Source organism: Cellulomonas sp. APG4 (assembly GCF_009996735.1).
In the GTDB taxonomy this organism is placed as follows: Bacteria; Actinomycetota; Actinomycetes; order Actinomycetales; family Cellulomonadaceae; genus Actinotalea.
On the sequence record NZ_JAACYI010000005.1, the window covers coordinates 1 to 56045 of the forward strand.

55 protein-coding genes and 2 pseudogenes (1 of these 57 running past the window's edge) are annotated in these 56045 nt (G+C 73.1%); 24 read left to right on the plus strand and 33 right to left on the minus strand.

Annotation, left to right across the window (positions count from 1 at the left end; genetic code table 11):
* A pseudogene (locus GXB85_RS05465) lies at nucleotides 1-1186 on the plus strand (SARP family transcriptional regulator); the annotation flags it as partial.
* 15 nt (nucleotides 1187-1201) lie between these two features.
* Here GXB85_RS05465 and GXB85_RS05470 read toward each other — a convergent pair.
* Nucleotides 1202-1465 carry a hypothetical protein gene (locus tag GXB85_RS05470; protein WP_161916645.1) on the minus strand — a complete coding sequence of 88 codons (264 nt, stop codon included), beginning with the start codon at nucleotides 1463-1465 and terminating at the stop codon, nucleotides 1202-1204.
* A gap of 284 nt (nucleotides 1466-1749) precedes the next feature.
* On the opposite strand from GXB85_RS05470, the gene GXB85_RS05475 reads away from it, so the two are divergent.
* The gene (locus GXB85_RS05475; RefSeq protein ID WP_161916646.1) at nucleotides 1750-2982 is read left to right on the plus strand and encodes a trans-acting enoyl reductase family protein; all 1233 of its coding nucleotides are present in this window, start codon (nucleotides 1750-1752) and stop codon (nucleotides 2980-2982) included.
* Nucleotides 2983-3064: 82 nt separating this feature from the next.
* A complete protein-coding gene (locus GXB85_RS05480; protein ID WP_161916647.1) occupies nucleotides 3065-3802 on the plus strand; it encodes an EI24 domain-containing protein in 738 nt (245 codons plus the stop codon).
* Between the two features lie 74 nt (nucleotides 3803-3876).
* Here GXB85_RS05480 and GXB85_RS05485 read toward each other — a convergent pair whose 3' ends face one another.
* The 4 genes from GXB85_RS05485 to GXB85_RS05500 all read right to left on the minus strand — a co-directional run bounded on the left by GXB85_RS05485 (nucleotide 3877) and on the right by GXB85_RS05500 (nucleotide 8683).
* Nucleotides 3877-5508 (minus strand): cation:proton antiporter family protein, encoded by a 1632-nt coding sequence (locus GXB85_RS05485; RefSeq protein WP_161916648.1) that lies wholly within the window; start codon nucleotides 5506-5508, stop codon nucleotides 3877-3879.
* A 134-nt stretch (nucleotides 5509-5642) separates the two neighbouring features.
* Nucleotides 5643-6599 (minus strand): DUF5692 family protein, encoded by a 957-nt coding sequence (locus tag GXB85_RS05490; protein WP_161916649.1) that lies wholly within the window; start codon nucleotides 6597-6599, stop codon nucleotides 5643-5645.
* Nucleotides 6600-6602: 3 nt separating this feature from the next.
* Nucleotides 6603-7241 (minus strand): TetR/AcrR family transcriptional regulator, encoded by a 639-nt coding sequence (locus GXB85_RS05495; protein WP_161916650.1) that lies wholly within the window; start codon nucleotides 7239-7241, stop codon nucleotides 6603-6605.
* Between the two features lie 131 nt (nucleotides 7242-7372).
* Nucleotides 7373-8683 (minus strand): acyltransferase family protein, encoded by a 1311-nt coding sequence (locus tag GXB85_RS05500; RefSeq protein ID WP_161916651.1) that lies wholly within the window; start codon nucleotides 8681-8683, stop codon nucleotides 7373-7375.
* A 158-nt stretch (nucleotides 8684-8841) separates the two neighbouring features.
* Between GXB85_RS05500 and GXB85_RS05505 the strand changes: the two genes are divergently transcribed.
* The 4 genes from GXB85_RS05505 to GXB85_RS05520 are packed head-to-tail and all read left to right on the plus strand — an operon-like array spanning nucleotide 8842 to nucleotide 12742.
* A complete protein-coding gene (locus tag GXB85_RS05505) occupies nucleotides 8842-9219 on the plus strand; it encodes a hypothetical protein (RefSeq protein ID WP_161916652.1) in 378 nt (125 codons plus the stop codon).
* Between the two features lie 19 nt (nucleotides 9220-9238).
* Nucleotides 9239-10747: an MFS transporter gene (locus tag GXB85_RS05510; RefSeq protein WP_161916653.1), complete on the plus strand. Its 1509-nt coding sequence runs from the start codon at nucleotides 9239-9241 to the stop codon at nucleotides 10745-10747.
* On the plus strand, nucleotides 10668-11252 hold the full coding sequence (locus GXB85_RS05515; protein WP_161916654.1) for a SigE family RNA polymerase sigma factor: 585 nt from the start codon (nucleotides 10668-10670) through the stop codon (nucleotides 11250-11252). Before GXB85_RS05510 ends, GXB85_RS05515 begins: the two co-directional genes overlap by 80 nt.
* A complete protein-coding gene (locus GXB85_RS05520; RefSeq protein WP_161916655.1) occupies nucleotides 11249-12742 on the plus strand; it encodes a hypothetical protein in 1494 nt (497 codons plus the stop codon). Before GXB85_RS05515 ends, GXB85_RS05520 begins: the two co-directional genes overlap by 4 nt.
* Here GXB85_RS05520 and GXB85_RS05525 read toward each other — a convergent pair.
* Nucleotides 12739-13365 (minus strand): hypothetical protein, encoded by a 627-nt coding sequence (locus GXB85_RS05525; protein WP_161916656.1) that lies wholly within the window; start codon nucleotides 13363-13365, stop codon nucleotides 12739-12741. The two genes, GXB85_RS05520 and GXB85_RS05525, sit on opposite strands and share 4 nt — an antisense overlap.
* A 143-nt stretch (nucleotides 13366-13508) precedes the next feature.
* Between GXB85_RS05525 and GXB85_RS17795 the strand changes: the two genes are divergently transcribed.
* Entirely contained in the window at nucleotides 13509-14114 is a 606-nt protein-coding gene (locus GXB85_RS17795; protein ID WP_202627620.1) for a hypothetical protein, read from the plus strand.
* Nucleotides 14115-14137: 23 nt separating this feature from the next.
* Here the strand turns inward: GXB85_RS17795 and GXB85_RS05535 are convergent, their stop codons facing one another.
* The 12 genes from GXB85_RS05535 to GXB85_RS05585 form a co-directional block, all read right to left on the minus strand.
* Nucleotides 14138-14923 carry a MerR family transcriptional regulator gene (locus GXB85_RS05535; RefSeq protein WP_161916657.1) on the minus strand — a complete coding sequence of 262 codons (786 nt, stop codon included), beginning with the start codon at nucleotides 14921-14923 and terminating at the stop codon, nucleotides 14138-14140.
* A 14-nt stretch (nucleotides 14924-14937) separates the two neighbouring features.
* Entirely contained in the window at nucleotides 14938-15699 is a 762-nt protein-coding gene (locus tag GXB85_RS05540; RefSeq protein WP_161916658.1) for an ABC transporter permease, read from the minus strand.
* A 9-nt stretch (nucleotides 15700-15708) separates the two neighbouring features.
* The gene (locus GXB85_RS05545) at nucleotides 15709-16482 is read right to left on the minus strand and encodes an ABC transporter ATP-binding protein (protein WP_161916659.1); all 774 of its coding nucleotides are present in this window, start codon (nucleotides 16480-16482) and stop codon (nucleotides 15709-15711) included.
* Nucleotides 16479-16922 carry a DUF1048 domain-containing protein gene (locus GXB85_RS05550; RefSeq protein WP_161916660.1) on the minus strand — a complete coding sequence of 148 codons (444 nt, stop codon included), beginning with the start codon at nucleotides 16920-16922 and terminating at the stop codon, nucleotides 16479-16481. Before GXB85_RS05550 ends, GXB85_RS05545 begins: the two co-directional genes overlap by 4 nt.
* A gap of 94 nt (nucleotides 16923-17016) precedes the next feature.
* Nucleotides 17017-17784 (minus strand): SCO1664 family protein, encoded by a 768-nt coding sequence (locus GXB85_RS05555; RefSeq protein ID WP_161916661.1) that lies wholly within the window; start codon nucleotides 17782-17784, stop codon nucleotides 17017-17019.
* Nucleotides 17781-18350 carry a DUF3090 domain-containing protein gene (locus GXB85_RS05560; protein WP_161916662.1) on the minus strand — a complete coding sequence of 190 codons (570 nt, stop codon included), beginning with the start codon at nucleotides 18348-18350 and terminating at the stop codon, nucleotides 17781-17783. Before GXB85_RS05560 ends, GXB85_RS05555 begins: the two co-directional genes overlap by 4 nt.
* A gap of 9 nt (nucleotides 18351-18359) precedes the next feature.
* A complete protein-coding gene (locus GXB85_RS05565; protein ID WP_161916663.1) occupies nucleotides 18360-19076 on the minus strand; it encodes an MSMEG_4193 family putative phosphomutase in 717 nt (238 codons plus the stop codon).
* Nucleotides 19077-19147: 71 nt separating this feature from the next.
* Nucleotides 19148-20455 carry a glycoside hydrolase family 16 protein gene (locus tag GXB85_RS05570; RefSeq protein ID WP_161916664.1) on the minus strand — a complete coding sequence of 436 codons (1308 nt, stop codon included), beginning with the start codon at nucleotides 20453-20455 and terminating at the stop codon, nucleotides 19148-19150.
* 117 nt (nucleotides 20456-20572) lie between these two features.
* Complete coding sequence (locus tag GXB85_RS05575; protein ID WP_161916665.1) at nucleotides 20573-20926, minus strand: hypothetical protein; 354 nt, start codon at nucleotides 20924-20926, stop codon at nucleotides 20573-20575.
* 61 nt (nucleotides 20927-20987) lie between these two features.
* Nucleotides 20988-21152, minus strand: a complete 165-nt coding sequence (locus GXB85_RS17800; RefSeq protein ID WP_202627621.1) for a hypothetical protein — start codon at nucleotides 21150-21152, stop codon at nucleotides 20988-20990.
* Between the two features lie 76 nt (nucleotides 21153-21228).
* Nucleotides 21229-22320, minus strand: coding sequence for an FAD-binding oxidoreductase (locus GXB85_RS05580; protein WP_161916666.1), 1092 nt, complete (start codon nucleotides 22318-22320; stop codon nucleotides 21229-21231).
* A 52-nt stretch (nucleotides 22321-22372) separates the two neighbouring features.
* Entirely contained in the window at nucleotides 22373-23251 is an 879-nt protein-coding gene (locus tag GXB85_RS05585; protein ID WP_161916667.1) for a LysR family transcriptional regulator, read from the minus strand.
* An 89-nt stretch (nucleotides 23252-23340) separates the two neighbouring features.
* On the opposite strand from GXB85_RS05585, the gene GXB85_RS05590 reads away from it, so the two are divergent.
* Nucleotides 23341-24060: an SDR family oxidoreductase gene (locus tag GXB85_RS05590; RefSeq protein WP_370524020.1), complete on the plus strand. Its 720-nt coding sequence runs from the start codon at nucleotides 23341-23343 to the stop codon at nucleotides 24058-24060.
* A gap of 22 nt (nucleotides 24061-24082) precedes the next feature.
* On the opposite strand, the gene GXB85_RS05595 is transcribed toward GXB85_RS05590, so the two are convergent.
* From GXB85_RS05595 to GXB85_RS05615, 5 genes and pseudogenes are all read right to left on the minus strand, one after another.
* A complete protein-coding gene (locus GXB85_RS05595; protein WP_237728008.1) occupies nucleotides 24083-24487 on the minus strand; it encodes a transferase in 405 nt (134 codons plus the stop codon).
* 53 nt (nucleotides 24488-24540) lie between these two features.
* Nucleotides 24541-25137 (minus strand): DUF4389 domain-containing protein, encoded by a 597-nt coding sequence (locus GXB85_RS05600; RefSeq protein WP_370524021.1) that lies wholly within the window; start codon nucleotides 25135-25137, stop codon nucleotides 24541-24543.
* A gap of 212 nt (nucleotides 25138-25349) precedes the next feature.
* A pseudogene (locus tag GXB85_RS05605) lies at nucleotides 25350-26169 on the minus strand (AAA family ATPase).
* A complete protein-coding gene (locus GXB85_RS05610; protein WP_161916670.1) occupies nucleotides 26166-27569 on the minus strand; it encodes a Mu transposase C-terminal domain-containing protein in 1404 nt (467 codons plus the stop codon). The pseudogene GXB85_RS05605 and the gene GXB85_RS05610 overlap by 4 nt, the downstream one beginning before the upstream one ends.
* Before the next feature lie 7 nt (nucleotides 27570-27576).
* Nucleotides 27577-28176 carry a recombinase family protein gene (locus GXB85_RS05615; RefSeq protein WP_147794727.1) on the minus strand — a complete coding sequence of 200 codons (600 nt, stop codon included), beginning with the start codon at nucleotides 28174-28176 and terminating at the stop codon, nucleotides 27577-27579.
* Between the two features lie 182 nt (nucleotides 28177-28358).
* Between GXB85_RS05615 and GXB85_RS05620 the strand changes: the two genes are divergently transcribed.
* Together GXB85_RS05620 and GXB85_RS05625 are read left to right on the plus strand one after the other, a co-directional pair.
* Nucleotides 28359-28718 carry a helix-turn-helix transcriptional regulator gene (locus GXB85_RS05620; protein ID WP_090034559.1) on the plus strand — a complete coding sequence of 120 codons (360 nt, stop codon included), beginning with the start codon at nucleotides 28359-28361 and terminating at the stop codon, nucleotides 28716-28718.
* On the plus strand, nucleotides 28715-29314 hold the full coding sequence (locus GXB85_RS05625) for a cadmium resistance transporter (RefSeq protein ID WP_013115601.1): 600 nt from the start codon (nucleotides 28715-28717) through the stop codon (nucleotides 29312-29314). Before GXB85_RS05620 ends, GXB85_RS05625 begins: the two co-directional genes overlap by 4 nt.
* A 312-nt stretch (nucleotides 29315-29626) precedes the next feature.
* On the opposite strand, the gene merA is transcribed toward GXB85_RS05625, so the two are convergent.
* Nucleotides 29627-31006, minus strand: a complete 1380-nt coding sequence (gene merA / locus GXB85_RS05630) for a mercury(II) reductase (RefSeq protein ID WP_094180443.1) — start codon at nucleotides 31004-31006, stop codon at nucleotides 29627-29629.
* A gap of 55 nt (nucleotides 31007-31061) precedes the next feature.
* Between merA and GXB85_RS05635 the strand changes: the two genes are divergently transcribed.
* The 4 genes from GXB85_RS05635 to GXB85_RS05650 all read left to right on the plus strand — a co-directional run bounded on the left by GXB85_RS05635 (nucleotide 31062) and on the right by GXB85_RS05650 (nucleotide 33350).
* Nucleotides 31062-31460: a heavy metal-responsive transcriptional regulator gene (locus GXB85_RS05635; RefSeq protein ID WP_166771975.1), complete on the plus strand. Its 399-nt coding sequence runs from the start codon at nucleotides 31062-31064 to the stop codon at nucleotides 31458-31460.
* 155 nt (nucleotides 31461-31615) lie between these two features.
* Nucleotides 31616-31933: a hypothetical protein gene (locus tag GXB85_RS05640; RefSeq protein ID WP_161916671.1), complete on the plus strand. Its 318-nt coding sequence runs from the start codon at nucleotides 31616-31618 to the stop codon at nucleotides 31931-31933.
* 141 nt (nucleotides 31934-32074) lie between these two features.
* Entirely contained in the window at nucleotides 32075-32497 is a 423-nt protein-coding gene (locus GXB85_RS05645; protein WP_161916672.1) for an ankyrin repeat domain-containing protein, read from the plus strand.
* 190 nt (nucleotides 32498-32687) lie between these two features.
* Entirely contained in the window at nucleotides 32688-33350 is a 663-nt protein-coding gene (locus GXB85_RS05650; RefSeq protein ID WP_161916673.1) for a Type 1 glutamine amidotransferase-like domain-containing protein, read from the plus strand.
* Here GXB85_RS05650 and GXB85_RS05655 read toward each other — a convergent pair.
* A complete protein-coding gene (locus tag GXB85_RS05655) occupies nucleotides 33286-33801 on the minus strand; it encodes a hypothetical protein (protein WP_161916674.1) in 516 nt (171 codons plus the stop codon). The genes GXB85_RS05650 and GXB85_RS05655 overlap by 65 nt on opposite strands.
* A 47-nt stretch (nucleotides 33802-33848) precedes the next feature.
* Between GXB85_RS05655 and GXB85_RS05660 the strand changes: the two genes are divergently transcribed.
* Both GXB85_RS05660 and GXB85_RS05665 read left to right on the plus strand, forming a co-directional pair.
* A complete protein-coding gene (locus tag GXB85_RS05660) occupies nucleotides 33849-35495 on the plus strand; it encodes an ABC-F family ATP-binding cassette domain-containing protein (RefSeq protein ID WP_161916675.1) in 1647 nt (548 codons plus the stop codon).
* A 73-nt stretch (nucleotides 35496-35568) separates the two neighbouring features.
* Nucleotides 35569-36840, plus strand: a complete 1272-nt coding sequence (locus GXB85_RS05665) for an ATP-binding protein (protein ID WP_161916676.1) — start codon at nucleotides 35569-35571, stop codon at nucleotides 36838-36840.
* A gap of 232 nt (nucleotides 36841-37072) precedes the next feature.
* Here GXB85_RS05665 and GXB85_RS05670 read toward each other — a convergent pair whose 3' ends face one another.
* From GXB85_RS05670 to GXB85_RS05690, 5 genes are all read right to left on the minus strand, one after another.
* A complete protein-coding gene (locus GXB85_RS05670; protein ID WP_161916677.1) occupies nucleotides 37073-39217 on the minus strand; it encodes a DEAD/DEAH box helicase in 2145 nt (714 codons plus the stop codon).
* Nucleotides 39218-39636: 419 nt separating this feature from the next.
* On the minus strand, nucleotides 39637-41001 hold the full coding sequence (locus tag GXB85_RS05675; protein WP_161916678.1) for an MFS transporter: 1365 nt from the start codon (nucleotides 40999-41001) through the stop codon (nucleotides 39637-39639).
* Nucleotides 40988-42562 carry a class I adenylate-forming enzyme family protein gene (locus tag GXB85_RS05680; RefSeq protein WP_161916679.1) on the minus strand — a complete coding sequence of 525 codons (1575 nt, stop codon included), beginning with the start codon at nucleotides 42560-42562 and terminating at the stop codon, nucleotides 40988-40990. Before GXB85_RS05680 ends, GXB85_RS05675 begins: the two co-directional genes overlap by 14 nt.
* A gap of 67 nt (nucleotides 42563-42629) precedes the next feature.
* Nucleotides 42630-43874 carry an OFA family MFS transporter gene (locus GXB85_RS05685; protein ID WP_370524022.1) on the minus strand — a complete coding sequence of 415 codons (1245 nt, stop codon included), beginning with the start codon at nucleotides 43872-43874 and terminating at the stop codon, nucleotides 42630-42632.
* Nucleotides 43875-43990: 116 nt separating this feature from the next.
* Nucleotides 43991-45565, minus strand: a complete 1575-nt coding sequence (locus tag GXB85_RS05690; RefSeq protein ID WP_161916681.1) for an acyl CoA:acetate/3-ketoacid CoA transferase — start codon at nucleotides 45563-45565, stop codon at nucleotides 43991-43993.
* 302 nt (nucleotides 45566-45867) lie between these two features.
* Between GXB85_RS05690 and GXB85_RS05695 the strand changes: the two genes are divergently transcribed.
* The 5 genes from GXB85_RS05695 to GXB85_RS05715 are packed head-to-tail and all read left to right on the plus strand — an operon-like array spanning nucleotide 45868 to nucleotide 50378.
* Nucleotides 45868-47010, plus strand: coding sequence for an acyl-CoA dehydrogenase family protein (locus GXB85_RS05695; RefSeq protein ID WP_161916682.1), 1143 nt, complete (start codon nucleotides 45868-45870; stop codon nucleotides 47008-47010).
* A 35-nt stretch (nucleotides 47011-47045) separates the two neighbouring features.
* On the plus strand, nucleotides 47046-47822 hold the full coding sequence (locus tag GXB85_RS05700; protein ID WP_161916683.1) for an electron transfer flavoprotein beta subunit/FixA family protein: 777 nt from the start codon (nucleotides 47046-47048) through the stop codon (nucleotides 47820-47822).
* A 26-nt stretch (nucleotides 47823-47848) separates the two neighbouring features.
* Nucleotides 47849-48772 carry an electron transfer flavoprotein subunit alpha/FixB family protein gene (locus GXB85_RS05705; RefSeq protein WP_161916684.1) on the plus strand — a complete coding sequence of 308 codons (924 nt, stop codon included), beginning with the start codon at nucleotides 47849-47851 and terminating at the stop codon, nucleotides 48770-48772.
* Nucleotides 48769-50085, plus strand: coding sequence for an FAD-dependent oxidoreductase (locus GXB85_RS05710; protein ID WP_161916685.1), 1317 nt, complete (start codon nucleotides 48769-48771; stop codon nucleotides 50083-50085). Before GXB85_RS05705 ends, GXB85_RS05710 begins: the two co-directional genes overlap by 4 nt.
* Nucleotides 50082-50378, plus strand: coding sequence for a 4Fe-4S dicluster domain-containing protein (locus GXB85_RS05715; protein ID WP_202627622.1), 297 nt, complete (start codon nucleotides 50082-50084; stop codon nucleotides 50376-50378). The genes GXB85_RS05710 and GXB85_RS05715 overlap by 4 nt, the downstream gene beginning before the upstream one ends.
* A gap of 67 nt (nucleotides 50379-50445) precedes the next feature.
* Here GXB85_RS05715 and GXB85_RS05720 read toward each other — a convergent pair whose 3' ends face one another.
* The 3 genes from GXB85_RS05720 to GXB85_RS05730 form a co-directional block, all read right to left on the minus strand.
* Nucleotides 50446-51165: a TetR/AcrR family transcriptional regulator gene (locus GXB85_RS05720; RefSeq protein ID WP_161916687.1), complete on the minus strand. Its 720-nt coding sequence runs from the start codon at nucleotides 51163-51165 to the stop codon at nucleotides 50446-50448.
* Nucleotides 51166-51465: 300 nt separating this feature from the next.
* On the minus strand, nucleotides 51466-52452 hold the full coding sequence (locus GXB85_RS05725; RefSeq protein ID WP_161916688.1) for a class I mannose-6-phosphate isomerase: 987 nt from the start codon (nucleotides 52450-52452) through the stop codon (nucleotides 51466-51468).
* On the minus strand, nucleotides 52449-54356 hold the full coding sequence (locus GXB85_RS05730; RefSeq protein ID WP_161916689.1) for a DUF4432 family protein: 1908 nt from the start codon (nucleotides 54354-54356) through the stop codon (nucleotides 52449-52451). Before GXB85_RS05730 ends, GXB85_RS05725 begins: the two co-directional genes overlap by 4 nt.
* A gap of 261 nt (nucleotides 54357-54617) precedes the next feature.
* Here GXB85_RS05730 and GXB85_RS05735 point away from each other — a divergent pair, with 261 nt between their 5' ends.
* Both GXB85_RS05735 and GXB85_RS05740 read left to right on the plus strand, forming a co-directional pair.
* The gene (locus GXB85_RS05735) at nucleotides 54618-55049 is read left to right on the plus strand and encodes a VOC family protein (protein WP_161916690.1); all 432 of its coding nucleotides are present in this window, start codon (nucleotides 54618-54620) and stop codon (nucleotides 55047-55049) included.
* A 252-nt stretch (nucleotides 55050-55301) separates the two neighbouring features.
* On the plus strand, nucleotides 55302-56045 hold the 5' portion of the coding sequence (locus GXB85_RS05740) for an ABC transporter ATP-binding protein (RefSeq protein WP_161916691.1). The gene runs 183 nt beyond the window's last position; only the first 744 of its 927 coding nucleotides appear in the window; it begins with the start codon at nucleotides 55302-55304; its stop codon lies off the right edge, out of view.

The window sequence follows — 56045 nt, forward strand, 5'->3', positions numbered from 1 at the left end:
GGCGCAGGGCCTCGCCGCGCGGGTGTGGGCCGACGCGACGGCGGCGTACGACGACGCCGCGGACGTGGGCGCACGCGCGCGTCTCGAGTCGACGGTCGGGCTGCTGCGCTCGCTCGCCGTCACGGGCGGCCCGGGGCTGCTCTCGGCACGCGAGCACCGGGTCGCGGCGATCGCGGCGGCCGACGAGCTGGGCGACGTCGAGCTCACCGCACGCGTGATCGGCGCCTACGACGTGCCGGCGATCTGGACCCGCGTGGACGACGAGGGGCAGGCGCGTCGCGTGGTCGGCGCCGCCGAGCATGCGCTCGCCGGGCTGCCCGCGGACGCCGACCCGGCCCTGCGCGCGCGGCTGCTCGCGACCGTCGCCGTCGAGACCCGCGGCAGCCGCTCGGCGCGCGGGCCCCAGGCGGCGCGCCTCGCCGAGCGCATCGCACGCGACCTCGACGACCCGGCACTCCTCGCGTTCGCGCTCAACGGCACCTGGATGCAGCTGTTCACCCGCACGGGCCTCGCCACCGAGCGCGCACGTGTGGGCCACGAGCTGGTCACCACCGCACGCCGCGCCGGTCTGCTCACGTACGAGGCGCTGGGCCACATGGTCGGTATGCAGTCGGCCTCCGCGCTCGGTGACGTCGTGACGGCCGACGCCCACGCGGCCCGGCTCGACGACCTCTCGGCGACGCACGAGCTGCCCCTGATCGGGGTCTTCACCACCTGGTACCGCGCGATGCGCCTCGACGCCGGCGACGCACCGCTGGGCGAGGCCGAGGCCGCCTACCGCGCGGCCGACGCCCGGCTCGAGGGCGCCGGCATGCCCGGGATGCACGACGGTCTGCTCGCGCTGGCCCTCCTCTGCGCGAGGGTGAGGCGGGGCGTCCCCGCGCCCGACGACGGTCTCGACACCGGTCCGTTCACGCCGTGGGTCGCCCCGTGGCACCTGCTCGCCCGCGGGCGGCGGGCCGACGCGCGCGAAGCGCTCCTCCGAGCGCCGGACCCACCGCCCGGCCTGCTGCTCGAGGCCCTGTGGGCCCTCATGGCGCGCGCCGCCGTCGGGCTCGACGTGCCCGACGTCGCAGCCCGGGCAGCCGCGGCCCTGCGTCCGGCCGAGGGGGAGGTCGCCGGTGCCGGCAGCGCCGTCCTGACCCTGGGCCCCGTCGCGCCGCTGCTCGCCGACCTCGGGACGTGAGCCGCCCGGGCGTCGTCAGGACGGCTGCGGAGCCGGTGCCTGCGCACGGCGGTGACGCCAGGCCAGCACCCCGGCCCTGAGCAGGTAGCCGACGCCGAACGCGGCGACCAGCGCCCACAGCCGGTCCCAGGCGAGGGTCCGGACCGCGAGCTCCGCGACCAGCACGAGCGCGAGGTTGACCACCAGGTCGGCGACGAGGCGTCGCGCCCCGCCGGACGGCGTCTCCTGTGCGCGAGGCGCGTGAAGCTCGACGGTCCTGTTCACGTTCGCGCTGGACACCCGGGACCTCTCCGACACCCTCGACGACACCTTCGCTCCGGCGACGCTAACAGCGCCACGACGAGCACCGCCAAAGCCGGGGACGTCCCTGGGAGCGACGTGACAGCCCCGGCGAGTTCGCACTCCCGCAGCGAGTTCGCATGCGAGGGCATGCGAACTCGGTGCGCGCGTGCGAACTCGCGGCCCGTGGCAGGGCAGGGCGGGTACGGGTGGGGTTCGGGTGGGTCGGAGGGCTGGGACGTCGGGCGGTTGCGGGGGCCGCGGGGCGCGTCGAGGGTGGGGGGATGAGCGAGCCGCGCGAGCACGACGTCGTCCTGCTGGGGGCCACCGGGTTCGTCGGGGCGCTCACGGTGGAGCACCTGGCCCGGCACGCGGCCCCCGGCACACGCATCGCGCTCGCGGGGCGGTCGCGCGCCAAGCTCGAGGCGGTGCGGGCCTCGCTGCCCGAGGCCGCGAGGTCGTGGCCGCTCGTGCTCGCCGACACCGGCGACGCCGCGTCGCTCGCAGCGCTCGCCCGGTCGACACGTGTGCTGGTCAGCACCGTCGGCCCGTACCTGCGCCACGGACTCCCCGTCGTCGAGGCGTGCGCCCGCGCGGGTACGCACTACGCCGACCTCACTGGCGAGGTGCCGTTCATCCGCGAGGCGATCGATCGCTACGACGCCGTCGCGCGCGACTCGGGCGCGCGCCTGGTGCACGCGTGCGGCTACGACGCCGTCCCCTCGGACCTCGCGATGCTTGTGCTCCACCAGCGCGTCGAGGCCGACGGCGCCGGCCCGCTCACCGAGGTCCGTGCGGTGGCGCGCGCCAAGGGCGGGGTGAGCGGCGGGACGATCGCCTCGATGCGCGGCCTCGTCGAGCTCGCCGCGCGCGACCCCGAGGTGCGGCGCCTGCTCGCGGACCCGTTCTCGCTCAGCCCTGACCGTGCGGCGGAGCCGCGCGTCCCGCAGCCCACCGACTCCCCACGCCCGAGTCGCGCGCACGACGGCGGCTGGGTCGCGCTCTCCCCGATGGCCTCGTTCAACTCGCGTGTGGTGCGACGCTCGAACGCGCTCCAGGGCTGGGCGTACGGCCGTGGCCTGCGGTACGGCGAGGTGGTCGCGACCGGCCGGGGCGCGCGGGGCGCCGTACGCGGGATCGGTCTCACGGCCGGCCTCGGCCTCGCCGCGGCGGCCGTCGCGCTCCCGCCCGCACGCGCGCTCCTCGACCGCGTGCTGCCGGCACCCGGCTCCGGGCCCGACGAGCGCACGCGCCGCGAGGGCTGGTTCCGCATGGACCTGCACGCCCTGACCGCGTCGGGTCGGCAGTACGGGGCGGTCGCCGCCGGTCCCGGCGACCCCGGTTACGCGGCGACCGCCGTCATGCTGGGCGAGGCGGCCCTGGCCCTCGCGGCCGACGGCGACCGCCTGCCGTCCGCCCCCGGGTCGCTCACCCCGGCCGCAGCGTTCGGCGACGTGCTCGTCGAACGCCTGCGCGCTGCCGGGCACACCTACGAGGCCGCACCGCGAGGTGCGTGACCCGCTCCCCGCACGGTGAGGCGCGCCGTGTGGACGCTGGTGCGCGGCGTCGTCGGGCCCCGAACCCCTACGCTGCGGTCCGATGAACGACGTCCTCGAAGGTGCGCGCCTGCTGCTCGGCGGCTGGGGGTTCTGGCGTCGTCGACCGCAGGCCATGGCGCTCGGCCTGATCCCTGCGGCGATCGTGGGCCTGCTGTGGCTCGTGGTGCTCGTCGTGGTGCTGCTCAACCTCGGCCGGATCGGGGAGGCGCTCACGTCGTTCGCCGACGGCTGGTCCTCGCCGTGGGAGCGGATGGCCGAGCTGGCCGCCCAGGCGCTGGTGCTCGCGGCCGCCGTCGTGCTCGTGGTCGTGACGTTCACAGGGCTCACGCTCGCCGTGGGCGAGCCCTTCTACGACCGCATCTGGCGCGCCGTCGAGCTCGACCGCACCGGCGCGGTGCCGAGCGGTGACACCGGGTTCTGGCGCGGCGCGGTCGACGGCGTGGTGATGATGCTGCGCGGCCTCGTGGTCGCGGTGGTCGCGGGCGCGCTCGGGCTGATCCCGCTCGTCGGCACGGTCCTGGGCTGGGTCGCCGGGCTCGTGCTGACCGGATGGGTGATCTCGCACGAGCTCACCACGCGCGCCCTCGTGGCCCGCGGGGTCGAGCGGCGTGACCGCAACCGGCTGCTGCGCGCGAACCGTCGGCTCGCCGTCGGCTTCGGCGCCGCGACCCAGCTGTGCTTCCTCGTCCCGGGCGGCGCGGTCGCGACCATGCCCGCTGCCGTCGCCGGCTCGACGCTCCTCGCCCACCGCCTGACGGAGCGCCGCGTCGCGCCCTGACGTTCCGTCCACGCACGCCGCTCGCGAGGGTGCGCGCCGGGTCCCGGCGTACGGCATCCCCCGCTCGGCGGCGCTCAGTCGCGGGACGGCCCGACGCCCTCGTCGGGCCCGGCGGCCTGGCCCGGGGCGTCACGCTCGAGGAGCACCTCGGCCGCGTGGTCCGCGAGAGCGGTCCCGGCCGAGCCGTAGAGGTGGAAGACCGCGTCCGCCCCGTGCCTGCGCAGCTCGGCGACGTCGTCGTCGTAGCGCGCGACCGCCGCAACCCTGCCCGTGAAGCCCGCGGCGTGCAGGCGCGCGAGGGCGATGAGGTTGGCGTTGTGGAACGGCATCGCGAGCACGACCACCTGGATGCTGCCGGCACGCTCGACGCGGCCCCAGAACTCGACGTCGGTCGCGTCGGCCCGGAGCACCTCGTAGCCCTCGACCGTGAGGTCCTCCACCCGGGCCGGGTCGTGCTCCACGCCCACGACGGCGAGCCCGTACTCGTCGCGCAGGCGCGTGTACGTCGCGGCGCCGATCCGGCCGAGGCCCAGCACGAGCGCATCCGCGTGGCCGACGTCGACGAGCCTGTCGTCGGGGTGCAGCTCGTAGGTGCTGTGGTGCGGCAGCAGGCGGACCATGCGCGTCGCGAGCTCGACCCCGCGTCGGTTGACCAGGGCCGAGACCCCGAAGCTCAGCGCGACCGCGAGCGAGACCACCACGACCCACCGCTCGTCGAGCAGCCCTGCGGAGGATCCGACCGCCGCGACGATGATCCCGAACTCCGAGAAGTTCGCGAGCACGAGGGCCGCCAGGAACGAGGTCCGGCGTCGTAGCCGCATCGCCCAGAGCAGCACCGCGTAGAAGCCCACCTGGAACGGAAGCACGGCCAGCAGCGCGACCGCGAGGAGCACCTCGTCGAGGCCGGGCCTGCCGTGCAGGCCGATCTGCAGGAAGAACGCGACGAGCATCAGGTCCTTGAACGTCATCAGCGAGCGCGAGAGCTCGGACGCGCCCGGGTGCTTGGCCAGGAGCACGCCCATCACCAGGGCGCCGAGCTCGCCGTGCACCCCGACGGCCTCGAACAGCCCCCACCCCAGCGCCACCGCGGCCGTCACACCGAACAGCGCCTGGAGCTCGCCGTGCCCGATCCGGTCCCAGATCCGGTGCAGCACGCGCGAGGCCGGCACGAGGAGGACGAGGGCGAGCGCCCACGGGCTCGGCACCTCACCGCCGGCGAGTGCCATGAACACGACGGCGGCGATGTCCTGCAGCACCAGCAGCCCCACCGCGATGCGCCCGTACAGCGACGTCGCGTCGGAGCGGTCCTCGAGCACCTTGACCACGAGCACGGTCGAGGAGAAGGACAGAGCGAAGCCGACGAGCGCGAGACCCCCGAGCGGCTCCCCCGGCACGAACACCGGGGCCAGCACGGCCAGCAGCCCCAGGAACCCGGCGCCCACGGCCGTCGAGAGCACGAGGTGGACACTCGTGGTCAGCCAGATCTCGCGGCGCAGCAAGGTGCGCACGTCGAACTTCAGGCCGATCGCGAAGAGCAGGAGGACCACGCCCAGCTCAGCGATCTGCTCGAGCCCGTCGGGCTCGCGCGCGCCCAGGGCTCCCAGCGCGAACCCCGCCGCGAGGTACCCCACGAGCGGCGGCAGTCGCACCGCACCCGCCAGCAGCCCACCGACCAGGGCGGCGACGAGGTAGAGCCCCAGCTCCATGCGCGCTCCTCCCGGTGGTGCCGCCATTGTCGCGCGATCGCGCCGCGGCGGGCCACGGCGGGACGACGTGCGGGGAGGTTCCGGACCGCCGTGGCGGGACGGAACCTCCCCGACGACCGAGGGAGCGGGCTACCTCAGGCGGCGAGCACCGCGTCCGACGGCGTGCGTCCGGGCTGGGGGTTCGCGGCGACGACCTTCTGGTAGTCGGGCAGGTCCGTCCACAGCTCGTCCCGCAGCGGGTTGAGGCGTCGCGTCACGATGCGTCGCACCTGGTAGACGGCAACGGCGACGTTCGCGACGAGCGACACCGCGCTCACGACGAACAGGGCGGTCGGGTCGTGCGAGGACTCGACCGCGAACGGGCTGGTCGAGACGAAGGCCGGTACGGCCATCGTGAACATCATCCAGAACGCGAGCGTCTGCGCCCGGTGCTGCAGCCACGCACCGCGCTTGAGGAAGAACGCCGGGATCGTGCAGGAGATGAGCAGCGCCGCGCCCGCGTAGAACGAGTGGTCACCCACGGCGTTGTAGACGTAGGCGAAGTTCCACAGGTCGTAGGCGATGATCCAGAACCAGACCATGTCCGGCCACACCATGTCGCGCGTGGAGTCCTGGCTGATGATGATGCCGGCCCAGCCGCAGATGGTGAGCAGGTTCAGGATCCCCGCGACGCCGTTCATGATGTTCCACGGCCCACCCACCATGAACACGCCGTCGTGCATGCCCTGCAGGGAGAAGACCTCGAAGTCGCGGATCACCGCCTCGAGGATGTTCAGCCCGAGGATCGCCGCGGGGAACATGAGCGCCCACCGGTTCCTCGCGAGCCGGGGGATGTAGCGGATCGCCATGAAGCCGAGGCAGCCGGCGAGCGCCGAGTAGACCTTGACCCAGTGGAACCACGTGCCGGTGGACGAGCCCGCACCGGCGGTGTGCGGCCAGACGAAGACCGTCAGCACGAGAGGCAGCGCGACGAAGAGCGCCAGCCCGGACCACTTCGAGCGCCGGGCCAGCTCGTTGAGGCCGATGAGCGCCGCGGTGACCACGACGAACATGACGGCCGAGTACCAGGGGATCGACTCGAACAGGAACACGGGTCATGCACCTTCCGGATCAGCAGGGGAACTGCTGGGGTCGAGGCGCAGGGTCTGCCGCACGATGTCGGCGAGCACCTGCTCGGGGAGATCGGGTTCGGTGCGCACCAGCGCGATCAGACCGTGGATGAGCACGCGGAAGGTCTGCGGCACGTGGTCGATCGCGATGCGGTGGGCTGCGGCATAGGCCGGGACGGTGGTGACGCCCAGGGTCTCGACCACGGCGTCAACGGCGCTGTCGACGAACCGCGTCTGCACGCGTGCGTCCTCGATCCGCGGGAGCCCGGGCGCGAGGTCGCCGTCCGGGTGCAGGTACCGCCGGAAGAGGACGATGCAGTCGGCGAGGGCCTTGTCGATGTTGCCCGGCTCGCGCGCCGCGTCCCAGGCGCGCAACGACGCGACGAAGTCGGCGACGTAGCCGGCGAGCACCGCGTCGACCAGCGCGTCCTTGTCGGGGAAGTAGTGGTAGATCAGGCCTCTCGCGATGCCTGCCTGGGTCGCGATGTCCGCGAGCGTCGTGCGGATCAGGCCCTGCCGCGCGAAGAGCGTGCGCGCGGCCCCCAGGATGTCCTGGCGACGGTCGTCGGGGTGCTTGACGACCCGCGGTGGCTCACCCGGCGGGCGGCGGCGAGGACGGGTCACGTGGGAGGCCTCTCCGAGCCGTGCTCACCGAGACCTTCCCGGTCGAGCCCGGCCCCAGAGACGATCCAACTCCCCGTTGACGCTGCGTCAATGGGACTGATGTCCCAGGTCAGACGACGGAAGAGGGAGCCCTACGTGCCGGTCCTCGCCAGAGCGGCGAGCCCCAGCGTGAAGAGCACGAGCTCGACCACGGGGAGCCCGGGGACCAGCGGGAGCACGCCCTGGTTCGCGGTGGTGCCGATCGCCGCGAGCGCCGTCGCGCACGCGACGACACCGGCGGCGACGACGCGGCCCGAGACCGGGCCCTCGATCCGACGCGGCGTGGCGGTCTCGACCCTGGCCAGCGCGAGCACGAGCACCGCGAGCAGCGCCGTGAGCACCGCGAACCACGGCACACGCCACGCGAACCACTCACCCGAGCCCACGGCCGGGTCGGGGAAGACGCCGGTGCCCACGAGCGCCACCCCGGCGACCACCACCGGCACCATGTGCCACAGGAAGATCGTTAGGACCACGGAGTTCACCGCCACGACCGCGACCCACGGGCGGGGCCGCGCGAGCCACGGCCCGATCACGGGGCGCAGCAGCAGCACGAGCCCGGCCTGCATCGTCGCGAGCGCGAGCAGCGCGAGGGTCGGCGGGTCGGAGTTGCTGAGGCCGGGTGCCGGCACCGCCCCGACCATCGCGGTGCCGTACGGTCCGAGGGCCACCAGGGCGACCGCCGCGGCGCCTCCCCCGAGCGCGAGCGCGACGGCGTGCCGCCGTCCGGGGAACGCACCCGTGCGCCAGGCGATCCCGAGCTGGTGCACGGCGAGCCACCCCACCACGTAGCTCGCGGCCGCCGGGGCGTCGAGCCCCGTCGCGAGGCGTGCCGCGTCGCCCGCCGCGACCACGAGCACCATGGGGCCGACGACGCCCAGCCCCCAGCGACGGTGCGCGGTGACCATCGCGGGGGTGAGGGCCACGACCGCCAGGTACACGACGACGAACCACAGGCCGATGCCGGGCAGCCACACGGCCATGCGCGTGACCTCGGGATCCGCGCCGAGCGCGCCGGCCAGGAGGTGCGCCGCGACGAGGGTGACGACGAGCACCGCCGTCGGCCGAAGCAGCCGCAGCGCCCGCGCCCTGACCCACACCGCCGGAGCCCGCCCGGCGGCGAGCGACGAGGTGAGAGAGGCGGTGTTGGCGTAGCCCCCGACGAGGAAGAAGACCGGCATCACCTGGAAGGCCCACGTGGCCTGTGGTGCCCACGGCACCACGTAGAGCAGGTTGACGCCGGTGAGCCGGCCGTCGGTCACGGTGACCGCACTGGTGAGCCAGTGGCCCAGCACGACCACCAGGATGGCGAGCGCCCGCAGCAGGTCGACGTAGCGGTCCCGGTGCGTCGGGGTCGCCGCGGCGAGCGCGGAGAGGCGTGGGCGACCGTGCGGGTGCGTCACGGGACCCTCCTCGACGTCCGGCGACCGCGAGACGGTGCGTGCCGCACGACGACCCGGCCTGTGAGGCCCGGTCCGCGGCAGGCGGCCTGTCGCTAGTCTGACGGGAACCGGCGGAGCGGCCGAGTCCACCGCACCGCCACTCGACCGACGGGGGGACCATGAGCGAGGGCCAGCGCGAGCGCGCCACGGTGGGCGTCAACGTACCGATGAGCTCCGGCGCCGGGATGAGCGCGTCGGTGGGCGTCGCGGCACCGATCGGGGCGGTGAGCCGTCGGGACAAGGAACGTGCGGCCCGCACGTCGCTCGCGCGCGACGGCTCCGCGCTCGTGCTGCGCACCGAGCTGCCCGGCACCGTGATGCTGCAGCGCCGTTCGCCCGGGGCCACCTGGGAGACCCTCGACTCGCGTGCGACGGCGCGCCAGGGAAGCACGCGCCTCGAGCTACCGCAGGACACGCCGGCCGGCGTGTTCCGCGTGGTCTTCTCGCCCAAGAACGCGAACATCACGACGTGGATCTCGGCCGACGTCGAGGTCTGACGACGCTGGTGACCCACGCGTGAGCCCGAGCGCACCCGCTCCTTCCCCGACGTCCCGCCTGACCGCGACCGTGCTCGCGGTGTCCCTCATCTCGATCGAGTTCCTCGCCGGGATGCAGCGGTACCTCGCGCAGACGGTGCTGCCGTTGGTCGCGGCCGAGCTCGACGGTGCGCACCTCTACGGCCCGCTCGACGCCGCCGCGCAGGCCCCGATGTTCCTCATGATGCCTGTGGGCGCGTGGCTGCTCTCGCGGTTCCGTGTGGGCCGTCTGATGCTCGTCTTCACCCTGGTCACCGTGGTCGGCGCGGTGGTCGGCGCGACAGCCACGTCGATGGAGGTGTTCGTCCTCGGGACGGCCGTGCGGGCCTTCGCGGCGGGCGCGCTCGCCACGGTGAGCATGGGCGCGATCAGCCGCGGCCTGCCACCGCGGCACCGCCAGCTCGTGCTCGCGGGGATGTCCGGCATCTGGCTCTTCTCGTCCGTCCTCGGTCCGGTGTACGCGGTCGCCGCCTCGACGGCCCTGGGCTGGCGCTGGGCGATGCTCCTCTACCTGCCGCTGCTGCTGGTCGCGCGGCTCATGGTCGCTCGGTCCATGCCCGAGCGGACCGAGCCTGCCGTGCACGAACCGGCCCCCTGGCGCTGGGCGGCGCTGCTCGCCACCGGTTCGGCCGTGCTCTCCCTGCCCCTGGGCACGTGGTCGACGCTCGCGCTGCTCGGCGGTGGGGCGCTCATGCTCGTCGCGACCCGGGCGATCCTGCCCGCGGGCACCCTGACGGCGACGCACGGACGTCGGGCCGGCCTGACCGCCCTGATGACCACCGCCGCGGTGTTCTTCGGGGCCACGATCGTGCTCTCGGTCGTGGCGCACGACGCGCTGGGGCTGGACGCACGCCAGTTCGGCGTGGTCATCGCGGCGCCCGGCCTCGTGTGGGCCGTGGCCGCGCTCTGGACCGGCTCGCACCCCGCCTTTGAGCCGCACGCCTTCCGCCGGCGCGCCCTCGGCGGCGGGACCGCGATCGCCGTCGGCGTCGCCGTGCTGCTCGCGACGAGCCTGCTCGCCGACACGCCCCCGCGGGCGTTCGTCGGGCTTCTCGCCGGGGCCGCCGTGCTGGGCCTCGGCATGGGCTCGCTCTACCCGGACCTGCTCGGCCGGTGCCTCGCGGAGCCCGAGCACGACGACGGCATCTCGTCGGACCGCATGGCTGCGGCCGTCGTGATCGCGGAGTCGGTGGGCATGGCCCTCGCGACGACGACGGCGTACGCCTGGCTGGGTGCGGGCCTGGGCCTCGTGGACGACCCGCGGCACCGGGTCCAGCTGCTCTACGTCGCTCTGCTCCCTCTCGCCGTCGTCATGCTCCGGCACCTCGCCCGCGCTGCCCGAACGGGCACCGCCTCCCCCGTCGAGGTGTCCGACTCAACCTCTGTGGGTGCTCGACCGTTGGAGAGGTATGGACGAGCGGGGCGCTCCGACAGCGCCGGTGGAGCATGCCGCCGTCGTGCGCACGGGCCGCCCAGAGCCCGACAGTGAGTTCGCGGCGTTCGTGCGCGCCTCGTCCGCCGAGCTCGGCCGCGTCGCCTGGTACCTGTGCGGCGATCCGGCCAGGGCCGAGGACCTGCTGCAGCACGCCCTGCTCCGTACCTACCTCGCCTGGGGCCGGGTCCGGGAGGGTGACCCGCTCGCGTACACCCGCCGCGTGCTCAGCAACGCGCGCATCGACACCTGGCGCAAGCACCGCCGCGAGACCCTCACGGACCCGGCCGACCTCCCGGACCTGCCTGCCGACGACGGCGCCTCGGCCCGGGCCGAGCAGGACAGGCTGGGCCGTGCGCTGCGGGCGTTGCCCACGCAGCAACGCCGCGTCGTCGTCCTGCGCCACCTGGTGGGCCTGAGCGAGGCCGAGACAGCGGCCGAGCTGGGCGTCTCCCTCGGCACCGTGAAGTCCACCGCGTCCCGAGGCCTCGCGCGTCTGCGCGACCTCCTCGACGGACCAGCGACCACGCCCGCGACGCGCGCGGAGAGGACCACGCGATGACCGGCGAGACGAAGAACCCGTCGACCGACGACCAGCTCCGCGCCCGCTTCGAGCACGCCGCGCCCGCGATCCACGTCGACCCAGCACCTGTCGTGCGGCGCGCGCGCCGACGACGGGCCGTGACGCGCGCCGCCACGGGTCTCGTGGTCACCGCTGCGGTGCTGACCGTGGCGCTCGTGACCCGTCCGTGGGGCGACGGATCCGCACCGGTGGCGACCGCAGCCCCACCGCCCGAGCCTCGAGGCGCCGTCTCGGTCGAGATCTCCCCGCGCGTCGTCGAGCCTGGCGACGCCGTCACCGCCGTCCTCGTCGCGCACGAGGCCAACGACCTGACCTTCGGGGTCGCGGCCCGGGTCGAGCGGTGGGACGGGAGTCGCTGGCGGCCCTCTGGCGTCGCGCACCTGTGCCTGGCCGAGTGGGAGTGCGTCGGCAGCGTCGGCCCACGGCTCGGCGCGACGGAGGACATCGGGCTCGGAGCAGAACCGGGGACGCTGGGCCCGGCGACCACGTTCAGCACCGAGGGGCTCGGTGACGGCTGGTACCGCCTGGTGCAGTCGGCCGTGCTCGACGAGGACGTCGCGACGGGCGCCTTCGAGATCCGGGCCGGCGCGGGGGCCGCTCCCCCGCTCCCGCCGCGCGACGAGGTCGCGCTCACCGTGACGCCCGTGCTCGTCCCGCCCGACGGCGGACAGGTCAGCGTGGCGACGTGGGTTCCTGCGGGTGCGGACGGGACGCTCACCTCCGAGGACGTCGAGGCGGCCGACAGGCAGCTCGGGGCCACCGCCCTGGTCCAACGGTGGACGACGCAGCAGTGGCGTGACGCCATCGAGGTGCGCGTGGGTCGACGGGACGCGGGGCTCGGGGTCGAGTGGGGCTCGCCCGTCGTGCTACCCGCGCTCGAGGAGGGCTCCTACCGTGTGGTCAGGACGCGCGACGACGGCTCACAGGCCTGGGGCACCTTCGCGGTGACCGCGGCAGCGCCCGTTCTCGAGGAGCCCGACGCCGAGGGCGAGCCCGGGCCCGGCTCCGAGGCCGACGGCGCGACGAGCGGCCCGGCATGCGACCTCAACCCCGGCCGGTGCCTGCTCGCCGCCTGGTGGACGGACCTCACGACCGGGGCCGGTCTCACGTCGGGCGGCGGCGACCACGACGTCGGCACGCTGCTCAGCGACAGCGTCGACCTGGGAGACGACACGTACCTGTGGACCTCCCTCTTCCCGGTGACCGAGGCGCCCGACGGCGACGCCTCGCTCACCGTCACGTCCACCACGCAGGTGGGCGAAGCTACAGTCGAAGCCGGTCAGTGGGACCACGGCGCCGCAGGTCGCCGCCTGACCTGCGGCGGCCTCGTCCTCCAGGCGGGATGGACGGACCTGGAGGACGACCGCGCCGACGAGGCGATCGGGAGGCTCGCACGCGCGATGACGGACTGCCCCGCCGACCTCGACGAGCTCGCCGCGCGCTACCCCGAGGTGCCCCCGACCGGCTAGGCCTGGCCGCGCCAGTCGAGCAGCAGGGCCATGCCCGCGGCGAGCCTGGCGTCGATCGCCCCGGCGGGCATCGTGACCGTCAGGCGGTCTCGCGACTCCGGGCGTCGTCGGACGCGCAGCACCAGCGTGTCGGCCGCGTCCCGGAACTGGACGTCGAACGCGTGGCGCACGGGGATCACCCCAGCGAAGGGCAGACGACTCACCAGCACCCTCGCCATGCCCACCACGAGGCTGCGCTGGTGGCCGGTGACGTCGAGCCCCGGACCCACCACCCGCCAGGTGTGCAGCACCTCGGACTCGAGCCACCGGTACTGCATCCACCCGATCGCCGAGCCACGCTCGTCGAACGCCTCGAAGACGGCGTCGCCCAGGTTCATCCGTGTGCGCGCGCGGATCGTCCAGCAGGGCCGCGTGTGCCGGGCGTCGGACGAGAAGCGGTACTCCTCGGGCAGCGTCATCTGCTTCTGGCTCGCGTGCAGGACGACGTCGCCCTCCGCACCGCCCGCGTCGATCGGCCGCACCTCGTAGTACTGCTCACGCATGGAGACGCGGCGCCTCAGCGTGAAGGCGGTGACGCCCGTGAGCGGATGGGTGGCCGCGCCGTCCGGTGGAGTGCCGTGCACGCCGGAACCGTACCGGCGCGGGCCGCCGCGGTCGCAGGACCGCTGCATCCTTCGGGTGAAACGCCCCCGCCGGCCACTTCTGTACCACTACCGTGGCGCCGTCTCGCCCCGGGCCGTCCAGGGCGGCTACCGAGGGGGCCAGCATGTCCGTCGAGTCCTACCCGCCCGCAGCACCGTTCCTCCCGGCGGAGCCGCGCGAGAACGTGGGTCGTGGCGCGCTCGTCGCACTCCTGACCGTCCCGGCGGGTGTCGCGGTGTGGGTGCTCGTGTGGGGCATGGGCTTCATCGCCTCGATCGTCGGCTTCGGCGTGGCCTTCCTCGCGCTGCGGCTCTACGTCTGGGGCGCTGGCCGGATCAGCCGCGTCGGCGCGCTCGTCGTGCTCGCCGTCACGGTCGTGACGCTGCTGCTCGCGTTCTTCGGCGGGATCGTCTACGACGCGGCCCACGGCATCGGGCAGGTGAGCGGGCTTGGCACGTGGGCCGCGTTCACCCACGCCGAGTTCTGGCCCACGTTCTCGACACTCCTCCCCGAGGCGCTGCCCGAGTACCTGCCGGACTTCGGCCTCGCCTCCGCCTTCGGCGCCCTCGGCGCGTTCACGACCCTGCGCTCGGCATTCGCCGCAGCCGAGGCCGCGACGCCGACGGCGTACCCCGCCCCGGCAGCGCCGGTCGCGGAGGCGCCCGCCCCCGCGGCGCCGGTCACGGAGCCGTCAGCCCCCGAGGCGCAGGGCACCCCCGGCCAGGCCTGAGGCCGACCGCAGACGGGCCGTCCTCAGGGCGTGCCACGGGCGACGCGTTCCTCGGGCACACGCTCGATCTGCGTCCAGCCACGCCAGCCGCGCTCCTGGAGGATCGCCAGGAGCCGCTCGGCGACGGGCGAGGACTCGACTGTCGTCGCGTCGAGCAGGTCGACGAAGCCCTCGTCGGGCCAGTTCCCGGTGATCTCGCCGGCCTCGACCGCGCGGATCATGAGCTTCTCGAACAGGTCGGCGAGCTCGACCACGCGCGGGTCGTCGACCTGCCAGTCGAGCACGTCGCTCAGCATGAGGTAGAGGCGCTGGAGGTCCGGGTCGTCGAGCTCGAGGTGCTTCTTCGCCATGATCGCGTCGATCTGCTCGGGCACCTGGGCCGCGACCATGATCCATGCGTCACGCTCCATCTCGACGTACCGCTCGTCGACACCCAGGCCACGCACGCGGTCCAGGTACTCCACGACGCTCGCGGGGAGCGCGAGGTGCTCGCCCGCGGCGAGCCGCGTGAGCCGACGGCGGGTCGCCTGCAGCCGCCGCACCTCGGCCCGCAGCGCGGCGTCGATCTCCTCGACGCCGCGCACGAACTCGTCGGGCGCGGCGTCGAGGAGGTCCTGGACGCGCGCGAGCGGCACGCCGGCCTCGGCCAGGGTGTGGATGCGGATGAGCCGGACCACCGCCGCGGCGTCGTAGGTGCGGTAGCCGGAGCGGTCACGCTCGGGCTCGGGCAGCAGGCCGATCTGGTGGTAGTGCCGCACGGCCCGCACCGTGACGCCCGCGTACCGCGCGAGCTGGCTGATCGTGAGCACGCCCCCAGCCTCCCTCAGGCGATCTTCCGGCGGTAGGTCGCCGTCGCCCAGACGTACGCCACGACGAGGATGCCGACGCACCACGCGAGCGCGAGACCCACCTCGCCGTCCACGGGCCGCCCGGCGAACAGCCCGCGGATCGTGTCGACGATCGAGGTGACCGGCTGGTTCTCGGCGAACCACCGGACCGGGCCCGGCATGGTCTCGGTCGGCACGAACGCCGAGCTCACGAACGGCAGGAAGATCAGCGGGTACGAGAACCCGCTCGCGCCCTCGACGCTGGTCGCCGTGAGTCCCGGGATCACCGCCACCCACGTGAGCGCGAGGGTGAACAGCACGAGCAGGCCGACGACGGCGAGCCACGCGAGCACCCCCGCCCCGGTGCGGAACCCCATGAGCAGGGCGATCCCCATCACGAGGACGAGCGAGACGAGGTTGGCGGCGAGGGATGTCAGCACATGCGCCCAGAGCACGCCCGAACGCGCGATCGGCATCGACTGGAACCGCTCGAACATCCCGCCCTGCACGTCCTGGAACAGGCGGAACGCGGTGTAGGAGATGCCCGAGGCGATCGTGATGAGCAGGATGCCCGGCAGCATGTAGTCGATGTACCGCTCGGGCCCGGTGTCGATGGCACCGCCGAACACGTAGACGAACATGAGCATGAGCGCGACGGGCGTGATCGCGGTGGTGATGACGGTGTCCGGGCTGCGCGTGACGTGACGCAGGGTCCGGGCGGTGAGCGTCGCCGTGTCGGCGACGAGGTGCGTGGCCATGTCGGTCCCCTAGCTCTCGTGGGTGGTCGTGACGGCGAGGAAGACCTCCTCGAGGCTGGGCTGCTTCTCGACGTACTCGACCTCGGCGGGCGGCAGCAGCCGCTTCAGCTCGGCGAGGGTGCCGTCGACGATGATGCGGCCCTGGTGGAGGATCGCGATGCGATGCGCGAGCTTCTCGGCCTCCTCGAGGTACTGCGTGGTCAGCAGCACCGTGGTGCCTGCGGAGGCGAGCCCCTGGACGGTCGCCCAGACCTCGAGCCGCGCCTCGGGGTCGAGCCCCGTGGTCGGCTCGTCGAGGAAGATCACCGGCGGGTCCCCGATCAGGCTCATCGCGATGTCGAGCCGGCGGCGCATGCCACCCGAGTAGGTGGCGGCACGGCGCCCACCGGCCTCGGTGAGCGAGAACCGGCGCAGCAGCTCGTCGGCCACCGCGCCCGGATCCGGCAGGTGCCGCAGCCGCGCGACGAGCGCGAGGTTCTCGCGTCCGGTGAGCACGTCGTCGACCGCGGCGAACTGGCCCGTGAGGCTGATCGAGCGGCGCACGTCGGCGGGCCGCTCGCCGACGTCGTGCCCGTCCACCGTGGCCGTGCCCGCATCGGGTCGCAGCAGGGTGGACAGGATGCGCACGAGCGTCGTCTTGCCCGCCCCGTTCGACCCGAGCAGCGCGACGATGCTGCCGCGCTCGACCTCGAGGTCGACGCCCCGCAGCACGGCGAGGTCGCCGTAGGACTTCTCGAGCCCACGCACCCGGATGGCGGGACCGGGGCTGGACGTGGCGGTCATCGCGCACCCTCCCGTCCCAGGCCCTGCCCGACGGCGCCCCGCAGCCGGTCGCGCTCCTTCGCGAGGCCGCGGTCCACCTGGGCGTGGAACTCGCGCTCGATCGCTGCGGTCGACGCCGGGGCGGACGCCCAGCGGCCACCGAGGTGGGTCTCGACCAGGTCGTCGGCGAACGCCACCGGGTCCGCCCCCACGACGCTCGCGACCGACGCACCGGCGTCGGCGGCACTCTCGAGCCGGCCGACGACCTCCTCGAGCATCGGCATCAGGCCGTCGGCCGGGAGGTCACCGCCCGTGAGGACGCCGAGGTGCGAGGTGTACCGCTCGAGCCCCTCGGCGGCGGTGCGGTGGGCGGCCGGGAGCGCACGCACCCGGGCCTTGTACGCGCGCCACCGCCGCTTGTCGTCGATCTGCCCGACGACCTTGTCGATGAGAGTCGACATGACCGTTCCCCTCTGCTCGTGCCGCCCGCGCCCCGTGCGCAGCGGCTCTGAGAAGGAGCGTCGAGGGTTGACGCAGGGTCAGGGTCAAGCCCTGTCAGAAGATCGGCCAGGGAACCGCCGGCATGCCCCCCGCGGGAGCGGGGAACCGTCCCGCCGCGAGCAGGCGCTCACACCTGGCGGCGAGCGCGGCGACCTCGTCGCCGCTGAGCAGCGGGGCGAGCGTCTCCCCCAGCGCGCCGCCCAGGCTGTCGCGCACGCGGCGTACGCCGGCCAGCTCCTCGTCGTCGAGCTCTTCACCGAGCCAGCCCCACAGCACCGTGCGGAGCTTGGGCTCGGTGTGGAACGTGACGCCGTGGTCGACCCCGTAGCGGTGCCCGCCCGCCATGGGCAGCACGTGGCCACCCTTGCGATCGGCGTTGTTCACGAGCACGTCGAGCACGGCCATCCGCCGCAGCGCCGGCGTGTCCTCGTGCACGAGGAGAACGCGCCGTCCCTCCTCGTCCGCGGCCTCGAGCACGGTGCGCCAGCCCTGGGACGGCGATTCGTCGGCCGGGACCACGTCCACCGGGTCCTGCTCCGGGTCGGGCTCCTGCCAGCGCTGCACCATGCCCGGGCCGTGCGGTCCGTCGCGCAGGCACGTGTGCGGCACGACGTCCCACCCCAGGGCCTGCGAGACCGCGTACGTCGCGACCTCGCGCCGGGCGAGCGTGCCGTCGGGGAAGTCCCACAGCGGCCGTTCGCCGAGCACGGGCTTGTAGACGACGGTGACCTCACCGATGCGGGCGAGGAACGTCGCGTTCGAGGCCGCGGTCAGGCGGCCGACCAGCTCGAGCTCGCCGTCCAGGTCACCCGCGGACGTCACACGAGTTCGGTGAGGTCGCAGACGTGGCCGTCCGGGTCGATCGGCCGCCCGCACAGCGGGCACGTGGGCCGCCCCGCACGCACCACGCGACGCGTGCGCTCGACGAACGCGCGCGCCGTGCCCACGGGGATGCGCACCAGGAGCATCTCGCTGGGCTCGGTGGGCTCGTCGTCGAGGTCGAGGTCGGGACCGTCGTCGTCGTCCTCGTCGTCGACCTCCACCGGGTACGCCTCGATGACCAGCTGGGCCGTGCGCGGCTCCCAGCCCACACGCAGCGTGCCGGCACGGAACTGCTCCTCGACGGGCTGGTCCAGGGGCTCGTCGTCGAGCAGCTCGACCGGGGTCTCGGCGGGTACGGACACGGGGGCGTCCTCGTCGGCCGCGAGCTGGCCGAGGAACTCGTCGATCGCCTCGGCGAGCAGGGCGGACTGCTCCTTCTCGAGGGCGACGGCGGTCGAGCGTGCCCCGGTGCGCGCCTGCAGGTAGAAGGTGCGCTCCCCGGGGCGCCCGACCGTGCCGACGACGACGCGGTCCGGCCAGTCGTACTCGTGGACGAGAGTGGGCACGCCGTCAGTCTACGAGCGGGGGCGCGCGGCGTCGCCCTCGGCCCCGTGACCTGCGCCACCGCCGACGGCCGCCTCGCCGGCCGCCCCCGCCGAGGCCAACCACGCGAGGTCGCCGCCGTCGGTGTTCATGGCGACCACCTCGGGCCGGCCGGGGCCGTAGCGGACGATCGAGATGGACGCCGGCCCCACCGCGATGCGCTGGAAGAGGTCCAGGTGCATGCCGAGCGCGTCCGCGAGCACGGACTTGATCACGTCGCCGTGGGACACCGCGGCCCACACGGCCCCGGGCCCATGCTCGGCCTCGACGGCCGCGTCACGCGCCCGCACAGCGGCGACGGCCCGCGCCTGCATGGCGGCCATCGACTCCCCGTCCGGGAACGTCACGGCAGACGGCTGCTGCTGGACCGTGGGCCAGAGCGACTCCTTCGCGAGGTCGCCGAGCGCCCGGCCCTGCCACTGCCCGTAGTCGCACTCGGTGAGCGCCTCGTCCACGTGGGACACGGCGCCGTCGGCCTGGTGGGCCAGGATCGCGTCGGCCGTCGCCCGGCAGCGTTCGAGGGGGCTCGACACCACCGCGCGCAGGGGCACGACGGCGAGCCGCTGCGCCGTGCGCGCCGCCTGCTCACCCCCGTGCGCGTCGAGGAGGATCCCGGGGGCGCGGCCCGCGAGCACGCCGTCGGTGTTCGCCGTGGTGCGCCCGTGCCGGACGAGGAGGACGATCGCCATGCCGAGAGCCTAGGCACCGCCCGCCCGACGCACGCGCCGGGCGGGCGGCCCCTCCCCGGGTCAGGCCGCCGTCAGAAGCTCCACTGCTGGTTGGGTGCGCCGTGGCAGTCCCAGATGTTCAGCCGCTGGCCGTCGTGGATCGGCGTGCCGCCCACGGCGTCGAGGCACCGACCGGCCTGCGGGTTGCGCAGGGTGCGGGAGGCCGAGTCGTAGGTCCAGCGCTGGGCCGGCGTGCCGTTGCACGTCCACAGCTGCACCACGGTGCCGTTCGCGGTGTTGCCGCCCGAGACGTCGAGGCACTTGCCCAGGGCACGGATCGTGCCGTCGCTGCCGCGCGTCCACTGCTGGGCCACGTTGCCGTTGCAGTTCACCACCTGGGCCGGGTTGCCGTCGTGCGTCTGGCCCCAGGGCACGTCAAGGCACAGCTGGTCGGCGAGGCGGATGGTGCCCGTGCCGGTGGGCAGACCCCCGGTGCCGCCACCACCGCCGGTGCCCCCGCCGTTGCCGTTGTCGAACACGCGGATGTAGTCGACCTTCATCTGCTGCGGGAACTGGGTGGTCCCGTCCGGGTAGCCGGGCCACTGGCCGCCCACCGCGACGTTGAGGATGAGGAAGTACGCCTGGTCGAACACCCAGGCGTTGCCGCCCACACTCGAGCGGGTGACGCGGTGGTACTGCTGGCCGTCGACGAACCAGGTGATCTCACCGGGCTTCCAGTCGACCGCGAACGTGTGGAACGTGTCCGCGAACGACCAGCCCTGCGGGTGCTGGTACGTGCCGCTGATCCCGGCGCCGCCCGAGTAGCCGGGGCCGTGCACCGTGCCGTGCACGCGGTGGGGCTCGAAGCCGACGTTCTCCATGATGTCGATCTCGCCCGAGCCGGGCCAGCTGACCTCGGGGAAGCCTGCGCCGAGCATCCAGAAGGCGGGCCAGATGCCCTGGCCGCGCGGGATCTGGATGCGCGCCTCGATGCGCCCGTAGCGCGGCTCGAACTTGTCCTTGGTGGTCATGCGGGCCGAGGTGTACGAGCCGTCGGCCTCGCGACGTGCGGTGATGACCAGGTTGCCCTGGCCGTCGAGCGCGGAGTTGGCGCGCGAGGTCGTGTAGTTCTGCAGCTCGGCGTTGCCCCAGCCGTGCGCGCCGGTCTCGTGGTTCCACACCGAGGCGTCCGGCGCGGCGCCGGCCGGGCCGTCGAACTCCTGCTGCCACACGAGGTCGCCCGCGGCGGCCAGGACCGGACCGGCAGGTGCGGCTGCGGGGGCCGCTGTGGCCGGGAATGCGCCGACCAGGCCGACGGCGATCGCCGAGACGACCGCGAGGCCCCCGGCCAGTCCTCGCCGCCGGCGTGCCCCGGAGCGGTGGTGGTGTCGTGTCTGCATGGCTCGCGTCTCCGTTGACGTCGGTGGGACCGGTCTCAGTCAGACCGCGCCGCGAGCCTAGTCACGCCGCTCGTGACCCGACAAGGTCACTACGGGCTTCCCCTTAGGCTTGGACGCTCAGCCCTCCGCGCGAGCGTCCAGGTACTCGAGGACGTCGTCAGCCGCCTTCTCGACCTCGTCGTGGTCGTTCTGCGACGCACGCTGCTTGGCGTGGATGAGCGCGGCGCGGTTGACATTCCTGAAGTCGCCGAACGGGAACGCGTAGCGGCTCTTGGTGTCCTCCGACGCCTCGGGATCGATGCCGAGGTGCCACGCGCCGAACCCGTCGTAGCCGCGCTCGTCGACCACGTCGTTCTCGTCCGACGCGCTCGGAGCCGCGTCGGACCACTCGGTGGTCGTGTCGTACCGGCCGTCGTCGATCAGCGAGCGTGCGTGCGTCACGGCTGCGTCGTTCACCTCGTACGTGGGCATGTTCTCGACGCTAACCCCGCACGGCATGCCTCGCGCGCGGGACCGGTTCGCGCGGGCGGCCTCAGGGCCGCGCCGTCGACCCGGACGTCCCGCCGCGCCGGTTCATCACCTTGCCCAGCAGCTCCTTGGCCTTGCGCTGGTTCTCCGGCTTCGACATCTCACGCTTGGCGATCTGCGCGGCCTTGACCGCGACGCCGCTCTTGATGGCCTTGCCCAGGAATCCCATGTCCGCCTCCTCGTGACGTGTGGAAGGACGGTACGTCGGCTGTCGCGCGGGCGCGCGGCGGGAGGTCACCGTCCGCTCAGTCGTCGCGGCCCAGCCGGGCGGAGTGGTGCCAGTCGTCCGGCACGTCGCCCGTGAGCGCCGTCGTCGCGAGCGCCTCGCCGAGCACCGGGGCCTGCTTGAACAGGTTGTGCCCCGCGACCGCGGTCACGCCGTCGTCGTGCCACACGCCCACGCCGTCCTCGCCCCACGGCAGCGCGGTGACCCAGCAGTGCACGTGGTCCAGCGGGTCGGGCCGCAGGCCCGGCAGCGCGAGACGCGCGTAGGCCACCGTGCGCTCCGCGAGCGCCGCGAGCTCCTCAGGATCCGCGACGGCGCCGTCGGGCCGGGCGGGCGTGTGGCCCGCGAGCCCGACGGCGTACCGCTGGGAACCCGGGTAGGGCGAGGCGTAGACGCCCGTCTCGCCGAACTCGCCGCTGCCGTCCTGGAACGTCGGGAGGCCGGCCGAGCCGCCGTCGACCCGTGCGAAGGTGAGCCGCACGTGTGCACCGAGGTCGACGGGCAGCTCGAGGCCGAGCGCGCCGGCGAGCGCCGCGGTGCGCCGTCCCGCGCACAGCACCACCTGGTCGAACGTCCGCGCGCCCGTACCCGTCCGCACCTCGATGTCGCCGTCGGCGCGGCGGCGCACCGCGAGCACGTGGTCGACCACCAGGGAGTCACCGAGCCGGGCCGTCAACGCCTCGATCGCGGCGCGAGTGCGGATCGCCCCGCCGTGCTCGTCGAGCATCGCAGGCCCGTCGTAGTCGGCCAGCAGCGGCAGCCGCTCGTGCAGCTCGGCGCTCGTGAGCTCGCGCGCGGGCGCGTCGGGGAACGGGGCGAGGGCCGCGAGCTTGTCGGGCACGCCGTCGCCGATCGCGACGGCACCGTCACGTGCGACCAGCTCGACACCCAGCTCGGTCTCCCACGCGCGCCACAGCGCCCGGCTGCGCACCACCTGCGCCACCAGGCGCGGATCGGCGTGCGCGTGCCGGAAGATGCGCCCCTGACCGGCGGACTGCCCGCCGCCGGGCGACCCGGACTCGAGCAGCACCACCTCCGCCCCGCGCCGCTGCAGGGCGAACGCGGTGGACAACCCGATGATCCCGGCTCCGACGACGGCGACGCGCTCCATCCCGTCAGCCCATCACGGCGCTGAAGCCTCCGCACCACGGGGAGCGGCGGCCTCAGCTGAGCGGCGGTGCGGCGGCACCCACGCGCAGCCGTGTCGCCGCACGGATGAGGCTCGCGAGCCGCGGTGAGCGCGCGTGCGCCGGCCACGCGAGCACTGTCGTGATGGGAGGTGCGTCGACCACCGGGACGGCGACGTGCTCGGGCCACTGCCATGCACGGCTCGAGGCCGGGATCACCAGCAGCGTGCGCCCGAGCGCCACGAGCTGGGCGAGCTGGGACTGGGTGCGCACCTCGGGTCCGGGACCCTCGGGGTAGGTCCCGTCGAGCCGCGGCCAGCGGGCGATCGGCAGGTCAGGCACGTGCTGCACCTCGGCCAGGGTGACCTCGTGACGCTCCGCGAGCGGGTGCGTCCCGGGGACGATCGCCACCTGGCCCTCGGTCAGGAGGTCCTCGGTGGCGAAGCCCGCGAGGTCGTCGACCGGCCGGTGCATGATCGCCAGGTCCGCCCGCCCTCGGCGCAGCAGCCCCGCCTGCTCTCCCACCTCGCACAGCAGCACCTCGACGCGCGGTGCCGTCGGCTCGCCCGCCCACGCGTCCAGCAGACGCTGGAGAAGCTCGTGGGACGCACCCGCCTTGGTCGCGAGGACCAGGGGGCGCTCGGGGTCGCCCGCCGCGCGGGTGCGCCGAGCCGCCGCCGCAACGGCGTCGAGCGCGATGCGGGCCTCGCGCAGCAGCACGGCGCCTGCGTCGGTCAGCTCGGCGCCCCTGTGGTCGCGCTCGAGCAGCCGCACGTCCAGACGGCGCTCGAGCGCGCTGATCGCCCGCGACAGCGGGGGCTGCGCGATGCCGAGCCGCTCGGCCGCGCGGCCGAAGTGCAGCTCCTCGGCGACCGCCACGAAGTACCTGAGCTCACGCGTCTCGAGGTCGTCCACCCCAGGAGGCTAGGCCCATACCGTGCGGGTATCACCCCTGACCGGATCGGTCTTGGACGGGCAGCGTCGACGTGCCGACCATGGATCGGGTGAACAGCACACGCACCGCGCTGGTGACCGGCGCGAACAAGGGAATCGGATTCGCCATCGTCCAGGGCCTCGCGGCCGAGGGCTTCCGGGTGCTCGTCGGGGCCCGCGACCGCACACGCCGCGAGCAGGCCGTCGACAGGCTCCGGGCCGACGGCGTCGACGCGCTCGGCATCGCGCTCGACGTCACGTCGGACCAGGGGGTTGCCGCGGCCGCGGCGGAGGTCGAGCGCGCCGTCGGCCGCCTGGACGTGCTCGTCAACAACGCCGGGATCTCCGGCCCCACGGCCGAGGACTTCACGCAGGACCCGACGTCGCTCGACCTCGACGTGGTCCGCACCGTGCTCGACACCAACGTGCTGGGCGTGATCCGCGTGACGAACGCGATGCTCCCGCTGCTGCGGCGCTCGCCGTCGCCGCGCATCGTCAACATGTCGAGCGACATGGGTTCGCTGACCCTGCGCACCGGCCCGATCATGGCGGCCTACGCGCCCAGCAAGTCGATGCTCAACGCCGTCACCGTCCAGTACGCGCGGCAGCTCGAGGGCACCCCGGTGATCATCAACGCGGCCTGCCCGGGCTACGTCGCGAGCGACTTCACCCACCACGCGGGTGTGCGGACCCCGGAGCAGGGCGCCACGATCGCCGTCCGCCTCGCGACCCTGCCCGACGACGGTCCGCGCGGCGGCTTCTTCAACGAGGAGGGCCCGATCCCCTGGTGACAGGGATGTCGGACGTCGGCGTCTACGCGGCCGAGCGACGTGCCGAGGCGCCCACGTGGACGTCGTCGGGCACGCGCGTGTCCGGGTCGAGCGTGACGTCGTGGTCGACGCGGGCGCGGGCGCCGACGTCCGTGCGGTCCCCGAGCCAGGCGCGGCGGCCGACGACGGCGTCGCGGCCCACGTGCACGCCGGCGCCGAGGTGGGCGTCCTCGCCGATCACCGCACCGGGCTCGACCCAGCAGGCCGTGCCGAGGCGTGCCCGCGCGAGCACGCGGGCACCGGGGTCCACCCACGTGTCCTCACCCAGGCGGGCGCTCTCGGCGACGTCGGCGTCGAGAGCGACCACGCCGCCGTCGTCGAGACGTCGGTACCGCACCCGGCGGCCCGACTCGTCCTCGAACTCCTCATAGCGCTTCAGTCGTCTCATGGTGTCCATGTCAACGTCCCGCAGACATGGGATGTTCCTCGACGACGAGGCGCTCAGCCTCCCATGGGAGCCCCGGTCTCCTGCTCCGTGGGACCCATGTCGAGGCGGAACGGCGGGTACTGGTCCGTCATGAGCGACGCGTACGCGCCCACCCGGTAGACCCACCGGTTGAGGCCCATGAGCAGGTCGAACAGCGGGCGGGGATACCGGCCCGCGAACAGCAGCACGATCGCGGCGACCAGTACCAGGATCCCGATGAGGCCGGTCTGGGTCTGGTAGTGGACCGTCCCGTCGGCGTCCTCCCACCGCACCTGGGGGCCGGTGAGCAGGGCGACCACGATGTAGTGCGGGATCGCGAGCAGCCACCACTTGACCAGGGCGAGCCCGCGGTTCAGGCGCTCGGGGTAGGCGACGGTCAGCGACGTGGGGTAGCTCGGCACGTCCTGGAGCGTGAACGGCGGGTACTGGTCGGTGCCGAGCGCGCTGTAGCCGTAGTAGGCCACGCGCCAGCTCCAGCGAAGCACGCCCACCTGGAAGTCGAAGATCCCGCGGGGGTACCGCCCGGTGACCACCACCGCCACGAGGTAGGCGAGCCACAGGAAGGCCAGCACGATCCCGTGCGGGATCAGCAGCAGCCACTTGACAGCCACAGCCAGCGCGACACGTCCTGCGGCGGCTGGGCGTCGATGCGCACGGCGTACGAGCGGCCGCCCGGCGGCGCCGGCGTCGAGTGGCCGGACGGAGGTGCGGCGGTCGCGGACATGGTTCCTCCCACGGGACACCGCCCGGCACGTGCCGCGTGCCCGCCCCGTGTGACTTTCTCCGGTGAGTGGCGGCGGTCTTCAGCCGCTCAGGGGCACGGTTAGTTGACTCCGATGACGAGGGTGCTGGCGGCGGCTTCGACGACGTCGTTGGTGATGGTCTGCAGCTCGTTGATCTTCAGGACGCGTTCGATCTGGGGGAAGAGTCGCTCCAGGAGGCGGAAGTTGCCGCGGGTGATGCGGCTGATCGCGGCGATGGTCTGGGCGTCGGTGAAGTCGTCGGGGTTGAGGGTCTTGCCCAGGGAGCGCCAGTGGCGTTGGAGGACGAAGAGCATCTCGTCGGTGCTCAGGGGCCCGGTACTGGTGGGCGAAGCCGACGCGGCTGTAGAACTGGGGGTAGTGGCTGAACTGCTTCTCCAGCCCGGGCATGCCGATGAGGATCAGGGCGATCTGGTCGCGGTCGTAGCGGTCCCGTAGGAGCTCGAGCGCGGTGGGGCTCAGGCGTTCGGACTCGTCGACGATGACGAGCTGGACGTAGTTGGTGGTGCGCCGGGTGCCCCACCGGTCCAAGGGGATGCGGTCGGGGGCTTCGACGTGCTGCTGGATGCAGATGCTGGTGCGCGTGATGATCCGGTCCAGGTCCTCGCGCAGCAGCCGCGGGGTGGTCAGGACCCCGGGGGTGTACAGGGCGGTGCGGTTCTTGGCCAGCGCGGCGTAGATCTTGGCGTCGTCATCGCAGCGCGGGCCCCAGTCGGTGAGCAGCTCGTGGGCTTGGTCCCAGTGGGCGTAGCGGCGTGCGGAGACGGTCTTGCCGACCCCGGCCGGCCCGAAGCACAGCCCGATGGTGCGCCCGCGCCGGACGGAGTCGGCGAACTCGGTGAAGCGGCGGTGCTCCTTGGTGACGATGAAGCGTTCGCTCACCTGAGGTCCTCCTTGTAGACCTTGAGCCGCGCCACGGTCGGCACGCGCGGCGGCACGGGCCTGGCAGGGGCGTCGGGGGTGTGGGCGGCGACGACGGCGATCCGCTCGTTGATGCCTCGGCGCAGGGCGCGGCGACGGGCGTTGCGGGCGGCCTGGACGTCCTTGAGGCTGATCTGCTTGGCGTGGTGTTCCTGATCGACGGCGGTGCACAGGAACTGGTCGTGGTCGAAGACGCGGATCTCGGTGATGTCTCTGGGGTCGTAGCGGATGACCACGGGGCGGCCGACGAAGCCGGCGAGGGTCGGTGAGACGTAGCGCATGCCTTGGAAGTGGATGCCGTCGCGGCGCACCGTCCTGGATCGGGCCACGGTCAGCAGCAGCCCGTCCAGCGCCTGGAGGCTGTCGGGAAGGCGTGGCAGCCAGCCGTCGGCGATCCACGCCGACCGCGGCGAGACGCCGAGCTCGCCGTGGGCGCGGTCGTTGTAGTCCAGGACGAACGCCCCGACGGCGGCGTCGAGGTCAGCCAAGGACAGGGCTGGCGCGGGCCAGCGCTCCGCGCCGCTGTGGAGGTGTCCGGGCAGGGTGGTGAGCAGCTCGGTGTTGACCGTGCCGAAGAAGCGCTCGACCTTGCCTCGCCCTTGGGGTCGCGCGACGGCGGAGTGGATCAGGCGGATGTGCAGGTCGACGGCGGTGCGGGCCAGGTGGTCGCTGGTGAAGTCCGACCCGTGGTCGACGTACAACAGGTCGGGGATGCCGCACATCGGCCACCGGGGGTCGGCCTTGGGCCAGATCGCCTGCCGTAGCGCCAGGGCGGTGTGCATCGTTGACGGCGCACCGAAGAAGACCGTGTAGCCGCAGATCGCGCGGGAGCAGTCGTCCATCACGACGGTCAGCCACGGCCGGGCCGGCTTGCCGTCCGTGCCGACGAGCACGATGTCCAGCAAGGTGTGGTCGGCCTGCCACATCGCGTTGGGGCGGTCGGCCGTCCGCCGCAACGCGAGCTCGTACTTGTCCCGGTAGGAGCCTGCTCCCTCGAGGGCGAGGGTGACCATGCCGGGGTCCAGGGCGGTGATGATCGACCGGACGACGCCGTAGGACGGGACCGGCCACGCGGTGCCGGCGCAGACCTTCACCACCGTCCGGTGGATCGCGGCGATCGGTGGGCGGGGCCGGGTCAGCCCGAGCCCTTCGATTAGCGCGATGAGGTCCGCCGGCAGGTGATGCCCGCCCGCGTCCGCCCGCGGCACTCGGCCCAGGGCCGACAGGCCGCCGGCGCGGTAGCGGGCATGCCAGCGTTCCAGCGTGCGCACTCCCAGGCCGTGGTGACGGGCCAGCGCGGCGAGCGGGACCTGGTCCTCGACATGCAGCCGCAGGATCCGCCACCGCCCGTCCGCGTCCACGGCCGGCCTACACGGCGCTCGTGGCTCGTCGTGACGGGGCCGCTGCGGCGGGCGCGCGGTTCAGGGCCCGGTAGATGGTGGTGCGGGAGACGCCGAGCACCTGCCCGATCTGGGCGACGGTCATGTCCTTCTGCTCATACATCCGTCGGGCCGCCCGGACCTGGTCCGCGGACAACGCCGACGGCCGCCCACCGCTGCGGCCCCGAGCACGAGCGGCCGCCAGGCCGGCGTTGGTGCGCTCTCGGATCAGGTCGCGCTCGAACTCGGCCAGTGCCGCGAAGACGTGAAACACCAACCGTCCGCCTGGGGAGGTGGTGTCGATGGTCTCCTGCAACGACCGGAACCCCACGCCGCGGTCGGCCAGGACCTGCAGCTGGTCGATCAGGTGGCGGATCGACCGGCCGAGCCGGTCCAGCCGCCACACCACCAGGGTGTCCCCCGGGCGCAGCTGGTCCAGCAGCTTGTCCAGCTCCGGCCGGTGCTGCAGCGACCCGGAGCCGGTGTCGACGAACACCCGGTAGCACCCGGCCTTGGTCAGCGCATCGACCTGCAGCGACGCGTCCTGATCGGTTGTCGACACGCGCGCGTACCCCAGGAGATGCCCCACGCGTCGACCGTAGCGAAACCCGTCCGACACGGGAAGTATCGCGCCGTAGTTTTCGGCACGCAGTTCCGCTACATCAGGCGCCTCGTCGACGACGCGCGCCGCCCGGCCCTCCGGCGCGTGTAGCGGAATCGTTCGTTTGCGGCACAGGCTGCCGGTTCAGTCAGTGCTGTATAGTTCAGCACATGCTGAGCATTGCTACTCGCCTGGACGTGATGAACCGGTTGGGCCGGGCAATGGCCGACCCAACACGGTCACGGCTCCTGATGGCGTTGTTGGAGCGGCCCGCCTATCCGGCAGAGCTGGCACGCGACCTCGGGCTGACGCGCTCGAACGTGTCGAACCATCTGGCTTGCCTGCGCGACTGCGGCATCGTGGTCGCCGAGCCCGAGGGCCGCCAGACACGTTACGAGATCGCCGACCCGCACCTGGCACGGGCGCTCAACGCACTGGTCGAGGTCACCCTCGCCGTGAATGAGAACGCTCCCTGCATCGATCCTGCCTGCCCTGTTCCCGGGTGCGCCAACGCGGAGCCTGACGCGTGATCGTTTCCTCGGTCCTGCAGGCGATCGGCCTGTTCGTTGCCACCAACATCGACGACATCATCGTGCTCTCGCTGTTCTTCGCCCGGGGCGCAGGGCAACGCGGGACGACGGCCCGGATCACCGCAGGCCAGTACCTCGGGTTCGCCGGCATCCTGGGCACCGCCGTGCTCGTGTCACTGGGCGCGGGAGCATTCCTTCCTGAAGAAGCCATCCCCTACTTCGGGCTCATCCCCCTGGCCCTAGGCCTGTGGGCCGCATGGCGGGCCTGGCGCGGGAGCGACGACGATGACGATGACGCCAAGGTTGAGGGCAAGAACGTCGGCGTCTTGACCGTCGCCGCGGTCACCTTCGCCAACGGAGGAGACAACATCGGCGTCTACGTCCCGGTCTTCCTCAACGTGGGACCTGTAGCCGTGGTCGCCTACTGTGTCGTCTTCCTCCTGCTCGTCGCGATCCTCGTCATGCTGGCCAAGTTCATCGCCACGCGCCGACCGATCGCCGAAGTCCTCGAACGCTGGGAACACGTGCTGTTCCCGATCGTTCTGATCGGCCTGGGCATCGTCATCCTCGTCAGCGGCGGAGCCTTCGGCCTCTGACGCCCTGCCCCGGCCCATGACGCATCTCGGTTGAGAGACTGCACGCACGGAGCGAAGAGCTCCGAGGAGAGGCATGGTGGATAGCCGCGCCGGTGTTGCCATCGCGTGGCCGCGCTGGCAGATCTCGCGGTAGACCCGCGATCACCCCCTGGTTGTCGGCGCCAGCTGACCCGACCGCCACAGAACACCGACAAGGCCCCGCCACCTGAACGCCAAGACCACACGGTCTCCGCACGAACTGCGGGCTCCCCGCCTGTTCCACTTCCAAGGAAGTGGGACACGGGCCGCGCGGAACCGGTCAGCCGCTGCCGTTCACGCGCAGCAGCTCGTTGGCATGTCGCTGCGGAAGAGGCCGGCGCAGATGCGCAACGCCTCGCTCATGGTCAGGTAGGGCGCCCAGGTGTCGGCGAGGTCGTCGACGGTGAGCCCGAACTTGATCGCGTAGGTCGCGGCGAGCATCACGTCGCCGGCGCCGTCGAGGGCGGCGTGGACCCCGAGGATCTTGCGGGTGTGGGCGTCGACGACGACCTTGAGCGTGCCGCGGGTGTCGCGGTTGGCGAGCGATCGGGGGATGTCCTGGGCATCCAAGACCCGGGAGTCGCACTCGTGCCCGGCGGCCAGTGCCTGCTGCTCGGTCAGGCCCGCGGAGGCGAGCTGGGGGGTCGTGAACGTCACCGACGGCAGGCCGCGGTAGTCGACGGTGGTGGGCCGGCCAAGGGCTCCGGCAGCTGCAGCGTGACCGGTCTGTGCAGCGACGTAGACGTACTGCGGGGCGCCGGAGACGTCACCGGCGGCGAAGATCCGCGGGTTGCTCGTGCGCTGGTGCGCATCCACCGTGATGAACCGTCGGTCGTCGGTGTGCACCCCGGCGTCGTCCAGCCCGAGGTCGTCGGTGTTCGCGTGCCTCCCGGTGGCCACCAGCAGACGCTGACCGGTCAGCTGCGCGCCGCGCTCGGTCCGGACCAGCACGGCGCCGTCGGCGGTGCGCTCGAGCGCCACCGCGCGTTCCTCCACGACGGTGATGCCGTCGTCGGCGAACACGGTCCGCAGCACGTCCGCGACCTCTGGCTCGGCGTGAGGCGCGAGCCGGCCGACGAGCGTGACCGCGACACCGAGCTGGGACCAGAGCTGGGCCTGCTCGAGCCCGACGTACCCACCGCCGAGCACCACCATCGAGGAGGGGATGTCCTGCAGCTCCATCGCGGTGGTGCTCGTCAGCGGGTCGATCGTGTCCATGCCTGGCAGGGCCGGGATGTGAGCGGCCGAGCCTGTCGCGACGATGTATGCCGCGCCGGCGACTCGCTCACCGTCGACCTCGAGCGTCTGCTCGTCGACGAATCGCGCGTGGCCGTACATGACCGGGAAGCCGTGCGCCTCGGCCACGTCGGTGTACTTCGCCTGACGGAGCCGGTCGATCAGCTCCTGCTTCTGCGCCATCAGAGCCGCCAGGTCGACGCCCCCCGCGCCGGTCGGGAGGCCGGGGAACGGGTTGACGAGCGCCCGGTGACGGCGCCCCGCGGCCGCGAGCAGGTTCTTGCTCGGGATGCACCCCACGTTCAAGCACGTTCCACCCAGCACCCCGTGCTCGACCAGCAAGACCGACTTCCCGCGCGACCGGGCCTCAATCCCCGCGGCCATCGCCGCCCCTCCGCTACCGATGACGACCAGGTCCCACGTCTCTTCCATGCCCATCGACGGACCGTAAACGTTCCACCGCACGGCAAGGTCAAGACGTAGCCTTGAGACCATGAGGATCGGGGAGCTGGCCGAGCAGGCGGGTATGACGACGAAGACCTTGAGGTTCTACGAGCAGGCGCAGGTGCTGCCGCAGCCGGCCCGGACCGCGTCGGGCTACCGCGACTACGACGAGACATCGCTCGCGCGGCTCCGCTTCGTCCGAGCCGCCCAGGGTGCCGGCTTGAGCCTCGCCGAGATCCGCACCATCATCACGGTCCGCGAAGACCAAGGGCCGCCCTGCGGACACGTCACCGCGCTGCTCGACCGACACGCCGCTGCCCTGGACGAGCGCATCGCAGAGCTCGAGGCGACGCGCGAGGAGGTCCGCCGGCTCCGGGACCGCGCAGCCACCCTGAACCCCGCGGCCTGCTCCGAGGACGGCGTCTGCCACGTCATCCCCACCCACTGACAGGCGGCCGCGGGCTTAGAGTCGGTGCTGGCGCGGAGGGCGCCACCGGGCCCGCGGACAGGACTGAGTCCACCTCCACAGCACCACGACGAACCACTCCCGTCGACGATCTCCTCTGCCTGGCAGCGCGGGCCGCCAGCTCCTAAGGAGACGTCATGCCCCTTCTGCCAGCGCGCGCCGACCTCGAGCAGCTCCGGCGCCAGGCCAAGGACCTTCTACGGACGGCCGAACGCGGTGACCCAGCTGCCGTCGCCCGGATCCGCTCCGTATCCGAGCAGCTCGCCCTGAGCTCAGCGCAACTCTCCGTGGCCCGCGAGTACGGGTTCCCCCACTGGGCCAAGCTCAAGCTCGAGGTCCAGCGACGCGCCATCCTGGACAGCGGCGACGCCGCCCGGCTGGTCGACCTGCTCGCCGCGCAGGGGACGTCTCGCCAGGTGTCGCGCGTGGTGTCGAAGCGCATCATCGCCACGTAGCCCAGGGGGCTGGCTCCGTGCAGGTGGTCACACCACCCGGACATCCTCTGGACGGCCAGCTCGGGGTTGGACGCGACCGCGTCGCCCACCGCCGGTGGCGTCCCAGGAGGGACCGCCCTCCGACACGCTGTCGTCTTCGGCATGACCGACGTCGTGGACGTCCTACTCGCCGCCGGAGCGCAGGACCTGGTTCAGGCTGCGGCTGCTGGTGACGTCACCGGCGCCCTGAGCTCCGAGACCTGTGAAGAGGATCGCGTCGCGGCCCTGCGGACTGCCGCGGCACACGGCCGGCTGAACGTGATCGATCAGCTCATCGCAGCGTCCACGCCCGTAGATGGGGTCGACCGGGACGGATCCACCGCCCTGCACGAGGCCGCCTTCTCCGGCCGAGCCGACAGCGTTACCCGCCTGCTCCATCACGGCGCAGACCCCACGCGCCGCGACACGAGATTTGGCAGCACGCCCCTGGAGTGGTGCCAGCACCAGCGCGCCGAGATCGGGCCCGGGAAGGGACACGACGAGGTCGAGGATGTCCTGCGACCCATCACTCCCGGCGCCACCTGACTGTCCCGCCACGCTGCGGCGGCAGAACCCCGCCATTTAGCGCCGAAAGTCACAGCCCCGGGCGAACCACACTCCACGCTTCTCCGGGGCGGCCCTTTCGTCAACGGACCTACGGCCCACGCGATGAGTTCCGCCGATGGGCGGGGTCATCATGGGTGTCCCGGTTCCCGCTCACACCCTCGGAAGCACCGTGAAGCTGCTCCTCACCTCGGGCGGTGTCACCAACCCCACCATCCGACGCGCGCTGGTCGACCTCCTCGGCAAGCCGGTCGAGGAGTGCCACGCGCTCGTGATCCCGACGGCGCAGTGGGGGCACCCGATGTGCGGTCCGCCCTCTGTGCGGGGCCTCGTCGCGGCCGACGACGGCTGGGAGCACCTCACCGGCCTGGGCTGGGCGTCACTCGGCGTGCTCGAGCTCACCGCGCTGCCCTCGATCGGCGCGGAACGGTGGGTGCCGTGGGTGCGCGACGCCGACGTGCTGCTGGTCGACGGAGGCGACGCCACCTACCTGGCCCACTGGGTGCGCGAGTCCGGGCTCGCCGACCTGCTGCCGTCCGTGCCGGCAACGGTGTGGGTGGGGGTGAGCGCCGGGAGCATGGTGATGGCGCCGAGGATCGGCGACCTCTTCGTCGAGTGGCCCGGCGCGCCCGACGATCGCGCCCTGGGCGCCGTCGACTTCGCGATCTTCCCGCACCTCGACGCCTTCCCGACGAACACCCTCGCGGACGCCGAGCGCTGGGCCGCGGGCCTCGACGTCCCGAGCTACGCGATCGACGAACAGACCGCGATCACCGTGGTCGACGGCGCGATCGAGGTGGTCTCCGAGGGCCGCTGGTTCCACTTCGAGCCGTAGCCCCAGCCTCCCGTGCACGACGACTCACGTACCCACCCAGCCCCACCATGACGGCCGCGGCCGCGAGGTAGACGACCTCGGTCGCCGTGGGCGCCTCGGGCTGGTCGAGCAGCGCGACCTCGGCACCGATCCACCCCGCGAGCACGCAGCCTGCCCCGAGGGATGCCGCCCCGGCACGGGCGTCGCCGCGGGCCGCGAGCACCGTGGCCACCGAGGCGCTCCCGCCCACCACGGCGGCGAGGGCGATCCCGGGCCACAGGTAGCTGTCGAAGGGTGTCCGGCTGAGCAGCTCGAGCCCCAGGTGCTCGTCCTCGAGCCCGGCTGCGAGCGCGGCGCCGCCGCCGATCGCGGTCAGCGCGACCGAACCGCCGACGGCGACCAGCAGTGCACGCGCGGCTCCCGTCGGCCCGGGGTGCCCGGCAGGCTCGCGCCCGCGCGATCTCCGGCTCATCTCATAAGGATGCCGTCGATCGGCCGCCGCCACGGGAGAATCGGCCCATGACGGCGACCGTGCAGGCCAAGGGCGTGAGCGTCGCCTTCGGTGACCGCGTGCTGTTCTCGGGCGTGGACCTGGTGGTGGCACCGGGCGACGTCGTCGGGCTCGTGGGGCCCAACGGGTCCGGGAAGTCCACGCTGCTCAGCGTGCTCGCGACCACGCTCGCTCCCGAGGTCGGCAGCATCAGCGTGTCCCCGCCCGACGCCGTGCTGGGCCACCTCACGCAGGAGATCGAGCGGCGCCCCGGCGAGTCGGTCGCCGAGCACCTCGAGCGGCGCACCGGGGTCGCGGTGGCCCAGGCCGCCATGGATGCGGCTGCCGACGCCCTGGCCCGCGACGACGACGGCGCCGCGGAGCACTACTCCGAGGCGCTCGAGCGCTGGCTGCGCTTGGGCGGCGCGGACTTCGAGGCGCGACGCGACGCCGTCGCGGCGGACCTCGGGCTCACCGTGGACCTCGACCTCCCGATGACGGCGCTCTCCGGTGGCGAGGCCGCGCGCGTGGGGCTCGCGGTGCTGCTGCTGTCCCGCCTCGACCTCTACCTGCTCGACGAGCCCACCAACGACCTCGACGCGCACGGCCTCGAGCTGCTCGAGGAGTTCGTGCACCACGCCCAGGCGCCGATCGTCGTCGTGAGCCACGACCGCGAGTTCCTCAGTCGCACCGTCACGTCCGTCGTCGAGATCGACCGGAGCCTGCAGCGCGTGCTCGTGTACGGCGGGACGTACGACGCGTACCTCGAGGAGCGGTCCGTGACGCGCCGTCGGGCACGCGAGGCCTTCGAGGAGTACGCGGCCCGGCGGGACGCGCTCCAGGCCCGCGCCCGCATGCAGCGCGCGTGGATGGAGAAGGGTGTGCGCAACGCGCGCCGCAAGGCCACGGACAACGACAAGTTCATCAAGCACTTCCGCGGACAGACCTCGGAGAAGCAGGCCGCCAAGGCACGGCAGAGCGAACGGGCGCTCGAGCGGCTCGAGGTGGTCGAGGAACCGCGCAAGGAGTGGCAGCTCCAGATGAGCATCGCGACGGCCCCCCGCTCGGGCTCGGTCGTGGCGGTCACGCGCGCCGCCGTCGTGCGACGCGGCGAGTTCACTCTCGGTCCGGTGGACCTGCAGCTCGACTGGCAGGACAGGGTCGCGGTCACCGGACCCAACGGGGCGGGCAAGTCGACGCTGCTCGGCCTGCTGCTGGGACGGATCGCGCCCGACGACGGCGCGGCTTCGCTCGGCTCGGGCGTGCTGGTGGGCGAGGTGGACCAGGCCCGGGCGGCGTTCGAGCGCGACGAGCCCGTGGCCGACGCTTTCGCCGCGCACGTGCCGGACTGGCCGACGGCGGACGTACGCACCCTGCTCGCGAAGTTCGGGCTGGGCGCGCAGCAGGTGGGCAGGGCGGCGTCGTCGTTGTCGCCCGGCGAGCGCACGCGTGCCGCGCTCGCGCTGCTCCAGGCGCGCGGGGTGAACCTGCTGGTGCTCGACGAGCCGACCAACCACCTGGACCTGCCGGCGATCGAGCAGCTCGAGGCCGCGCTCGACTCGTTCGACGGGACGATCCTGCTGGTCACCCACGACCGCCGGATGCTCGAGACCGTGCGCCTCACCCGCCGCTGGCACGTCGAGGCGGGCCAGGTGACGGAGGTCGAGCCCGGCTGAGTCTGCTGCTACTTGCCTGATTCGTATCCTGCTGATCGTCCGATTCAGGTTCTGCTAACTGTAGGATTCCGCCATGGCCTACGTACGCAGGATCATCGACGACGAGCTCGACGAGCTCTTCCCGGAGATCCCGGCAATCGCCGTCGACGGGCCCAAGGCCGTCGGGAAGACCACGACCGCAGAGCAGCGCGTGCTCGGTCTCCTCAAGCTCGACTCGCGAGCGAACCGCACAGTGATCGAGGCCGATCCGGAACTCGTACGCAACCGACCCCGTCCTCTGCTGATCGACGAGTGGCAGAAGGTCCCGGAGGTATGGGATGTGGTCCGTCGCATTGCTGACGAGGACCGCACCGGTGGGCAGTTCCTGCTCGTCGGCTCGGCGACTCCGGCGCCCGGGGCCGTCGCGCACTCCGGCGCGGGTCGCGTCGGGCGGCTCCGGATGCGACCGATGACGCTCTGGGAGAGAGGTGTGGCGGCGCCCGCCGTCAGCCTCGCGAGCCTGCTTGCCGGCGAACGCCCCGCGATCGAGGGAGCGTGCGAGCTGAAGCTCGACGGCTACGCGCACGAGATCCTTGCTTCGGGCTTCCCGGGTCTGCGGGGCCTCACGCAGCGCGCCCTCCGGTTCCAGCTGGACTCCTACCTGCAGAACGCCGTGGACCGTGACGTCCCCGAGCAAGGCCTGGCTGTACGCAAGCCGGAGTCGATGCTTGCCTGGCTGAGGGCCTACGCAGCAGCGACGGCAACGACCGCGAGCTACTCGAGCCTGCTCGACGCCGCGACTCCCGGGCACGCCGAGAAGCCCGCACGTAGTACGAGCATCGCCTACCGCGACGTCCTCACTCAGCTATGGCTGCTCGACCCGGTCCCGGCGTGGGCGCCGGCGGGCAGTCCGTTGACCCGCCTGGGTCAGGCTCCCAAGCATCACCTCGCAGACCCAGCGCTCGCCGCCCGGCTCCTCGGCGCCAGCATCGGCAGTCTCCTCGACGGAGAGGGGACACCCGTCGGCCCGCAAGCAGGCACTCTGCTCGGCCACCTGTTCGAGTCCCTGGTGACGCTCTGCGTGCGCGTCCCGGCGCAGGCAGCCGGGGCGGCTGTCGGCCACCTGCGCACCCGCAACGGAGACCACGAGGTCGACCTCGTCCTCGTCCGCGACGACGGCAGGGTGCTGGCCATCGAGGTCAAGCTCGCAACGACGATCGAGGACCGCGACGTCACCCACCTGCGCTGGCTGGCAGACCAACTCGGCACGACGCTTCTGGACGCCGTCGTCGTCAGCGCCGGGCCGCTCGCCTACCGGCGTCCAGACGGGATCGCCGTCGTCCCTCTCGGGCTACTCGCGCCCTGACGACCGCCCAGGGTGAGCGGTGGCCGTCCCGCGCCAGCCCAGGCGTCCCTCGTGATCCGTGCTCCGCGCATCCCGCCGACGGCCGCGCTCAGCTCGTGACGGTCCCCGGTGTGGAGCGTTTCGGGGGTCGACACGCCGGTGCAGGCCACCGGAACGCTCCACACGGGTCCGGAACGCTCCACACCGGGCCGGAACGCGCCACGCGGGGGTGAGGCGGAACCCGTCGCCGGCGTCAGGCGGCGTCGGCCTCGAGGGCGTCGGTGAGCAGGCTGACCAGCGCCTCGAGCTGCACGTCCGTGGACGCGGCGTCGGTCTCCCCCGCGCCGTCGAGCGCCCGGGCCGCGAGGCCGGACTTGCTGTCGATGAGCTCGGCGATCTTCGCGTCCATGGTCTGCGCGGCGATGATGCGCCACGCGGTCACCGGCTGGTCCTGACCGATGCGGTGGATCCGGTCGATCGCCTGGGTCTGCTCGGCATCCGTCCACGACAGCTCGGCGAGCACCAGGTTGGACGCGACCTGGAGGTTCAGCCCCACGCCCGCGGCCGTGAGCGAGCAGACCACGATCTGCACGTCCGGGTCCTCGGTGAACGCGGTGATCGCCTTCTCGCGCGCCTTGGGCGTCTGGTCGCCGCGGATCGAGGCGTAGCGGATGCCGCGGTCGGCGAACGTCTGCTCGGCCTGGTCCATCACGTCCACGTGCTTGGCGAAGAACACGACCTTGCCCACGTTGCGCGCGAGCTGCGCGGCGTAGTCGGCTGCGAGGCCGGCCTTGGCCTGGCCGATCCGACGCACCATCGTGAAGACGTTCTCCCCGGTCGCCTTCGAGCTCGAGTCCTTGAGCTCGCCCGCGGCGATGCGTCGCGCGAGCTCGAGGTCGATCCCGTCGGGAACGCCGTCGGCCGCGCGGGCCGCGATCGCGGCGCGGTACCGCTCGACCAGGCGCCGCGCGAGCTTCTCCTCCGAGGCCCGGATGGACCGGCCGATCGCACCGTCGAGCTCGACCGGCAGGTCGGCCACCCGGCGGGCCGGGATGTCCTCGACCACGTCGATCTTGCGGCGCCGCACGATCCCCATCTCGACCACGGCCGAGCGCGCGGCCGCGTAGAAGCCGCGGTCGGCCGGGGTCAGGCCGGTCTCCTCGAGCGCGGTCATGAGACGCCCGAGCGGCTTCTCGTCGTCGATCCACCCGAGGAACTGCCAGATCGCGCGGAAGTCCTCGATGTCGTTGATCAGCGGGGTCCCGGTGAGGGCCATGAGCAGCGGACGGCCGGCGCGCTCACGGATGCTGTCCGCGATCGCGAGCACGTGCTGCGAGCGCTGCGAACCCTTGTTCTTGATGAAGTGCGCCTCGTCCACCACCATCCCGCGGAACCCGAGGTGGCCGAGCCAGCCGACGTGTCGGTCCAGCAGCTCGTAGTTGACGATCACCACGTCGGCGAACGCGTCGACCTTCTCGCCGTCGCCGTGCACCACGGTCGCGCGGCGGTGCGGTGCCCACATCGACACCTCGTGCGCCCAGTTCGTCTTGACGACGTTCGGCACCACGACGAGCAGCGGGTACGCCTGCGAGGCCTCGGCGGCCAGCAGCGCCTGGGCGGTCTTGCCCAGGCCCGGCTCGTCGGCGAGCAGGAACGTGCGGTGCCCGCGCGCGGCGGCCGCGACCACCTGGGCCTGGTGCGGCATGAGCTCACGCCCGGCCGGCACGGGCGCCGCACCGCCGTCGGGCAGCTCCATGCAGGCCGAGGCGCCCGCGTCCGCCTGCTCGAACGAGCGGAACAGCGGCTCGAGCAGCTCCCACCCGGCGAGGCGACGCGGCTGGGCGGCCAGGCGCTCGGCGGCGGCCTCGAAGTCCGGCGCGAGGAACGGGTTGGCACGCTGGCGCTGGAGCACCGAGACCGGGACCACCTGCTTGTCGGCCCCGGGTGCGGGCGTCGACGGCTGCGGCTCGGGCTCGAGCTCGTCCGGCACCTCGAGGCCCCCGGCGCGCATCACCGTCGCCTTGAAGGCACGGGCGGCGTCGGAGACCTTGGCGTCCTCGGCGAGCAGGGCGAGCAGCGACGTGTCGCGCGCGGCGATCTTCGCGAGCAGGGTCGCGACGCCGTCGAGGCGCTTGAGCTCCTGGTCGCGCTTGGCGGTGGTCAGCGAGGTGTCGGCCATGACGCGGGCACGCTCCTCGCGCACGAGCAGCGCCACCACCTGGAACTTCGTGCGCACCGAGGGGCGCACGGGCGGGCGGCGGACGGCGTTCTCGACCTCGCCGGTGACCTTGGCGAGGACCGGGATGATGCCCTCGACGTCCGGGCGCGGGGCACGACGGCGTTGCTGGGGCGCCTCGGATCGGGGTCGCCCGGACCGGCGCTGGCCGCCTCGTGCCACATCTCCTCCTTCATGCGTGCTCCGGCACGCGGGTCGCTCACGCGTGCGTGAGCACGCAGCCCGTTCACGCGTGCTCTCGCACGCGGCCCTCTGCACGTGCTCTCGCACGCGACGACCGACGGCACTCGTCGTCGGCACCGCCCGGCCTGACGTCTGGTCGTCGGCCCGTGCGTCACCGCACGGGCCGGGACGCTGGACGACCCGTCCGGTGAGCGCACCGCCACACCTGCGCGGGCACACGCTCCGGCGTCAGTGGCACACCCTGCGCCACCAGGACCACTGCGGGGCACGGCCGAGGCCGTGCTGGATCACCGCAGTACCTGGAGCGTACCGCCGTCGTCGGCAGGTTTCGCGCGTCGGCGCGGCGCATTCACCCGCCCCGGGAGCCCCATGGCCGGCGGTCGGCGCCCGGCCGGACCTCAGTCCGCTGCGGCCAGGAGCTCGTCGGCCGCGCGGGACTCCTCCTGCATGGCGTCGAGCGCGTGCTCGCCCGCGTACGTGCGGTGCAGCGCGAAGATCGCGAGCCCGGAGCCGAGCATGATGACGCCGAACACCTGGTAGAGCACGGGGCGGCTCAGCCCGGCCCCGAGCAGGAACGCGGCCAGGAACGGCGCGAGCACGGCGAAGACCCGCCCGAACCCCATCATCAGGCCGACCGCCGAGGCGCGGACCACGGTGGGGTAGATCGGCGGGCTGATCGCGTAGTACGCGACCACCCCGCCGTTCGCCGCGAGCCCGACGAGCACCGCGATGACCAGCACCAGGCTCGTGCTGTCGAAGAAGCTCGCGAACAGCCAGTAGGCGACGAGGCCGTAGGCCATCACGCCGGCCGTCACCAGCCGCGGGTGCCAGCGGCGGGCGAGCCCGGCGAACAGCAGGGCGCCGATGATCCCGCCCACGGAGACCAGGGACTGCGCGACGATGCCGAGCCCGGCGTCTCCAGTCACCTCGGCCACGAGCTTGGCGGTGTAGAGGTTCGCGAAGTAGAAGGCCAGGATGAGCAGCGCGTACCCCGTCCACAGCCAGACGGTCCGACGCAGCATCACGCCCTGCCACATGCTCGCGCGCAGCGAGGCGCGCCGCTCCCCCGAGGCCGGTGCGGGCAGCGCGTCCTGCGCCTGCAGGCCGAGCCGCGCGGCGATCCGGTTGTAGGCCGCGAGCGCACCCGCCGGTCGCCGTTCGACGAGGTAGCCCACCGACTCGGGCAGCGCAGCCACGCACCAGACGAGCATCGCGGCCGTGGCCGCCGCCGAGAAGAGGTAGGGCCCGCGCCAGCCGAAGCTGCTGATCAGCCAGAGGGAGAGGAACCCCCCGACCGCCGACCCGAGCGGGAACCCGACGCCGTAGACGCCCATGACCGAGCCCCGGCGCGCGTCGGACGCATACTCGGCCACGAGCACGTTGATGCTGGGCACGATGCTGCCGAGGAACAGCCCGGCGAAGAACCGGAACACCAGGAACGCGCCCACGCCGGGCGCCAGGCCGCTCAGGGTCATCCCGACGACGATCAGCGCGAGCGACGCGAGGATGTGCTTGCGTCGGCCGATGCGGTCGGCCAGGGGGCTCAGGGCCGCAGCACCCACGCCCATGCCCAGGGTCCCGATCGAGGCGACCCAGGCCTGCTGGAGCTCGGTCAGGTCCCACTCGGCCGTCAGGACGGGCAGCGTGAACGCCGCCACGAGGATCTCGTAGCCGTCGACGACCGTGAGCAGGATGCAGATGGCCACGACGTTCCACTGGAACCGCGTCATCGGCAGCCGCCTGATCGCGTCACGTACCTCCATGTGCTGCCTCCACGGCTCGGGGGCCCGACGACGCCTCCGCCTCGCGGGCGAGGGCCCGCTCGGCCAGGGCACGCAGGGCAGGTCGGTCGACCTTGCCGCTCGCGGTCCGCGGCAGCTCGTCGATCACCACCAGGTGCTTGGGGAGCTTGTGCCGGGCGAGCGTGCGGCCGGCGAGCTCACGGATACCGGGGAGGTCGGGCACACCGGACGCGTCGGCGGCCGCCTCGATCACGGCCACCACGACTTCTGCCCAGGTGGGGTCGGGCACACCGAGCACGACGACCTCACGCACGGCGCCTGCGACCAGCGGAGCGAGAGCCTCTTCCACCTCGCCGGGGATCACCTTCTCCCCACCGGTGTTGATCACCTCGACGAGGCGTCCGACCAGCCGCAGCGCACCCTCCGTGTCCCAGGTCGCGAGGTCACCGGTGCGCAACCAGCCGCCCTGCAGCACCGCGGCCGAGGCGTCGTCGTCGCCCCGGTAGCCGCGGAACACCTGCGGGCCACGAGCGCACAGCTCACCCGTCGCACCGGCCTCACTCACGGTCTCCCCGGACTCCACGTCGACCAGCCGGAGGTCGACGTAGGGCAGGGGCCAGCCGATGGAGGACGGCTTGTCGGCCACGCGGTGCCGGGGCAGCAGGGTCCCGGCCGGCGACAGCTCGGTCATGCCCCAGGAGGGGAGGAGCTCGAGGCCCGCCGCCCGGTACGTCGTGAGCAGGCTCTCCGGGACCGTCGCGCCACCTACGATCGCCGCCCGCACGCCGGACAGGTCGGCGGTCGCGAACCCCGGCTCACGCGCGACGGCCCGGTACATCGCCGGGACGCCGAACATGAGCGTGACGCCGGTGGTCATGTCGGTGAGCGTCCGCGCCGGGTCGAACGCGCGCCGCACCCGCACGGTGCCGCCGCGGGCGAGCGCGGCCATGACGAAGCAGTTCAGCCCGCCCACGTGGCACAGGGGCGCCGCGGCGAGCGCGACGTCGTCGACGTGCAGACCCAGCACCGCCTCGAGGTTGCGGGCGGACCACCAGAGGTTCGCGTGCGTGAGCATGGCCGCCTTGGGCCTGCCCGTGGTGCCCGACGAGAACAGGAGGACGGCGGTCTCGTCGGGGTCGGCGACGCGGCGCGGCGGGGCGTCCCCGGGGCCCAGCGGCTCGCCCCACGTGAGCCAGCGGCGCACCGGCGTGCCGTGCCCGGCGACGCGCACGGCGAGCTCCGGCTCGTCCGGGTGCACCACCACCGTGTGCACGTCGCAGTGCCGCAGCGCCGCCGCGACCTCGGAGTCGGTCGAGCGGAAGCTGAGCGGCACGAACACGGCGCCCAGACGCTGCGCCGCCAGCAGCGTGACCAGCAGGCCGGTGTCGTTGCGGCCCGCCCAGGCCACCGTCGCTCCCGGCCCGAGGCCGCCGTCGGCCAGCGTCACGGCGAGCGCCCCGGCCGAGGCGTCGAGCTCGGCCGCCGTGAGCTCGGACCCCGCGTCGTCGACGACCAACACGGCCTCCGGCCGGTGCACGGCCAGCGTCGCCACGGCTGCGGCGAGGCTCAGATCGGGGGACATCTGCTCCTCCGCGCCCGTCGGCCGCGCGGGTGGCGCGACCGACGGGCGCACGGTCGTCGTGCGGGGATCAGACCGTCGCGAGCTGCTCGGCGGGCCGAGCCTTCTCCTGGGCCTTGATCATCTGTGCGAGCACCAGGGCGAGCACCAGGCCCACGGCCGCGACCGCGATCGCGATGACGAACGGGGTGCCCGTGTACTCGCTGGACGCCGGGTCGGCCGGGTTGATGCCGCCCAGACGGGAACCGATCTGCGGCCCGAAGTAGGCGGCGATGGAGTAGCCCGTGAAGAGGATCCCGTAGTTGACCCCCTGGAAGCGTGGGCCGAAGGTCTTCATCGTGAGTGCGGGGAACACGCCCATCACGCCGCCGAAGCACAGGCCGAGGCCGACGATCCCGATCGTGAAGCCGATCTGGGACTGCACGGTCAGCAGCACCAGCAGCGAGAGTGCGACGACCGTGTACATGACCATCGTGGCCTTGACGTAGCCGATCCTGTCGGACACCGCGCCCCAGACGAACCGGCCGCTCGCGTTGCACACCGAGTAGATCGAGACGAGGACGGCGGCCGTCGCGGCCGTGATGCCGAACGAGGCGGTCTGCGCGATCGGGGACAGCTGCGACACGATGAGCAGACCGGAGAAGGCGCCTGCGGTGAGCATCAGGAAGATCACGTAGAACTGGGGGGTGGCGAGCATCTCGCGCCAGGTCTTGTTCACGGGTGCGGCACCTGCGACGGGCACCGGCGGCGTCCAGCCGGCGGGCGCGTAGCCGACCGGGGCGGGGCGGATGAACAGCGACGCGACGACGACGACGACCGCGTAGACGATGCCCATGCGGATGAAGGTCTGGCCCACGCCCACGGACGCGATCAGGCCGCGCGCGATCGGCGCGGCGATCACGGTGCCCGCACCCATGCCTGCGGTGATGACGCCTGCGGCGAAGCCGCGACGGTCCGGGAACAGCTTGATGGTGTTGTTGAGGCACCCGGAGTACGTGAAGCCCACGCCCAGGCCCGCGATGAGGCCGTAGTACAGGTAGAGCTGCGTCAGGGTGGTCGCGGTGCCGGTCAGCGCGAAGCCGACGACGAAGAGGATCGCGCCGATCATGATCGACCAGCGGGCGCCGCCGCGGTCGATGATGTACCCACCGAGGATCATCGGGATGGGAGCGATGGCGCCGTTGATGATGAAGGCGTTCATCACCTGGCTCATCGTCCAGCTCTCGTGCCCCTGGACCAGCGGGAGCGCGAACACGGAGAAGGAGTAGATGACACCTGCGCAGAGCAGGATGGCGACGGAGGCCCCGAGGACCACCCACCGGTTGACTGTCGACGTTGACGCCGTCGTGGACACTGTCGTGCCTTTCCTCTGGGGACGACGGCCGGGGTCGGCCGTCGGGTGTGGGGGAACCGCTACGGACGTGAGGCTGCTCAGACGAGGGCGGGCTCGGCTGCCGCGGCGAGACGCAGGCCGCCCCAGGTCTCCTGGAACAGCCCGGCGGGCATGGTGGTGAGGTCGGGCGAGACCGCCGGCGCGAAGTCCATGAGGTCGAGCACGTCGCGCTGGAGGTCGACGCCGGGGGCGATCTCGATGAGGGTCATCACGCCGTCGAGGAGCTCGAACACGGCCCGCTCGGTGACGTAGAGGACGCGCTGGTCACGCTCGCGCGAGTAGGGCCCGGAGAAGGTGATCTGCTCGACGTCGGCGAGGAACTTGCGCGCCCTGCCCTCGGTGACGATCCGCACGGCCCCGTCGGCGACCTCGACCTCGAGGCCACCCGCGGTGAAGGTCCCGGCGAACACGAGGGTCTTGGCGGACTGGCAGATGTTGATGAAGCCGCCGCAGCCGGCCACGCGCGGGCCGAACTTCGAGACGTTCACGTTGCCGTGCTGGTCGGTCTGCGCCAGGCCGAGCACGGCGCAGTCGAGGCCGCCGCCGTCGTAGAAGTCGAACTGGGCGTGCATGTCGACCAGGGCCTCGGGGTTGTAGGCGTGACCGAAGTCCTTCAGACCAGCGGGGACGCCGCCGATCGCCCCGGCCTCGGTGGTGAGCATGACCTGGTCGCTCACACCCTCCTCCGCGACGACGGTGCCGACGTCGGCCGGGATCCCGACGCCCAGGTTGAGCACCGCACCCGGCTGGAGCTCCATCGCGCAGCGACGCGCGATCACCTTGCGCTCGCTCAGCGGGATGCCGGAGACGCCTGACAGCGGCACGCGCTGCTGACCCGAGAACGAGGGGTTGTAGTACGTGTTCTCGGTCTGGAAGTGGTTCTCGGGCTGGGACACGACGAGGTGGTCCACGAGGATCCCGGGCACCTTGACCAGGTTCGGGTCGAGGGTGCCGCCCGCGACCACGGACTCGACCTGCGCGATGACGATGCCGCCCGAGTTGCGCACCGCCTGGGCGATCGGCAGCACCTCCATCTTGAGGCCCTCGTGGTCCAGCGTGAGGTTGCCCCGCTCGTCCGCGACGGTGCCACGGATCAGCGCGACCTGGATGGGGAACGAGGGGTAGAACAGCCACTCCTCACCACCGAGCTCGAGCAGCTGGACGTAGTCCTCCGTGGTCGACGCCGACATCCGGGCGCCCTCGACACGTGGGTCGACGAAGGTGCCGAGGCCCACCTTGGTGACGAGGCCCGGACGCTTCGCGGCGATCTCCCGGTAGAGCTGGCAGATCACGCCCTGCGGCAGGTTGTACGCCTCGCACTTGTCCTCGGAGATCAGCGTCGCCAGCGCGGGCGAGGCGATCGCGATGCCGCCGATCCACCGCTTGATGAGGCCCTCGTGACCCCAGTGGCTCATGCCCTTGTCGCGTCGGTTCCCGACAGCCGTCGCGTGGACCACGGTGAGGTCCCGAGGGGCGGCCTCGGCGAGGAACCGCGCCTCGACGGCCGCGATGGTCTCCTCGTTCACGCACGCGAGACCGAACCCGCTGAGCGCGACGGTGTCGCCGTCCTTGATCAGGGTGGCCGCCTCGGCTGCGGTGATGACCTTGGACACGTTCGCGCTCCTTCGTCGACGACGCCGGGCTGCTCACCCGGACGTCCGCCACGATTGCGGACGTTCGTCGTCGGCAAAAAGGACCATCGTCCTGACGGCGAGCACGAGGGCCCCGGATCCGCGCCGGCAGGCCCGGCCCGAGGACCATCGTCCCGACCCCCGCGGCCCCGGAGCCGAATTCGGACCTGCCGCGTCCGAAAAGGGGACCATCGTCCTTGGAGGTCCCGTCAGGGGCAGGCCCACGATGGGGCCCAGCGGCGCCGCCGGATCGGCGCCCGACCCTGACACGCGGAAGGCGCACCATGGACTTCGGACTGACCGACGAGCAGCAGCTCCTCCTCGAGAGCCTCGACGAGGTGCTCGAGCGAGAGTGCCCCGAGTCGTACATCGCCGAGCTGGACCTCAACCACCAGCCCCCCACCTCGTTCCGCAAGGCGATGCACGAGGCCGGCTTCATGTCCCTCGGCTTCCCCGAGGAGTACGGCGGCACGCCCGTCGACGCGATGACCCTCGTGCTGCTCGCCGCTCGCACCGCGCGCCAGGGCCTCAACAACGGCTACGGGCTCGAGCTGCTCCAGGCCATGGACATCATCGAGTTCGGCTCCGAGGAGCAGAAGGCCGAGGTCCTCGGGCTGCTCGCCGCCGGTGACGTGCCGTTCGCGCTCGGCTTCACCGAGCCCGGCGCGGGCTCGGACAACGCCGCGATGGCCACCACCGCCGTGCACCACGACGGGGTCGTCACCTTCAACGGCACCAAGACCCTCATCACGAACGCGCTCCAGTCGCGGTACCTGCTGCTCATGGCGAAGGACCCGTCGGTCGCCGACCCGCGCCAGGCCATCTCGATGTACCTCGTGCCGATGGACGCCCCCGGGATCACGGTCAACCGCCTCGAGAAGATCATGTGGAACATCTCCGACTCGTGCGAGATCTTCCTCGACGACGTGACGCTCCCCGAGTCGTGCCTGGTCGGCGTGAAGGGCAACGGCTTCAAGCAGCTGATGCGCAACTTCGAGATGGAGCGCCTGGTCATCGCGTCCCAGTGCCTCGGCCTGGCCGAGTGCGCGTTCGAGGACGCCGCGTCCTACGCGGCCCAGCGGGTGCAGTTCGGCAAGCCCATCGGTCAGTTCCAGCTCATCCAGCAGAAGCTCACCGACATGGCGATCAAGATCGAGAACATGCGCAACTTCGTCTACAAGACGGCGTGGATGCTCGACCAGGGCGTGCCCCTCAAGAGCCAGGGCGCGCTGTGCAAGCGCTACTGCGCGATGGCGGCGTTCGAGGTCGTCGACGAGGCGATGCAGATCTTCGGGGGCGTCGGGGTGACCGTCGGCACGCGCGTCTCGCGCCTCTGGCGGGACGTCCGTGGCCACCGCTTCGGCGGCGGCACCGACGAGATCATGGTGCACATCGCGGGGCGCCAGATCGTCAAGGACCACAGCTGAGCCACCGGCCGGCAGACGAGAACAAGGAGCCCAGCATGAAGATCGTGGTTGCCTACAAGTGGGCGCCCAACCCCCAGGACGCGGTCGTCGCGACCACCGGCGAGGTCGACCTGAGCCGCGCCAAGCCCGCCGTGAGCGAGTACGACCCGGTCGCGTTCGAGCTCGCGCGTCGGCTCGCCGACGCCACGGGCGGCGAGGTCGTCGGCCTCACCGTCGGCGGGCCGTCGATCGACACCCCGCTGTCCCGCAAGGCGGCCCTCTCCCGCGGTCTCGACCGGCTGGTCGTCGTCGCGGACGCCGAGCTCGAGGACGCGGACGGCACGCGCATCGCCACGGTGCTCGCCGCCGCGGTCCGCGCGATCGGTGACGTCGACCTGGTGCTCGCCGGCGACTCCTCGATCGACGTCGCGCAGGGTCAGGTGCCCCTGACGCTCGCGGGCGTGCTCGGGTGGCTCGGCCTCGCCGCCGTGAGCGCGGTGACCGCCGCCGACGGCGGCCTCGTGGTCGAGCGTTCGCTGCCGGGCGGGACGACCGTCGTGGCCGTGCCCACCCCCGCGGTGCTCGCCGCGACGGCCGACGCCGTCGTGCCCCGCGTCGCCGGGATGAAGGACATCCTCGGCGCCGCGAAGAAGCCGGTCGAGGTGCTCGACCTGGCCGCCCTGGACGTCCCGGCGCCCGGCGCGACCCTCGCGACCCTCGCGACCGCCAAGCCGGCGGGCGGCGAACGCACCGCGACCATCTTCGACGGCTCGAGCCCTGCCGGGGCGGCCGCCCAGCTCGTGGGCGCGCTGCGGCAGGCCGGCGCCCTGTGACCCCCGCCGAGAAGGACGGAACTCCGATGAACTCTGCACAGTCCTGGATCGTCGTCGCGGACGACACCGCGGCCTCGGGCCTCGTCGACCTCGCCCGCTCGGTGGGCGACGAGGTGGTGGCGGTCGTCGCCGGTCGCCGCGAGGTCGCGAGCTCGCTCGCGTCCGCCGTCGACCGCGTGCTGTGGCTCGGCGAGCCCGACCAGGCGCCGGTCGAGGCCTACGGCCCGGCCGTCGCCGCGGTCGTGGCGCAGGCCACCCCGCGCACGGTGATCGGCGCCACCTCCCCGGGCGGCCGCGCACTCCTCGGAGCGGTCGCCGCGGCCCTGCGCGTCCCCGTGCTCGCGGGCGTCTCCGCCCTCGAGGCTGACGGCGACCAGGTGGTCGTCACGCGGTCGGTCCTGGGCGGGATCGCCGAGCACCGCACCGCGGTGCAGGGCGGGACCACCGTCGTCGCCGTCGACCCGGGCGGGGCGGTGGCCGGCGACGGTGACCTGGCCCCCCTCGAGGAGCTCGCCGTCACGCCGCTGGCCGCCACGGTCACCGAGGTGCGCCCCGCCGCGGTGGCGGGTGCGGACCTGGGCGGGGCACGGACCGTCGTCGGCGTCGGGCGCGGCCTCAAGGCACGCGAGGACGTCGCGCTCGTCTCCGACCTCGCGGCGGCGCTGGGCGGCGAGCTCGCCTGCTCCCGTCCGCTGGCCGAGGGCGTCGACTGGCTCCCGAAGGAGCGCTACATCGGCATCTCGGGTCAGCACATCGCCCCGGACCTGTACCTGGCCCTGGGGATCTCCGGCCAGCTCCAGCACATGGTCGGCGTGCGGGGCGCGAAGGTCATCGTGGCCGTCAACAGCGACAAGAACGCGCCGGTGTTCAGCCAGTGCGACTTCGGCGTGGTGGGCGACATGTACGAGGTGGTCCCGGCCCTGACCGCCGCCCTCGGGACAGGGTCGTGACGGCCGAGGCGACCGAGCCGGACTTCGACGTCATCGTCGTCGGGGCCGGCCCGGCCGGCAGCGTCACCGCCTACCTCCTCGCCCAGCAGGGTCACTCGGTGGTGCTCATCGAGCGCGGCGAGGCCCCCGGTGCGAAGAACCTCTCCGGCGGGGTGCTGTACGGGCGCGTGCTCGACGAGGTCTTCCCGGGCTTCGCCGAGGAGGCACCCGTCGAGCGCAGGATCACGCGGCACGTCACCACGTTCCTGACGGGCGACTCGTCGGTGTCCGTCGACTACGCGGGGCGCCCCCTCGCCGAGCCGGTGAACGCGGTCACGGTGCTGCGGGCGAAGTTCGACGCATGGCTCGCGGAGCGGGCCGAGGAGGCCGGTGTCTTCCTCATGCCGGGCGTACGCGTCGACGAGCTCCTCCGCGAGGAGGGACCGGCGGGACCGCAGGTCGTGGGCGTGCGGGCAGGTGACGATGAGCTCCGGGCGCGCGTAGTGGTGGCGGCCGACGGGGTCAACTCGTTCCTCGCCCGCAGCGCAGGCCTGCGGTCCAAGCCGCCGGAGCACCACCTCGCCGTGGGTGTGAAGGCCGTCATCTCGCTCCCGCGCACGGTGATCGAGGACAGGTTCGCCGTGACCGGCGACGAGGGCGCGGCCCACGCCATCGTGGGCGACTGCACGCTCGGCATCGGCGGCGGCGGCTTCCTCTACACGAACACCGACTCGCTCTCGGTGGGTGTGGTGCTGCGGCTCGACGACCTGCTCAAGCACGGCCGCACCGCGGCCGAGGTGTTCGACCACTACCTCGCCCACCCCGTGCTCGCGCCCTACCTGCGCGGCGGGGAGATGGTCGAGTACGGCTCGCACCTGGTGGCCGAGGGCGGTCTCGAGATGCTCGGGTCGGTGGTCACGGGAGGGATGGTGGTGGTGGGCGAGGCCGCGGGCCTGACCATCAACTCCGGCCTCACGGTGCGCGGCATGGACCTCGCGATCGGGTCGGCGGTGGCCGCGGCGCGCGGCATCGGCGAGGCGATCGCCGCCGACGACGTGACCGCCACCGGTCTCTCCGCCTACCGGCGCCACCTCGACGACAGCTTCGTCGTCAAGGACCTGCGCACCTACGAGCGCGCGCCGTCCTTCCTCGAGCGGGACCGCATGTACGGCGCCTACGGCGAGCTCGCGGCCGGGATCTTCCACGACGTGTTCGCCATGGACGGCACGCCGCGCAAGCACCTCGTGACGGTGGCGCGTGAGGCGTTCAAGCGGTCGCCGCTCAGGCTCCGCGACGTGATCAGCGACGGATGGGCGGGGGTGCGTGCACTGTGACGAGCGACGTGACGACGACGTCGGTGCCCGAGCGACTGGCGAAGAACAGGTTCGTGCTCGACGAGGAGGAGTCGCACATCGAGATCGACCAGGAGGTCTGCCGGGCGACCGGCACGGCCGCCCGGATCATCGCGGTGTGCCCCGCCGGCGTGTACAGCGAGCAGGACGGTCAGGTGGTCGCCGACTACGCCGCGTGCCTCGAGTGCGGCACGTGCCTGGCGGTCGCCGCGCCGGGAGCACTGCGCTGGCGCTACCCGCGCGGCGGCTTCGGCGTCAGCTTCCGGGAAGGCTGAGCCGGACGGCGCACGCACGACGGCCGTGACGAGGGGCCCGCACCACCAGGTGCGGGCCCCTCGTGCGTCACGCCTCGTCCGTGTCGGCCTGGGCGTCGTAGCCGGCGGCCCGCAGCTGGTCGTCGACCATCTGCTCGATGTAGTCGTCGAGCCCTGCGCGCACCCGGTCCAGCAGGCTCGGCGGGGTGACCAGGAGGTGCATGAAGATCGCGCCCTCGACGGCGTCGAGGATGCGCACCGGTGACGCGTGCGGCGGCAGGATGCCCGACCTGATGGCCTCGGCGACCCGTTCGCGCTCGGCCCGGACGAAGCGCGAGATCGCCTGCTCGCGGATGTGCCCGAACAGCTCGGGCTGCGCGCGGGCCTCGGCGTACAGACGCAGCATCGCCAGGCCGTACTGCCCGAGGTAGAGCGCGGCCCGTCGGCGGACGTGCGCGAGCAGGTAGTCGCGCAGCGACGGGCGACGCGGAACCTTGTCGGCCTCGGCCTCCTCGGGACCGCGCGCGGCGTCGTCAGGTCCCGGGACGGTCGCCGCCGCCTCCTGGACGCGGCCGAGCGCGTCCGCGAGGAGGCTCTCCTTGTCCGGCCACCGGAGGTACAGCGACGACTTGCCGACCTTCGCCCGCAGGGCCACCTCGTCGAGGGTCAGGCCCGCCAGCCCGCGCTCGCCGAACACGTCGAGGGCGGCCTCGCACGCCCGGGCCTCGAGGGCGGGGTCGCGTGGGCGTCCCCGTGGCCGCGTCGCCGGCGCCGTGCCACCTGCGGGTTCGCCAGGCGCAGTGCTCATGCGCCGATCGTAGTGACGGGTGTCGGGACGAACGCGGGACCGGGGCTCGACGCCCTTCCCACGTGGGCCCTGCCGGCCGTGCGACGCCGACGTCGGCCTGCTCACACATGGGCCGCGCGCTCCACCGACGCGCCCACCCGGAGCGCCGTCGGGATCTCGGCCACCAGCGTCCTCCCGGCCCGGGTTGCGGACAACACCCTCACCAGCATGCCGAGGCCGTACCTCTGCCGCCGGGCCGTACATCCGGACGTACGGCCTCGGTGCAGAGGTACGGCCTCACGGCGACGGGGCCCGCGGCGGTCAGGGCGCCGGTGGGCGGCAGACGAGCATCTCGAGGTCCGGGCCCTCGACCGTGACCTCGCCCGCGGCGGCGGGCAGCACGACGGTGTCGCCGCGCATCAGCGGCAGCGGCGCGCCCCCGGTCGCCAGCTCCCCCGTCCCGTGCGTGACGACCAGCACGGCGAGACCCGGGGCGAGCACCCGTGGGCCGCGCGAGCGCTCGACCCGGAAGAACGCCGCGGCGGCGGGCAGCAGGTCACCGGTCCGCCCGGCGGTCGCCCCGCGCAGCCGGCCGATCTCCTCGGCGGACCATCCCCGCCGGTCGACCGCCCCGAGCGCCACGTCGAAGCCCAGGCCCAGGTGCCCGTCGACGGCACCGTCGATCTCGAAGCCCGACCACTCGAGCAGGATCGACAGGTCCGTCGGCTCCTGGAGCTCGACCACCAGGGCGCCCTCGCCGATCGCGTGCGGCAGCCCCGCGGGCACCAGCACCGCGTCCCCGGCCTCGAGGTCGAGCGCGTGCATCGCCTCGAGCACCTGCTCGGTCGCCTGCGTCCGCACCCACGCGGCGAGCTCGTCCACGCCGACGTCGCGCGTGAAGCCCAGGTGCACGCGCGCGGGCTCGAGCACCACCCAGGCCTCGGTCTTGCCGTGCTCCAGCCCCAGGCGCGCCTGGGCGAACGGGACGTCGGGGTGAGCGTGCACGGGCAGGCGCCGGCCCGCGTCGAGCAGCTTGACCAGCAGGGCCGGGTCGCTGCCGAACCGCTGCACGTGCGCGGGACCGAGCCAGCCGACGGGATCGGCGGCGATCGCGTCGCGCAGCAGCCGACCGTCGGGCAGCACGGTGAGGCCCACGTGCTCCTGGCCGAAGACCGCCGTCGTCGACGCGACCCAGTCCTCGGGCTCGTGGCTCGCGGCGGGACCCGTGCCACGCAGCTCGGCGATCTGCCGGCCGCCCTTGTAGAACCGGTCCGCAGGCTGGTTGGCGGGCAGCAGCGCGGGCTTCATGAGGCTCCTCGGTCGGTGACGGGTTCGACGGCGATGCGCACGCCGGTGCGCCAGCTCGCCCCCGGCGCGAGCACGGGCGCGCCCGCGTGGGGCGTGTCGCGCTCGGGCCCGAACAGGGGCGCGTTGGTGGGCTCGACGCCCAGGACGTAGGCGCCCCGCGCGGGCCAGCTCCACGTGCACAGGCGCGGCAGCGAGTCCCCGCTCCACGTCACGACGACGTCGGGGTGGTCGGCGTCACCTCGCAGGACCGCCCGAGGGCTGCGCAGCCCGCGGTGCTCCGCGACCACGGGCGCGAGGCCCGTGGCGGGCCCGGGCGTGACGAGCGGGTCGCGACCCGGCGGGAGCGGCTCGCGCAGCACGACGTCGTCCGCGTCGACGACGAGACTCGAGCCGGGGCGGAGCAGCGGCGCGCCGAGGTTGACGTGGTAGAGCAGGGGGACGCCGACGGCGAGCTCCCCCACGTTGCGCACCACGTCCCGCACCTCGACCGCGGACGTCCCCGTCGATGCGAGGACCTCCCGCTCGACCACCAGACGGGGTCCGTCGAACGTGGTGTGCGCGACGACGCCACGGATGCTCACCTCGACGTCACCGTCGCGCGTGCGCCGCGACCAGTGCACGTCGGTCGCGGGGGTGAGGTGGTGGGTGCCGTGCTGGCCGGCGCCGTCCCGGGGCGGACCGATGTTGTCCGGGCCGCACGTCGCGAGCAGGCCCCCGAGGAACCGGGACTCCCAGCCGTGGCCCGGCCCAGGGTCGACGGGGTGCATCGAGCGCCACGCGAGGGGGGTCACGCCCCACCAGGTCGCACCGAGGTCCAGGCCCCTGTCCGGCAGCACCTCGAACGCGAGCCCGCCCGCGAGCCGGACGGCGATCGTGCGACGCCCGTCGGTGCGCGTGAGCTCCTCGACGCTCGCGAGCGCCTCGGGCAGCGCCACGCGCCCGTCCTCGAGCAGGTCGCCCCACCGGGCGCCGTCGTCCGCGACCACGGGACCGGTCACGACGAGGCCACCGGGGCGCCGTCCGCGGCGAGCGCGGCGAGGAACCCGCCGACGAACGTGTCCCCCAGACCGATCGTCGTCGGCGCGGGGACGCTGCTCAGGTCGAGCGCGGGGACGACAGTCGCGTCGGGCGTCGAGGCCCTCGACCTCGAAGGTCTCGCGGTCCGTCGCGGTGACCGTGACGCCCGGCCCGCGCAGGGCGCTCACCAGGCGCGAGGCGTCGGGTGAGACCACGCGCACGCCGGCCGGTCCCGCCGACGCGAGCAGCTCGTCGACGCTGCTCGCGGCGAGCAGGCGGCCCTGGCCGATGATCACCAGGTCGTCCGCGACGAGCGACAGCTCGCTCATCAGGTGCGACGACAGGAACACGGTGCGGCCCTCTCGCGCCAGCTCGCCGAGCAGCCCGCGGATCCACAGCACGCCGTCGGGGTCCAGGTCGTTGACGGGCTCGTCGAGCACGAGGACCCGCGGGTCCCCGAGCATCGCCGTCGCGACGCCGAGGCGCTGGCTCATGCCGAGCGAGAAGCCGCCCGCACGGCGGTGCGCGACAGCGCTCAGCCCCACCATCTCGAGCACCTCGTGCACCCCCGCGGTGGGCATCTGGTGGGTCTGGGCGACGGCGAGCAGGTGGCGGTACGCGGTGCGGCCCGGGTGCACGGCGCGGGCGTCGAGCATGACGCCCACGTGCCGTAGGGGATCGGGCAGGTCGCGGTAGAGCCGTCCGTCGAGGGTGATACGTCCGCCGGTGGGGCTGTCGAGGCCCACGAGCATCCGCATGGTCGTGGACTTGCCCGCGCCGTTGGGCCCGAGGAAGCCCGTGACGACGCCCGGGCGCACGGTGAAGGACAGGTCGTCGACGGCGGTCGTCCCGCCGTAGCGCTTGGTCAGGTGCTCTGCGGTGATCATGACGTCGACGCTAGGAACCGGCCGGCCGGCTGCGCGCCTGCCCCCGGTACCCACCTCGCGTACCGCCCGGTACCGCCGGCGCAGTACCGGAGTACCCACCCCGCCCGGCCGAGCTACGCGCCCACCCCATCTGCCCGACTACCAGCCCCCCGGCGAGGGCGCACTTCTGCAGCGACGCCGTACGTCCGCATGTACGGCCTCGCTGCAGATGTACGGCCTCGGCCGATCCGGCTGCGTCAGCGGGGTGCTTGGATCGACACCGTGGCGCGACGAGGACACCTGCATCACCTGGAGCTGTGGCGCGACGACGCGGCCGACGACGGCGGACCGTGGCCCTGGCTGCTGCGCTCGCTCGGGTACACGGTGAGCGACACGTGGGCCACCGGCCGCAGCTGGAGGCTCGAGGACGCGTACGTGGTGCTGGAGTCGGGCGAGGACCACGTGCGAGGTCCGGCCGACCGTCGCCGCACCGGGATGAACCACCTGGCCCTGCGGGCCGGGACGCGTGACGACGTCGACGCCCTCACCACCGAGGCCCCCGCACACGGCTGGCGACTGCTGTTCACCGACACGCACCCGTACGCCGGCGGCCCCCACCACTACGCGGCGTACCTCGAGGACGCTGCGGGCTTCGAGGTCGAGCTGGTCGCCGAGGACGACGTGCCACGAGGAGCCCCTTCCAGCGAAGCGTGAGGGCAACGGCTGAGGGCGTACTTCTGCGGCGACGGCGTACCTCCGGATGTACGCCGTCGCTGCAGATGTACGCCCTCGGCGGGACGAGGCGCGCCCGGGCCGCCTCATCCGGAAGTTGTGCCTCCTCGTCCCACGGGAGGAGCAGCGCCGCGACCAGGCTTCATCCAGCAGCAGGTGATGGCCGCCCCACCCCGATCCCTAGCGTCGCCGTCGGGTGCCCACCAGGGCGCCGACGACGAGCGAGGAGCAGTCATGATCGAGGTGGAGGCGCTGACCAAGCGCTACGGCAGCACGACAGCGGTGGACGGGCTGACGTTCACCGCTCGGCCCGGCACGGTGACCGGGTTCCTCGGGCCCAACGGCGCGGGCAAGTCGACCACCATGCGCGTCGTCGTCGGGCTGGAGCGCCCTACGTCCGGAGCCACGCGCGTCGCGGGGCGCAGCTATGCGGACCTCCCCGCCCCGCTGCATGCCGTCGGCGTGATGCTCGACGCGCGCTCGGTGCACCCGGGCCGCACCGCCTACAAGCACCTGCTGTCGATGGCGCAGACCCACGGCATCGGCAAGGCCCGCGTGCGGGAGGTCATCGCGCAGACCGGCCTCGAGCCCGCCGCGCACCGCCGGGCGGGCACGTTCTCGCTCGGCATGGGCCAGCGGCTCGGCATCGCGGGTGCCCTGCTGGGCGACCCGGCGACGCTCGTGCTCGACGAGCCCGTCAACGGCCTCGACCCCGACGGCGTGCTGTGGATCCGCCGCCTCGTGCGTGAGCTCGCGGCCGAGGGCCGCACGGTGCTGCTCTCGTCGCACCTGATGCACGAGCTCGCGCTGTGCGCGGACAGGGTGGTCATCATCGGCCGTGGGCGGTTGCTCGTAGACGCGTCGGTGCAGGAGGTCGTGGCCCGCTCCGAGCGCGCCGGCGCCGTGCGTGTGCGGACCACCGACCCTGAGCCGCTGGCCCGCGAGCTGCTCGCGATCGGCGCCCAGGTCAGCCCGCAG

Coding starts and splice junctions, on each gene's coding strand:
- GXB85_RS05665 (WP_161916676.1), top strand. CDS start 35,569: ATGGCCTACGTACGCAGGATCATCGACGACGAGCTCGACGAGCTCTTC.
- GXB85_RS05540 (WP_161916658.1), bottom strand. CDS start 15,699: ATGGCCACGCACCTCGTCGCCGACACGGCGACGCTCACCGCCCGGACC.
- GXB85_RS05515 (WP_161916654.1), top strand. CDS start 10,668: ATGGACGAGCGGGGCGCTCCGACAGCGCCGGTGGAGCATGCCGCCGTC.
- GXB85_RS05550 (WP_161916660.1), bottom strand. CDS start 16,922: ATGTCGACTCTCATCGACAAGGTCGTCGGGCAGATCGACGACAAGCGG.
- GXB85_RS17800 (WP_202627621.1), bottom strand. CDS start 21,152: ATGGGATTCCTGGGCAAGGCCATCAAGAGCGGCGTCGCGGTCAAGGCC.
- GXB85_RS05595 (WP_237728008.1), bottom strand. CDS start 24,487: ATGAGACGACTGAAGCGCTATGAGGAGTTCGAGGACGAGTCGGGCCGC.
- GXB85_RS05520 (WP_161916655.1), top strand. CDS start 11,249: ATGACCGGCGAGACGAAGAACCCGTCGACCGACGACCAGCTCCGCGCC.
- GXB85_RS05675 (WP_161916678.1), bottom strand. CDS start 41,001: ATGGAGGTACGTGACGCGATCAGGCGGCTGCCGATGACGCGGTTCCAG.
- GXB85_RS05655 (WP_161916674.1), bottom strand. CDS start 33,801: ATGAGCCGGAGATCGCGCGGGCGCGAGCCTGCCGGGCACCCCGGGCCG.
- GXB85_RS05725 (WP_161916688.1), bottom strand. CDS start 52,452: ATGAAGCCCGCGCTGCTGCCCGCCAACCAGCCTGCGGACCGGTTCTAC.
- GXB85_RS05480 (WP_161916647.1), top strand. CDS start 3,065: ATGAACGACGTCCTCGAAGGTGCGCGCCTGCTGCTCGGCGGCTGGGGG.
- GXB85_RS05645 (WP_161916672.1), top strand. CDS start 32,075: ATGACCGACGTCGTGGACGTCCTACTCGCCGCCGGAGCGCAGGACCTG.
- GXB85_RS05705 (WP_161916684.1), top strand. CDS start 47,849: ATGAACTCTGCACAGTCCTGGATCGTCGTCGCGGACGACACCGCGGCC.
- GXB85_RS05730 (WP_161916689.1), bottom strand. CDS start 54,356: ATGATCACCGCAGAGCACCTGACCAAGCGCTACGGCGGGACGACCGCC.
- GXB85_RS05570 (WP_161916664.1), bottom strand. CDS start 20,455: ATGCAGACACGACACCACCACCGCTCCGGGGCACGCCGGCGGCGAGGA.
- GXB85_RS05505 (WP_161916652.1), top strand. CDS start 8,842: ATGAGCGAGGGCCAGCGCGAGCGCGCCACGGTGGGCGTCAACGTACCG.
- GXB85_RS05700 (WP_161916683.1), top strand. CDS start 47,046: ATGAAGATCGTGGTTGCCTACAAGTGGGCGCCCAACCCCCAGGACGCG.
- GXB85_RS05580 (WP_161916666.1), bottom strand. CDS start 22,320: ATGGAGCGCGTCGCCGTCGTCGGAGCCGGGATCATCGGGTTGTCCACC.
- GXB85_RS05720 (WP_161916687.1), bottom strand. CDS start 51,165: ATGAGCACTGCGCCTGGCGAACCCGCAGGTGGCACGGCGCCGGCGACG.
- GXB85_RS05695 (WP_161916682.1), top strand. CDS start 45,868: ATGGACTTCGGACTGACCGACGAGCAGCAGCTCCTCCTCGAGAGCCTC.
- GXB85_RS05545 (WP_161916659.1), bottom strand. CDS start 16,482: ATGACCGCCACGTCCAGCCCCGGTCCCGCCATCCGGGTGCGTGGGCTC.
- GXB85_RS05620 (WP_090034559.1), top strand. CDS start 28,359: ATGCTGAGCATTGCTACTCGCCTGGACGTGATGAACCGGTTGGGCCGG.
- GXB85_RS05485 (WP_161916648.1), bottom strand. CDS start 5,508: ATGGAGCTGGGGCTCTACCTCGTCGCCGCCCTGGTCGGTGGGCTGCTG.
- GXB85_RS05565 (WP_161916663.1), bottom strand. CDS start 19,076: ATGGCGATCGTCCTCCTCGTCCGGCACGGGCGCACCACGGCGAACACC.
- GXB85_RS05680 (WP_161916679.1), bottom strand. CDS start 42,562: ATGTCCCCCGATCTGAGCCTCGCCGCAGCCGTGGCGACGCTGGCCGTG.
- GXB85_RS05575 (WP_161916665.1), bottom strand. CDS start 20,926: ATGCCCACGTACGAGGTGAACGACGCAGCCGTGACGCACGCACGCTCG.
- GXB85_RS05635 (WP_166771975.1), top strand. CDS start 31,062: ATGAGGATCGGGGAGCTGGCCGAGCAGGCGGGTATGACGACGAAGACC.
- merA (WP_094180443.1), bottom strand. CDS start 31,006: ATGGGCATGGAAGAGACGTGGGACCTGGTCGTCATCGGTAGCGGAGGG.
- GXB85_RS05475 (WP_161916646.1), top strand. CDS start 1,750: ATGAGCGAGCCGCGCGAGCACGACGTCGTCCTGCTGGGGGCCACCGGG.
- GXB85_RS17795 (WP_202627620.1), top strand. CDS start 13,509: ATGTCCGTCGAGTCCTACCCGCCCGCAGCACCGTTCCTCCCGGCGGAG.
- GXB85_RS05660 (WP_161916675.1), top strand. CDS start 33,849: ATGACGGCGACCGTGCAGGCCAAGGGCGTGAGCGTCGCCTTCGGTGAC.
- GXB85_RS05640 (WP_161916671.1), top strand. CDS start 31,616: ATGCCCCTTCTGCCAGCGCGCGCCGACCTCGAGCAGCTCCGGCGCCAG.